Origin of the sequence: Glycocaulis sp. (genome assembly GCF_050485565.1) — a bacterium.
Classification (GTDB): Bacteria; Pseudomonadota; Alphaproteobacteria; order Caulobacterales; family Maricaulaceae; genus Glycocaulis.
Genome location: NZ_JBJHBQ010000004.1, coordinates 57,672 through 111,819, shown reverse-complemented (window position 1 = coordinate 111,819; position 54,148 = coordinate 57,672). Strand labels below are relative to the sequence as shown.

Here is a 54,148-nt window from a genome sequence, read left to right as displayed (position 1 = left end):
GGTCGGTCGGCCCCACCCGCGTCAGGCCATAGCCAAACAGCGCCAGAATGAGACACCAGAGCAGCATCGAGCCTTCATGCCCGCCCCAGGCGGCCGTGATCTTGTAGAAAAGCGGCTTGTCGACATGGGAATGCCCGGCGACATAGGCGACCGAGAAATCGGACTGGATGAAGGTGACAATCAGCAGCGCAAAGCCGAACGCCGAGGCAAGAAGCGCCGCGAGGCTGGCCGTGCGCCCGGCAGCAGCATAAGGCGAGCGTCCGCCCTGACTGGCACCAACCCAGCTCAAGACCATCTGCGCCAGTGAGACGATCAGGGCCAGCGCGATCAGAAAACGGCCAAGTTCTGCAATCATGTACGGTCTTGCCCGATCCGCGCCTGCCCCAGCGACCAGGCATCGCGCCCTGTCGCACCGGGCAGGCTGCCTTGCGCCTCGGCGCTGGCAAGAGCCGAAGCGACCTCTGGCGGCATGTAGGCTTCATCATGCTTGGCCAGCACGCGGCTGGCGACAAACAGGCCGGTTTCGGCAAACGCGCCTTCGGCAACAATGCCCTGCCCCTCGCGGAACAGGTCAGGCAGCGATCCGGCATAGGTGATGCGGATATCGGCAATGGTGTCGGTCACGGAAAAGCTGGCGCCGCCCGATGCCGGGCGCTCCACCGATCCTTCAATCACCAGACCGCCCACGCGGATGCGCTGGCCGGGCAGTGGCGGCGCTTCGGCCACCATGGCGGGGGAATGGAAAAACGTCATCGCATCGCGCAGGGCAAAGCCTGCCAGCAGGCCCGCAGCCACCAGTACGCCGGCAGATGCCAGCACGACCCATAGACGTTTGCGCGCCTTGATCACTCGGTTTCACCTTCTGCTTCAGCGTCCAGACCGCCCGCGCGCTCCAGCGCGTCGAGAATAGCGCCGGTACCGGCATCACCGCCAGAGCGGGCGCGGGCCTCGGCAATCGCGGCGCGGGCGCCATCGCGGTCTTCGCGGACCGCCCGCACGCGCGCCAGCACCATCCAGCGGGTTAGATCATCCGGATAAGCTTCAAGTCCAGCCTCCAGCCCTGCGACCATTCGTGCCACCATCGCATCGGGGCTTTCATCGGGGTCAAGCGCATCGGGGTCCATCATCTGCGGGCCGCCAGCCGGGCGCGACAGCAGATCAGCGGCGCGCACCGCGATGGCCTGGCGGAAAGGGTCATCCTCCGGCAGGCGGCCTACGATGCCCGCCCAGTGACCCAGCGCGGCCTCACGATCACCCGCATCATAGGCAGCTGCGCCCATGAAGAAGGCCGGTTCGGGCAAGGTCTCGTCCAGCTCCATCGCCGCCGCAAAGGCGCGCTCGGCCTCTGGCGTGACCGTGCCTTCATTGAGGTTCACCAGCGCCTGACCGAGATCGGAAAACACCCGCGCATCTTCGCGTACACGCGCTGAGCGCTCCAGCATGGCAATGGCTTCCAGATGACGCCCGTCAAACGCCAGAAAGCGGCCGAGCATGGCCAGCGCTTCGGGATTGCCCGGTTCACGCCGCACAATGGCGCGCAGGCGTTCCTCCTGCTCTTCTGCCGTCAGGTCTTCGGGCGGCAACTCTGCCAGCCGGGCTTCGGTAGCCGCATAGGGCTGACCTTCAAGGCCGGGCTGGCCGCCCACCAGATAGGCACCCAGCGCCGCTATGGCGAGCACGGCCATCACACCGAACGCCACCAGCCGGTGCATCGGACCGGCAGCGCCACGCGCCAGCGGCGAGGCAATCCACAGCGCCACACCGACGCCAAGCGCCGCAATAATCAGCGTCAGGGCGATCATGGCGCACCTTTCCGGAAAACAAGGGTGAGATTATTGGCCGGCATGGCCAGGCGCTGCGCCAGAACAAGGCCATGGCGCGCCATCAGCGCCGCGACATCATCCAGCGCCCGGACGCCCCAGCGCGGATCACGCGATTTCAGGCTGGCATCGAAAGCCAGATTTGACGGCGCGGTCGCCTCGCCTTCGAGAAACGGCCCGTACAGGATGAGATAACCGCCCTCGTCCAGCAGCGCCGCGCCGCCCTCGGCAAGCCCTTCGGCGGCCTGCCACGGCGCGATGTGGATCATGTTGGCGCAGAACACCGCAGACACCGGACGCGGCACGGCCCGCCACCAGCCTGAATGCTGCGTGTCCAGATCGAGCGCGCTCGCCATTCGCCCGGCGGCTTCACTCGCCCAGTCATCAATGCTGGCGCGCGAGGCGGGATCGGGGTCGCTCGGCTGCCAGCGCAGATCAGCGCGCGCCGACAGGCAGGCCAGAGCATGCTCGCCGGTACCGCTGGCAATCTCCAGCACGGCCGCATCTTGCGGCAAAACCTGCGCCAGCGTGGCCGCGATGATTTCGCGATTGCGCGCTGCACTCGGAGAACTCAGGCGCGCGCCGGTCTGGCCGCGATTCTCAAGAGCGATGGGAGATGAGCCGGTCATGGCGTCTACATAGGCCGCCAGCCGTTCGGGATAAAGCCATTCACGCCGCGCGCGCTGCGGCGGCGCGCCGCAGGAACACAGCAGCGCTTTCCTGCTGGCCCATGGCCGTCATCAGCCGGGCAATGACCGCAGCGCGCTCTGTCAGGGCATCATCACCCTGACCGCCCCGCATCTGCGCGAGCACCGCTCCGGACGCCATATCAAGCCGCTGGTTCATCCGGTCGAGCACCCCGGCATGAGCGCCGCCCACCGCCGCGCGTGAGGCATCATCGCGCGTCAGCCGCAAGAATGTGCAGAACACTTCCATTCGCGTGGCCGCGCTCTCCAGCGCATCGCCTGAGAGTATGAGCCGCGCAGGCAGCGCCTTGTGGGGGTCGGGGACGGTCTTGTCGAGCTGGGCAAGAGCCGCCGCATGGATAGCCTCCATCTGCGCAGACGCACGCTGGCGCAATGCCATGATCTGGCGTCCCCAGCCGCCATCCTTGCGGATACCGATTTCGCGGCTCATCCCCACGGTCACGGTCGCAAACTGGGTCAGGGCTGTGGCCATTTCCTGGGCGGCCTCGTTACTGGCCGGAATGTCGGCAAAGGCGCTGACATAATAGGCCGCGTCTTCCAGCAGCGCGTCGCCAATCGTGGACACATCCGTGCGCGAGAGCAGGAAATCATCATCGCGCCGGGCAATTTTCTCGAACACGCGCAGGATCGCCCAGGGGCGCACCAGGCGCGCCATCACGAGATAGAGAAACCAGACGCCCGCATCGGGATCGGCGGCGCAGGCAGCGTCATAGCGGTCGCGCAGGGTTTGGGACAGGCCGTCATCAAGTTCGGCAATACTGGGGGGAATATCGGCCATCGCTTTGCGCAAGACAGGCGTGGCCCGCAAAATGGCCGCCAGATCACGCACTGCCCGGAAATCACTCACCCCAAGCCGGTGGCGCAGCTGCTTTGTCGCGCGCGGATCATCACGCAGCTCATCAATCGCTGCCAGGATACGCTTTGAGGCATCGGCCCGGAGCGCGTCTTCTGTCTTTTCGTCCGGCGGCATGAGCGGGTTTGCGCAGTATTTTCGCATCGCCGCCGTTATGTCCGGCGCGAGCGTCTCGTCCATCCAGCTCCAGACGGTCGCAAGCATGGCAGGGGGAATGTGAGCCAGTGACGGGCGGGCATGGGCCGGATCAAGGCTCAAAGGGGCGAGCGGCGCGAAAAACCGTTCGCGCGTATAGACTTCCGGCTTTCGTGAGCACGCATGCAGAAGCTCGCCCATCGTCTCATCACCGGCCCTTGCCGTCTCGACAATGCGGGCGGCGAACGCCGCAGGCAGCGCGCTCATCAGAGCACGCAGCTGGGCGATCTTGGCAGGTGTGAGCGTCGTCATGAATGCGGCCGCGACGGTAAATCCGGGTTCCAGCGTCACATTTTGCGGTTAATGGCGCGTTTCCCCTGTGCGGATCACGCCGGGCAGGACCAGCCTGGCGTCCAGTCCGCCCAGCGGGCTGACCTCCAATGCCAGTGACCCGCCATAGGCTTTCACCAGATCGCTGACAATCGCCAGGCCAAAGCCGGTGCCGGGAGCCTGCTCGTCAAGCCGGACACCCCGGCCCAGAACCTGTTCGCGCGCCTGCGGGTCAAGCCCCGGCCCGTCATCCTCTACACTCAGTAAAACCGCGCCCTCCGCGCCGGTGCTGGCACTTATCTGCACGCGGCTTGCCGCCCATTTGCAGGCATTGTCGACAAGATTGCCGATAAGGTCCTCAAGGTCCTGACGTTCGCCCCGGAACACCGGATTGGCCTCGACAGTCCAGTCCAGCGTGATGTCCCGGCGGGCGTAGATACGGCGCAGGGTCCGCCCCAGATCCTCGATCACCTCGCCTACCGGTGTGCGCGCGCCAATGGCCTTGGCGTTGGCGGCGGCTCTGGCGCGCCGCAAATGGTGTTCAACCTGCCCGGTCATCGCATCGGTCTGGCGGCGGACAAGATCGCCCAGCCGGGTGTCATCACCGCGCGCCTCGTTGGACAGCACGGTGATCGGTGTCTTGAGTGCATGAGCGAGATTGCCGACATGGGTGCGCGCGCGCTCGACCACCTCTCTGGAATGATCGATAAGCGCGTTGAGTTCATTGGCCAGCGGCATCATTTCCGATGGGTACTGACCTGAAATCCTGTGCGTTTCGCCATCGCGCACGCGGGCCACGGCGCGCCGCAGTTTGAGCACTGGCGACAGGCCGACGCGCACCTGCACCACCACGCCGACCGCCAGCAGGATCGCGAAACCAGCAAGCAGGCCGGCTGCAACGAGGCCAAATGTCCAGACGCGCCTGTCGGACGGGCGCCTGTCTTCGGCGGCGATAATTATCACCGGCCCATCCAGTCCGGGCAGGACGACCGCCCGCGCTGACAGACGCAAGGGCTCTCCGTCCGGTCCTTCGGCATTGCCGGCCACAGCCTGTCCGCTCGCCGCAACGGCCGCGCTACGCAGTCTTTCGGAAAGAATGATGGTTTCATCCCACAGAGAGCGGGAGCGCTCGATGGGATCGGCATCGGCGGGCGCATTGGCGTGGCTTACCTGCCAGTAGCGGCCGGAAAACACCTGGCCAAAGCGCGGATCAAGCAGATCGCGCGTCAGCACCACACCGCCATCGGGTGTCGCCTCCAGCTGGATCAGCAGAAACTCGGCGATATTGGCCTGCCGGTTATCGAGATCGGTCAGCACGGTCTGGCGGAACACCGCCGTCAGCGACACCGCGCCAACGGTCAGCAGGATCAGTCCCCAGCTGAGCGCAAGAAGGCTCAGCCGCCTGAGCAGCGACCCGCGTTCGATCAGCGTGTCACTGCTTTCAGCGCTCACCCCGCCTTGGCCCGCGTATCCGCGCCGGGCGCGACCAGCCGGTAGCCCAGCCCGCGCACCGTCTCGATGCGCTCTGTTCCGATCTTCTTGCGCAGACGGCCGACAAACACCTCGATCGTATTGGAATCACGGTCGAAATCCTGATCGTAAATGTGCTCGACCAGCTCGGTGCGCGAGATCACCCGCTCGCGGTGATGGATCATGTAGGAGAGGATGCGAAACTCGTGCGAGGTCAGCTTGACCAGTTGGTCGCCGACAAACACCCGCGCACCGCGCGTATCCACCGACAGATCACCCATCTCGATGGTTGATGTCGCGTGGCCGGCCGCACGCCGGGTCAGGGCGCGCAGCCGCGCCAGCAATTCTTCCGGGTGGAAGGGCTTGGTCAGATAATCGTCCGCGCCTGCGTCAAACCCGGCCACCTTTTCGCTCCAGCGGTCGCGGGCGGTCAGGATCAGCACCGGAAAGTCGCGGCCCGCCGAGCGCCAGCGCTCCAGCACACTCACGCCATCAAGGCGCGGCAGGCCAAGGTCGAGCACAACGGCGTCATAGGGTTCGGTATCGCCCATGAACCAGCCCTCCTCGCCATCGCCTGCCTCATCCACGGCATAGCCGGAATGGTCCAGCACGTCTTTGAGCTGGCGGCGCAGATCGGGATCGTCTTCAACTATCAGGGCGCGCATCAGACACACTCCGTTGAGAAAAGTACTGGCATCACATCACCCGGCCACTGGCGGCATCAACGCGCACGTCGATCCGGCGGCCCTCCTGGGTGAGTATCTTCACGATGTAAAAAGGCGAGCCGGAGCGAACCAGTTCCACATCAAGCACCTGCGCGCCCGGATAGCGGCGGCGCACATTGTCCACCGCGACGCGGGCCGGCACGACATTGCCGGACTGGCTCTGGCTGCGGGCCTCGTCTGCGGAATAGCGTGAACGCGGGTCAAACGCCTGCGCTTCAGCGGCCACCTCGGTGGCACGCGCATCTGCCGCCACCAGGGCGGTCAGGCAGATCAGGAGAAGGGCGTAGCGTTTCATCATGCCGACATGTTTCGCACCGGAGCGCTGAACCTTATCTGAACGACCGTGTCATTCTGCAGACATGCAGGCGACGGGCCAAGCACGCATACATTAGCTTTTTAAACGCCGCCTGGGATCATATCCCGTCGGCGGGCGCCAGCTTTCTGCAAATTCTTCCAGCGCGGGGTCGCCTGACGGCAGATCGATCATCAGCCGGATAAGCTGATCGCCGCGCTGGCCGCCGCTTTTGGGCGCGCCGCGTCCTTTCAGGCGCAGGACAGAGCCTGAACTGGTACCGGAGGGGATACGCACCTCCACATCGCCATCCAGCGTGGGCGCGCGCACCTTCCCGCCCAGCACCGCCTCTTTCAGCGATATGGGAAGATCAAGGCGGATATCATCCCCCTCACGGCGAAAATGGGGATGGGGGGCGACTTTTATCTCGACCAGCAGCGCGCCGGGTGGTCCACCCGATAGCGAGCCATGGCCCTGCCCTTTCAGGCGCAGCACCTGCCCGTCATTGACGCCCGCCGGGATGGTCACATCCAGCGCCCGTCCGCCGGGCAGCGACAGGCGTTTTTTCGTGCCCAGCACCGCTTCAGGCAGGGTGATGCGCACTTGTGTGCGCAGATCAGCGCCCTTTTCGGCAGCCGGGCGGCGGCGCTGCGCCCCGGCATTCTGGGCGGCGAACAGATCAGCAAAGATGTCGCCCAGATCCTCAAACCGCCCTTGCGGCCCGCGCTGGCCGGGACCGCCACCGGGGCGCGAGCGGTAATGGAAGTGCGGGCGTTCCTGGCCCTGCCCGTCCACCTCGCCCCGGTCGAAGCGCGCACGCTGTTCAGGATCGGACAAGAGCTTGAAGGCTTGCGTCACCTGCTTGAAGCGTTCCTCGGCCGCCTTGTCGCCGGGGCGCGCATCAGGGTGCAGCTCTTTGGCCAGCTTTCGGTAAGCCTTGCGGATCTCGTCCGCCGGGGCACGTTCCGAAACGCCCAGAATCGCATACGGGTTCATCATGGTGCAGATGGGATAGCAGCGCTTTGACCGCTTGGCGATGTGGCGTGCTGCAGGGCTCAGGACAAGGGGGCAGGCACCACGCCCTGCGCCCAGCGCCCCGGCCCGGTCCGCGCTGACATCTGTGCCACCTGCCAGTAAGCACCAGCGGGCAGTTCCAGAGCCGTTGCAGCCGGTACGAGGATTGACGGCAGCGTGCTTTCACCCGTCCACAGCAGCGCATCGGCGCTATCACGGATGTCCACCCGGTAGAGCTCTTGCGCCTCGCCCAGCGCCACCTCGCCAATACCCCAGGCATCGCCCTCAAGGCGGGTGCGGCGTATCCAGCTCAAGGCGAGCTCATCGCCCTGCCAGACGGCTTTGAGATGCACCGGCGAGAGGGGGCGGTATTCCACCCCCTCATAAAGGGCTTCCACCTGCCGGGCGGAGACATCGTCAAGGCTGCGCCCCGGCGGCACGGCAATCAGCGCCAGCGGCGCACCCAGCGCATTGGCATCAAGGGGCAGCACCGCGCCTGCCCCGTCCAGCACCACCACGTGCGCACCGGATGGCGCGCCGCTAATGGCGCTGCCGCCAAGACCGCGTATCAGGTCACGCAATCTCCATTGTGACGGCGCGATCAGCTCGGCGCTCGCAAACTGGATGATTTCCCACCCCTCAGGGCCTTCCACCGCCAGCTGATTGACGCCTGACAGCACCGACAATGGAGCCACGCTCTCCAGCGCACCATCAAACAGGGTGATATCGAGCACACTTGCCCGGTCCCAGCGGCCCTCAAATCCGGCAGGCAGATCAGCGGCGAGGCAGCCAAGGCTCGCAGGCTGCTCCAGTTCGAGAACGGGCACCACGGACGCCGCATCCGGCCCGGCATGGAGCGTCAGCGGGCCGGGCCACGGCGCAGCAAAGGCCGCCATCCACAGCCCGCCGCGCTCGGACGTTTCACCGGGCAGTACGGGCAGGTCTAAAGCCACCAGAACGGGCCGCGATGGCGGGGCCAGGTCCGGCTCTCGCGATGAGGGCTGCGTCCCGGCCAGAACAGGATCACGCCCACTGGCAGGGACCAAGGCCGCCTGACGGGCAGCAACCCCTTCAAGGCTTGCCACCATCAGCGGCGCGTCCATGCCGGTTTCGCCAGACAGGATGAGCGTATCGCCAGCCTCCACCGCCATCAGGGATGGCGGCAGCGTCAGATCGACGCCCAGCGCGCCTGCCTCGTCACTGCGTAAGAGACCTTGCGCCCAGCCTTGGGCCTGACCGGTATCGGCCAGAATGCGCAGGCCAAACTCGGCCACGCCTTCCACCGCCGCATCCAGCCCGCGCGCCGACGCCATGGCCGGGCTGTAGGCTTCATCATCGGCGATATGGGCAATGCGCACTTCGCGTACGCGTCCTGCCGCTGCTTCGTGGGTGACAACCAGCGGCGGCGCATTGCCAGCACGCACGCAATGGCTGGCATCAAGGCTTGTGACGGCCAGCGCCGAACGCGGCCACGCCGTCAGCGCGGTCGACCATGTCAAAGCCGTAGAGCGCGCCGAGCCGGGCGAGCACATCGCGCGCGCGCTCCCCGCCATCAATGACCAGCCCGGCGACGAGGCCGTCAATCCGGGTCGTATCCACGCTCTCCAGTCCGGCGCGCGCGGCAACATCCTGCACGATGCGGGCAAGGCTGGCCTGCCCGGCACGGCCCGTCAGCCAGTGGCCGAGCTGCCAGTTCGCGCCGTCATCCCAGACGGTGGAGAGGGCAGGAAATTCGGGGAAAGGCCGCGCATCCCACGTCCAGGCATGGCCGAGCGAGAGGTCAATCATCGGCCCGCCATAGAGTGGCGAGACGGGATTATTGGCACCCTGCCAATAGCCCATCAGCGCCTCGATATAGCGCCGCTGGATCACGTCATCGCGTGTGCCGCGCGAGAAGTATGGCGCGAAGCTCTCCGAGCTTTTCGGGTCGATGAACACGTTGGGCTGGTTTGCGCCCTTGTCGACCGCCGGGCAGCCATATTCGATGAAGGCGAAGGGTTTGGAGCGGGGAATCCACGCCGTCGGCTGGGACAGGCGCGTCCCGGATGCGTTGCGCTCGTGATGGGCCTCGCTCCACCAGCTGCGCAAATCCTTGTAGCGCCAGATCCATGGCTCGCCCTGACCATCCGTGATGGGGGTGCGGGTCTGCGCTTCGCGGTCTGCGGGGCTGGCGTAATACCAGTCAAACCCCTCCCCGCCTTCGACCTGGCCGGCCAGATAGTCCGGGTCGTGGGTGGAGGTGAAACCGGCAAGCGCATCGAGATGGGTTGCCCCGTCGCGCCAGTCAGCCAGCGGGATGTACCAGTCGAGGCCAATAAAATCGATATTGGCATCGGCCCAGAGCGGATCGAGATGGAAGCGGCGCTCGCCGCCGCCCGGCGCATGGCCCCAGTATTCCGACCAGTCGGCGGCATAGGAGAGCTTGCACCCTGCCCCCAGCAGCGCGCGCACCTCTCCGGCCAGCGTTTTAAGGTGTGCGGTCGCCGGATAGACGCCGGATGCGGAGCGGATAGTTGTCAGCCCGCGCATCTCCGAACCGATGAGGAAGGCGTCCACCCCACCCGCCGCCGCAGCCAGGGCCGCATGGTGCAGGATGAAGCGGGAAAACCGCCATTCATTCGGCCCGGAATAGTTCACCTGTCCGGACGACGTGCTGAAATGGGATGCGCTGACGGTGCCGAAAAAGCTGGTGACCTGCGCAGCGGCAGCGGAGCTGGCATCAACGCTGCCCGGCTGGCCGGGTGCGGGGTGGCAGGTAATCCGTCCGCGCCACGGAAAGACCGCCTGCTCGGCCCCGCCATAGGGGTCTGGCAGCGCGTTGCCTTGCGGCACATCCATCAGGATGAAGGGGTAGAGGACGACCTTGTAGCCGCGGCTTTTGAGAAGCTGGATTGCCTGAATGACGCTGCGGTCAGAGGGCGTGCCGCCATAGACCGGCTTTTCCGGCCCGCCGCTGATCAGGTGCGCATTGGGACGGTTCACACCGCCAGCCTGCCAGGCATGGGGCCGGGTGATCTTGTGAAAGGACTCGATGCCGGGGCGGATCTGGCACTCCCCGCAGCGCAGATCGGTGCCGATCCAGGCGGTGACCAGCGCCACCGAGCGGCATTCGGGCAGGCGCATGGCCAGATCATCCAGCGCTGCCTCGATATTGGTATCGGCGCGCAGGATATGGACGTTTTCCGGCGCGTCGCGCCCGTCTGCGATCTCGCGCATGACCGGCTGGCTCGCATAGGCGAACTCGCCCGATGCCGGGATCAGGCACACGCCTTCGATGAGGCTTTCCAGCGAACCGGATTCGGGTGCATCACCGCCGCCCAGCACCTCGAAGCTCAACTGGGGAATGCGCAGGCCAAAATCGTCCAGCGGCAGATCCTCGAACACCACATAGGCAAGGCCCTTGTAGGCGGGTGCGGCGTCTGCCCCCTCGATCATGGCGATCAGCGGATCGGGCAACTGGCCTTCAGTGCCGGCATGCATGCGCATGGTGATGCGGCCGGTATCCAGCGGCGCGCCATTGGCCCAGACCCGGCCCACACCCGCAATCGGACCCTCACACAGGGCGACGGCAAAGCTGACCGAATAGGCATAGCTACGCGTGGAGCCGCCGGTACCCTTGCCCGGGCGCTGCTCCTTCACGCGCGTCTCACGAAAGCGCGACGCCCAGATCACCTGACCGGAAAGGCGCATGCGGCCATAGATTCGCGGCACAGGGCTGCCCTCGGTAGAGGTCTGGATATCCAGCCCGTCAGGGCGCGCAGGCTCGCGACCGCCAGCAGAAAAGAGGCGCGCCACGCCTTGGGCGGCAAGCGTGCGCAAGGCACCGGCGGCAAGGCGCGCGCCAGCGGCAAAGGCCATCTGGGCCATGGGAGATGTCCTTGTTCGGGAGAAAAATCAGTCAGGGATGGGAAAGGCGGCCACGGCGCTGATGCGCCTCATCCAGAAGCCGTCCAGCGGCGTTTCGGCCACCGCCCGCCCCTGCCAGGCGTGAATGATGGAATGGGGTGTGGAGAGGATGGCGCAGTGGCGCGACGGCCCGCCCGCACGAGTGTGGAAGAGCAATACGTCGCCGGGCTGGCGCGCATCGATCTCACGAGGGGCAAAATGCCGGTTCAGCGCCGCCAGTAGCGTGTCTTCGCCTGACCGCTCCGCCCAGTCCGGGCTGTAAGCGGGCAGGGTTTCAGGCTCCGGGCCAACACACGCCCGCCAGACACCGCGCACCAGGCCCAGACAGTCGGTGCCAGCGCCCTTGCAGCTGGCCTGATGGCGATAGGGCGTGCCGATCCACTCCCGTGCCTCGGCAATGATCGCGGCGCGGTTGGCGCTCACCGGCGGCCCCCATCGCGCACGGGCTCAGACCCGGCATGGCGGACCAGCACATCATTGCCGGGGATATGCGGACAGCCCCGGAAGCGGGCAAAATTGGCAAACTTCGCCCGGCAGGTTGCCGCCCGGCCATCACACCCCGCAACGATCTGGAATGTATCGCCTTGCGCCATTGGAAAGACGGGCGCGCCAGCCAGAGCGATCTGCACCGCGCCGCCGCGCAGCTCATGGGTTTCAACCCGCGCCGCTGCGCCCTCATTCGCGCCCGTCAGCCAGACCAGCCTGCCATGGGCGAACCAGCCGGGCGTGAAGCCTGCAAGTCCCTCTGCCGCGAAGCTCCGCGCGCTGGCCAACTCCACAACGCTGCCTGCGCCGGTGTAGGCGGGGGCGGACACATTCACGCCGCAGCGCGCATCGCCCAGCTCCGCATCGCAAGTTTTTGAAAACACGCGGCCAATGCGCCGGTTCAGACGCGCAGAAAGCCCCGCCAGCTCGACCTCGAACCCGGCGCCGGAGCGGCGTATCTCGCCAATCTCGCCGGTGAAAACGCGCACGCGGGTTTCCGGCTCTGCCCAGTCCACCCGCCAGACCTCCACGCGCGCGCCATCATACAGCCCTTTGGCGATGTCGGCGGCGCTGATCCGGTCTGAACTGACCGCTCCGAACGCCGCGCCGCGCGCCGGACTGCCAGTGTCTGCGCGGATATGGCCGGGGATGAGCCCGCTGCCCGGCTCGCAAGCCACGCCGTCAATGTCCAGCACGCCGTCATGGTCGGTAAAGCCGAGCTGCACGCCATCGCGGCGCGTAATCAGCCAGCACCAGGCCAGCTGCGTCACGCCGCTATCCAGCGCGGCCTGCATGGCAGGAGGAAGGGAGAGCATGGGGAGAGCTTTCTTTTACGCGTTTCACCGGCGAAAGCCGGTGCCCAGCGCTTTTTCTGGATCCCGACTTTCGTCGGGAAAACGAAATGAGGGCGATCAACCCAATTTCACCTCAACCAGCGGCACACTCAAAACCGCGCCTGCCCGGAAAGCGTCGAGCGCAATCTCCAGCCTGTCGGTGTCAAAGCGCACCGGCACATCAAAGCGGAATCCGGCGCTGACGCTGGCGCCATCAGGGGCCGGTTCGCCCAACACGATCTCTGCGCCATCGAGCGTGAAGCCCGCCGCCGCGCCATCAACCGCTACCAGCACACTGCCCGCGACCGGCAGGGCAATCGGGCGCAGATAGACGCCCTGCCCCTCGCCATAGCGTTTGAGGAGCGGGAAACGGGTGCGCTCCCCGTCGCCAAGACCGAGCAACTGGTCGCTGGCGCTGACCTGCGCGGACGGCAGACACGAGGCATGGTCGGCCGGATCGCGGAAGCGGAAAGCATGCAGCCGCCCGCGCCGCGCCTCGAAAAACGCCGTCAGCAACGCCAGGTCATCCGCCGAACGCACGCCCGGCCCCGCATCCCAGCGGCGGCGCGAGTGCGCCCAGGGAGAGTTGCGCTCCTCATGGCCGCTGGCGAGCTCGACAATCTCGGTGAAGCGCTCCGGCCCGCCGCGCGCGCCCAGCCCCACGCTTAACGGAAACAGGACATCGTGGAACGCGCTCATAGCCGCTCACTCCCGGCGCGGACCGCGCGCGCAAGGCTCGCGGCAATCTGGGTTTCGCTGCGGCGCACGGCGGCAAGCGTATCGCCGCTCGCCTGAATGGAGATGTTGATGATGGGTGCCGCCCCGGTCTGCGTGACCGCGCCATTGGCCATGGGCGTGAACACTTCCGGGCCGCGCTCACCCACCAGATAGCTCTGGCCTGCCAGCACCGGGCCGCCTTCGGCGCGCTGGCCTGTGATCCCGGCGATCTGCTGGCCCAGCATCTGGCCGAGCGGATTGATGATGAACCGGTCCAGCGCCAGGCGCGCGAGCGATTGCAGCGCCTCCTCCACCATGGTGTGGATGGACAGCGAGCCGGAGCGCGCCGCGCGCTCCATGGCGCGGGCAATATCATCGCCGGTGCGTTCAAACGCGCGCGAGACCGACAGGGCGGCCTCCTCGGCCTCGCGCGCCGCGCTGGTAAGAGCGCCCGCATCAAAGCGGTCAGTATCGGGCATGGCACATGCCTTTCATGGGTTGAAATTCAGTCGGGAAAGCGCGCAGCCAGCGCCCGCAAGGCCGCCGGATCGGGCAGGTCCGAAACGCCTGTGACGTGCTGCGTCAGTGCCCGCCATTCGCCAAGCGACAGCGCCCAGAAGGCATGGGGCGCGAGGCCGAGGCGCAGAACCGCAAAGTTCAGGCACGCCGCCCAGTGCGCGCTCATTGCGCCGCCGCCTCGAACGTGCGGGCGATGGCGCGCGCGGCCTCTGCAGGTGTGATGGACAGCGCGCGGGCATCTGCGGCGCTGCCGCCCGCCCGCAGGAGGATGGAGAGTAGGTCCAGCATGCCGCTGGCGCTCAAAGAGGTGAGCTTGGGTCCGATTTCGCTCATATCGCCTGCGCCGGTCAGCGCCTCGATCTCGGCGAGCGCCCCCAGCGTCAGGCAGAGCACATGGCGCTCCCCGCCTGCCTCCAGCACCACTTCGCCGCGCTGCGGATTGGCCATGGTCACAGCGCCTCGAAGCTGAGCGCGCCGCCAGAAGCGAGCGAGATCGAAAACGTCGCCTCGCCATCATGGCGCCCGGCATATTCCAGCGCACTGATGGCGAACGGGCCTTCGATGATACCGAACTCCGGCATGACAAGCTGGAAGTTAGGCGTGGAGCCGGCGAAGAAGGCCTGCCTTATGGCATTGTCGCCCTCGCCGGAGAGGAAAATCCCGGTGCCGGTGACGGCAGCGGTCTTCACGCCAGCCCCGGCGATCAGCTCGCGCCACTGGCCAGGGCTGTCCGAATGGGTGGCGTCAATCGTGCGGGCATTGAGGCTGAGCGCTTTCGCGCGCAGGCCCGCCACGCTGGTAAAGCTCTCCTCGCTCGCGCCATTGCCGAGCTTGATGAGCATGTCCCGTCCTGCCTGGGCGGTCATGGGCGTCTCCTTTTTAAGGTTGAAAATCAGACCGTCTGGACCAGCGCCCTTATCCGCACCAGGCCGTGGACGGCGCGTTCGTCTGCGCCCTCGAAATGGTCGGTGTAGACGCATTGGCAGAGGACAAGGCGGTAGCCATCCGGCAGGGTGAACTGCGCATTGTGCAGCGCCGCTGCTACCGCCCCGGTGATGGATTTCACCTGCGCAAAGTCATGGCGGCGGGTCCAGACATGAAGGGTCAGGCGATGCTCGCTCAGGGCCGCGCTATCACCATCCAGCGGACGGCTCTCGCCCCGGCCCAGCGCCACATAAGGCCAGGCCGTGCCCGCCGGTGCGCGGTCATGGATACGCGGCGGATTACCGAGCTGTTCCTGCACGCCAGTATCAGCCGCCAGATGCGCGAGAATCCCTGCCTGCAGGGCCTTGTCCGCGCTCATAACCGCACCTGCCGGAAGGGCCGTAAGAGGCTCTCCACCGTTTCGGGCAGACGCGCCGGACCACGTGCCGTGGCCAGCGAAGGTTCGCTCGCCGCATAGCCTTCGGCCACCAGACGCAATACCGCCTCAATGAGGGCGGGCGGCACGTCGCTGGCGGTCTCGCCATAGCCGGCAGTGAAATCGATCTCGATCCCCGCCGCCAGCCGGCCCGGTCTTGGAAAAGCAAAGGGCGCACGCGCGATCAGCCGTCCGGGATCGGCGCTGGCGTCGACGCGGTATTCTTCCGCATCCCATAGCGTCACTCCGCCTGCGCGGTCGAAAATGCGCACGGCCTCCACGCTGACGGCAGGGGCGACCGCCAGCGCGAAGGCCGAGCCACAGCCCGACAGCCGGCGGATCGGCCAGCCATCGAGTGTCTCGCGGAAATTACGGATAAGAAGCGCCCGGCCCGTTTCGGCCTCCACTCGCGAGACCGCCGTATTGATGAGCGCGGTGATGGCCGCATCCTCGCCCGCATGGCCGACACGCAGCCACGCCTTGGCGTCAGACAGGCTAACAGGCGCTGCGGGGGCTGCCCCCAGCGTTTGAAGTCCCATGGGAATGTTCCTCAGAGGTTAGGGAAGCGCGGACCCTTTTCTCCTCCCGCCTGCGGGGGGAGTGGCCCGAAGGGCCGAGGGGGGGGGATTGCGCTAAAGCTCCCCCCTCCGCCTTCTTCGAAGGCACCTCCCCCGTAAACGGGGGAGGAAACCTGCTTGCGGAAGCTAAAACCGCCCTAGCTCTCCGCGAACTTCAACAGCTTGATGGCGTTGAAGTCCTGCACGCCGCCGCCGACGCGCTTGGTGGTGTAGAACAGCACGTAGGGCTTGGCCGAATAGGGATCGCGCAGGATCTCGATGCCCTGACGGTCGACCACCAGATAGCCGCGCTCGAAATCACCAAAGGCAATCGCGTACGCATTCGCGCCAATATCGGGCATGTCTTCGGCCTCGGTCAGCGGATAGCCCATCAGGCTCGCGTCCTGACCGGCGTTTACCGCCGGCTGCCAGATATAATTGCCGTCCTGGTCCTTCAGCTTGCGGATGCGCGACACGCTCTGGCGGTTCATCACAAAGCGCGCGTTCGAGCGGTAGCCGGTGGCGGGCGCGTAGATCAGATCGATCAGCGCATCGACCGGATCCTCATCGAAATCGCCTGCCGCGCCGGTGGCGACATAGCCGATCTCGCCCCAGGCTTGCGTGCCTTCGGGCTCCTTGTCATAGGCGAGGAAGCCGCGCGGCTGGTTGGTGCCATTGCCCGACACAAACGCCTTGCCCTCCTCGGCGGCGAACACATCGCGCACCTCTTCGGCCAGCCACTGGTCGATATCGACCAGCGCATCATCGAGGATCACCGGCGTGGCCGCCGGCATGGCGTAAAGCTCGGCGGTCGGGAATTCGACCAGCGTGATCTCCGGCGTAGCCGTCTGGTTGCGCACGCCGGTCTCGGCAGACCAGCCTGCCACCGCGCCGCCAAGGCTGACGGGTTTCCTGAACGTATGGCTGGTGGTCTGGCGTACGCTCGAAATCGCCCGGATCGGGGAGACGCTGGCCAGCAGGCGGTTGATCATCGCCTCGGTTTCCGGCGGGGCGACATAGCCGCCATCGCCGGGCGAGCCGGCAGAGAGGGCTTTCGCTTCGATCAGCGCCGAAGCATCGCCCCGGCGCACATAGGCATTCCAGCCGGGATGGGCGGCGGATTTGCGCCCGATGGAGGGCCGCGTGGCATCAACGCTCATGCGGTCCAGCGCCGCCTTCTGGCGGGTCAGGGCCGCATCAATGCGCGCCACTTTCTCCTCCAGCAGCACGTCAGCGCTCTTGCGCTTCTCGATCTCGGAAAGGCGCTGGTCATTGGCGCTCTTGAAGCGCTCGAAGGCGGAGAGAAAATCGTGCAGCGCGGCGCGGGTCTGCGCATTGGGCGCACTCATCTTGGTTTCACGGGACATGGGGTTTCCTTCGTGTCGGTCAGGGATGTGAAAAAGGGGTGGGGATCAGGCCAGAACCGTGTCGAGAAAGGCTTCGACCGGTTCTGCGGCGGGCGGGGCGGCGGGTACGATTTCGAGGCGCGCAGCCTCGGCCATCGGGAAGGTGACGATGGAGATTTCCCAGAGGTCCACTTCCGTCAGGATGCGGCCGCCGCCCGAAGGCCGGAGGGTTTCGGACACGGCCCTGAAACCGATGGACAGGCCATCCACCGCGCCTTCGCGGATCAGGGCGGCTGTCGCCGCGCTGCGCGTCGTGGTGCCGGTCAGATGGCCGCGCACGAACAGGCCGCGCTCATCCTCGTAAATCTCGTCCCACACGCCGACGGGCTCTTCCGCGTCGTGCTGGAACAGCATACGGATGCCGCCCGCCCCGCGCGTGGCCAGGCTGTCGGCAAACGCGCCGCGGCGGATGATGTCGCCGGAATAGTCCTCGATATCGAACACGCTGGCATAGCCGGCGATCTCGAGCCTTTCGCCCGAGCCGTCATCTGCTGTCATCTGACAGCCTCCTTTTTGTTGGGGGTGGTGATATTTTTCTGCGTCATTCCCCCTCGTCCTTCGAGACGCACTTGCGTGCTCCTCAGGATGAGGGGGATGATATCTTGCGGCCCTCATCCTGAGGGCGAGCGGAGCGAAGCGTCTCGAAGGACGAGGGCCGAGGCGCTACTCCCCCGCCAGCCGCCTTTCGATGCGTTCCAGCGCGAGGCGGGTATAGGCGGAGTTTTCCTCCAGCCGGGCGATGCGCTCATAGACCGGGGCGGTCGCCTCCACGCGCAGTTCCAGATGGCGGATGCGTTCAGAGGTCGCCCCCGCCCAGATCAGCCCGCCTGCGGTCTGCAGGGCGAGCGTGACAAGAACACCGAGGGTTATCTGTCGGTCCACGCGCCAGTGCGAAGGGCGTTCAGTCATCATCATCCTCCGTGTCTGCAAGCGGTTTCAGGCCGAGGAGCTCGCGCTTTTCGCCATCCTTTAGGAACTCCGCCTCGCCAATGCGTTTCCAGCGGGCCAGACGCTCTTCAGAGAGGGCGGGCAGCGCATCCTCATCGGGCCGGATATCGAATCCGTTGCCCAGCCAGGGGGAGAGCCAGCCATTGAGCGAGGCGCAGGTCTTCCTCGCCAGCGGCAATATGGTCTGGCGGTAGAAGGCGAGGTTCGCTTCGCGGTAATTGGCGTAGGTATTGTCACCGGGCAGACCCAGCATCATGGGCGGCACACCAAAGGCGAGGGCAATCTCGCGCGCGGCCTCGCGCCTTGCGGCGATAAAGTCCATCTCTGCCGGTGAATGGCCCATCGGCTTCCAGTCGAGCCCGCCTTCCAGCAGCAGAGGCCGCCCGGCATTGGCGGGGCCGGAATGGAGCGTTTCCAGCTCGTCTTTCAGGCGCTGATATTGCTGCTCGGTCAGGCGCGCTTCGCCGCCATCCTTGGAGGTCACCACCAGCGCGCCGGAGGGGCGCGCCGCATTGTCCAGCAAGGCTTTCGCCCATGCCCCGCCCGCATTGTGGACATCCACCGCGCGGGCAGCGGCCTCCAGCGGCGGGGTGCCATAATGGTCATCCGACGGGTTGAAGAGTTTCAGGTGCAGGACCGGGCTTTTGCCGCTGGCGCGGTCGCGCTCGATAAGGCGGCGGTCAGCGCCATTGCGGTACTCCCAGGCATCGGCCCAGCCCTTCGGCCCCGGCACCACACGCACCCGGTCCGGGCGCAGCACAAAGAGGGCCGACGGCCCGTCATAGCCTTCGGCCAGCTCCAGATAGGCATTGCCCGCGACCTGCAGATGACCGTGAAACAGCTCCATCAGCTCCACGCCGGTCTGGTCCGGGTTGGGCTGGGTCAGCAGCGTTCTCACCGCGTCCGCCGCCCTGCCCTCGCCTTCGATGCGCAAGGGAACGGCGGCAGCGGCCTCCGCGATCAGGCGCACACAGCGATGGGCGACGGCATTCCTGCCATAGCCCTCGCGCGACAGCGCCGCATAGTCACACGGGCTCCACGCCGGACGGGGAGATAGCGACAGCGCCACCAGCCTGCCCGCGCTCTTACGCTGCAGTCCAAACCATTGTCGTAGCATGGGTTTTCTCTTTTTTGTTCGTGTTCGGAACACACCAGCCCCGTCGCCCCCGCGTAGGCGGGGGCCCAGGGATCACTGGGCGAAAGCATTGCCAGGCCGCTCTGGATTCCCGCCTGCGCGGGAATGACGAGGAGGCGATTTCTTCCTTACAAGCGTCATTCCGGACCAGCCGGGCCTTTGAAGTCTGGATCCCCGGTCAAGCCGGGGAACCCGGTATTGTTGGCCTATGACGTATCAACCGGGGTCCCCCGCCCCGACGGGGGACCCAGAAAATTCAAATCCACCTGAGCCTCGGCTCCGCGCCTCCGCCTTTCAGCGCCGCAATCGCCCAGACGAGGGCGTCCACGCGGTCAGGGGAGCCGGTAAAGCCCGGCGCGCCAAAGGCGCACATCTGGTCTTCCAGCCCCGGCATCCTCATCGCGTGCGCGACGCGGCCCGCCGCATAGAGCGCGGCGACAGGTTCGGCCCGCGCGCGTTTGGCCCGGCTGGCATGAACGAGCCGGACGGGCAGACCCGGCAGCGCGGCGGCGAGCACCGCGCGCACCATCTCCCCGCCCTGATTGCTCTCGGCGACCACACTATCGGCCTCATGCGCCGTGAAGGCTTTGGCCACTTGTTTCGCCCACCCCTCAGGCCGGGCGCGCAAGCTGTAATCGGCGATCACGCTGAACACCTGCCTCGCGCCCTGCCCCGCCGCACCGGCCACTACAATTCCGCATTCATCGCCGGTGGACCCGGCGGGCGGATCGACGGCGACAACAATCCTTTCTGCTTCCACCGCCTCGCGGGCGAGCGCGGCGTCAATCATTTCGCGTGTCCACAGCGCGCCTTCAGGATCATCGACCAGACGCCCCTCCAGCTCCTGCAGGGCCAGGCGCGAGGCGCCGTAATGTTCGCGCAGCGCCCTGATGAAGCCCGGCGCCAGATGGGCGGCGTTCGCCTCGCTCGTGGCATGGGTCACGGCCGTGCCCTGCGCCGCGATCAGGCGTTTGAGCGCGGGCAAAGGCCGGGGCGTTGTCGTCACCATCAGGCGCGGATCCGCCCCCAGCCGCAAGCCAAAACGCAGCATGTCCAGCACGCCCTGCGGATAGCGCCAGGCGGCAAATTCATCGGCCCAGGCGGTGTCAAACTGCGGACCGCGCAGCGCATCGGGGTCTTCGCCCGAAAACGTGTAGGCGACCGCGCCGGACGGCCAGACAAGGCGGCGGCGGGTCGCTTCCCAGACCGGGCGTTCCCTTCGCGGCCCCAGACTGCGCAGGCCCGACGGCCCGGCAATCATCACCTCGCGCACATCGCCATGCGTGGGACCGACCAGCGCGATGCGCCCGGCCCCGCCCGCGATGCGGGCGCGTATCCATTCGGCCCCGGCGCGGGTCTTGCCCGCGCCGCGCCCGCCAAGGAACAGCCAGGCCTGCCAGTCTCCGGCCGGGGGCAGCTGGGCGGGATGCGCCCAGCTCTCCCAGTCATCGAGAATGCGTTCAGCCTCGCTCGCATCGATGGAGGCGATCAGCGCATCAATCCCGGCTGGCCTTCGCATCAAGGCGCGAAAGCCGCCGGCGAAGCTCTTCAAGGAGAGCCTCACGGGTGTGTGCATTTGCCTGCGCCTCGCTTGTCTCGGTTTTGCGGGCGATCTCGGCAAGCCGCGCCCAGTCATCGACGCTCATCGCGGCTTTCAAAAGCGCGCTGACCGCCCTTGCCCGCTTCTCCGCGTCCGCCGTCTCGCCGCGCGCCAGCGCCTCTTCGGCGGCCTCCAGATGCGCTTCCAGGCGCACTTTCAGGCTGGCCGTCTTGCTGGCGGGCAGGATGCGTTCCACCCATTGCAGGCCATCCTTCAGGTAAGGCACGCCAATGCCCTCGCGCAGAGACAGCCCCTCAAGGCTCATGCCTGCGCGGCGCGCCTCGCGGATCGCCAGCCAGTCGCGCCGGGGCGGTGCTCTCTTCTCAGATGTCTCGACCATGCCTGAAGTATGCCTCACAACCGGCCCTGCCGGAGTGATGGTGGCGGGTTTGTTGCAAGCTTTTGAAGGCGTTGAGGGATTATTTTTGTGAGGTGGGGATTGGGGGAGAACTGTCCGCGTTATCTGGAATGAGGAATGCCGTACCAGTTGAAAAAATGGGTCCCCCGTCGGGGCGGGGGACCCCGGTTGAGAGGTTCGCGCTACTCAAGGCGCGGCGAGTTTAACCAGAAGGTTTCAACTTCCGGGGTCCCCCGCCCCGACGGGGGACCCAGCCTTTTTGAGAACCTAGAAAATTGTCATTACCGGCGCGTGTGGGCCGTGCCATGACAACATGATGGACTTGCCAACTTTTTGCGTTTTCCCGGCGAAAGCCGGGATCCAGAAAAAGGCTGGGCACCGGCTTGCGCCGGTGAAACGCGAATAGCAGAGCGCCCCCTCCCTACCCCCTCACATAATCCTCAAAGTCCGCCTCATCGATATCGCGCTCGGATACCAGCGTGCCTTTCACCGAGACGCCCGCCTCGACAACGCTGTCCGCGCGGCCCGAAATGAGGGGGTGCCAGTCAAAGAGCGGCTTGCCTTCCGCGATCAGGCGGTAGGCGCAGGTTTGCGGCATCCAGCTTAGATCGCGCACATTGCCGGGGGTGAGTTTCACGCAAGACGGCACGCGTTCATGCCGGTTGGCGTAATCGGTGCAGCGCACGGTCGACAGGTCCAGCAATTCGCAGCCAATGCAGGTGCGCAGGACCGCGCCATTGGGGTCATCATCATCAATCAGCGAGACCGTGCAGCACTGGCCACAGCCATCGCACAGCGATTCCCATTCCGCCTCGCTCATCTGCGCCAGCGTCTTGGTCTTGTAAAAAGGGGCTTGGCGGGTCATCGCCCATAATTTAGCCGTGATCGTCTGGCTTTGAGAACACACCTTCCCCAGCGCCCGCCCGATTTGGAGGCCGACCCATCACTTTCCGCGCCGACCAGCCGACGACATTCAAGGAACGCCTCGCCGCGTTCAATGAAGGCTTGCGCGCGCGCAAGCTGATGGTGATGGCGGGCATCGCCTCGCTGTTTCTGGCCGCCGGTGCCATCGTGGCGCATGCCGCATGGGAATGGGCGTTCCACGACCTGCCGCCCGTGCCGGACGCGGCAGAAGATCTGTGGCGCGTGCGCATGGAGCCAACCGTCACCCTGCTGGATTCTGACGGCGCGGTGCTGGCCATTCGCGGGCCGCTCTATGGCATGCCGGCACGGCTGGACGAACTACCGCCCCACGTGGCGCAGGCATTCCTCTCCATCGAGGATAGACGCTATTTCGAGCATGACGGGGTGGACTGGCGCGGCACGATGCGCGCCATGCTGGCCAATTTGCGCGCCGGGCGCACGGTGCAGGGCGGCTCCACCATCACCATGCAGCTGGTGAAGAACCTCATCCTGACGCCAGAACGGACCATGCGGCGCAAGATACAGGAAATGCGCCTGGCCATCGCGCTGGAGCGGGTGCTCTCCAAGGAAGAGATACTCGAGCTTTATCTCAACCGCATCTATTTCGGCGAACAGGCCTATGGCATCGAGGCGGCCGCGCGGCGCTATTTCAACAAGCCTGCCAGTGAGCTGACCGTGCAGGAGGCCGCCCTGCTGGCCGCGCTTCCGGCCGCGCCGACGCGCCTTGCCCCGACAGACAATCTCGCCGAAGCGCAGGCGCGCGCCACCAATGTGCTCATCGCCATGCGCGATGCGGGCTTCCTCTCGCCGATGGATTACATCGTCGCCAACGCGACACAGGCCGAGCCGGTGGAGAGCGCCTTCCGCCCCGGCGGCATGCTGCAATACGGCCATCTGTTTGACTATGCCGTCACCGAGGCCCAGCGCCTGCTCGGCCCGGACAATGCGGTGCCTGATCTCGTCATCGAGACGACGCTGGACACGCGCCTGCAGAACGCCGCGCAGGAGGTTGTCACCAACCGGCTGGAGCGCGACGGGCCTGCTGCGCGCGCTGGCGAAGCGGCGGCGGTAGTGCTGGACAGCAATGGCGCAGTGCGCGCCATGGTGGGCGGGCGCGATTATGTGTCCAGCCAGTTCAACCGGGCGATACAGGCGCGCCGCCAGCCCGGCTCTGCCTTCAAGCTGTTTGTCTATCTCGCCGCGCTGGAAGCCGATTACTCGCCCTCCAGCGTGTTCAACGATGCGCCCACTACCTATGGTGACTGGTCGCCGGTCAATTTCGGCGGCGGCAATCGCGGCCGGATGACGATGGAAGATGCGCTCAAACGCTCGGTCAACACGATCGCCGCGCAGGTCGGCATGCTGGTGGGGATTTCCGAGGTCGCCGAGATGGCAAGGCGGCTGGGCATCACCACGCCGCTGAACGAAGTGCCATCGCTCTCACTCGGCTCCAGCGAGGTGCGCGTCATCGACATGGCGGCGAGCTATCTCGTGATCGCCAATGATGGCCGCAGGCTGGATCCGTATTTCGTCACGCAAATCCGCACAACGCGCGGCGATGTGCTCTATGAGCGCGAAGAAGAGACCCGCACCCAGCAGGTGATCGCGCGCGGCCATGCCCGCGCGATGTCGACCATGCTGCAAGGCGTCGTGCTGGACGGGACCGGGCGGCGCGCCGCCGTGCCGGGCCACCGCGTCGCGGGCAAGACCGGCACCAGCCAGAATAGCCGCGATGCGTGGTTCGTCGGCTATAGCGCGCAATACGCCGCCGCCGTCTGGACCGGCAATGATGATGACAGCGCGATGGCGAACGTCACCGGTGGTGGCCTGCCTGCCGATATCTGGCGCGAGATCATGGTGGCCGCCCATGAGGGCGTTGCCGCGCAGCCCCTTGCCGCCCCGGCCCCGCGCGTGCGCGCAGAACGCGAAGAGCGGCTGGTCGCCTTCTATTCAGGGCTGTCAGCCGATTTTGACCGCGTACTGTCGGGCGGGCGGCTTAATTGAGGCTGTCCTGAAACGCGCCGGGCAGTTCATCCATGAACAGGCGCACCGCCGGGATCAGCCCTCTTCGCGAGGGAAATACGACATGCGCCAGCCCGCCCGGCAGCTCGTAATCCGGCAATAGTGCAACCAGCCGCCCTGCTTCTATGTCATCGCACACCAGCAGGCGCGGCAGCGCCGCCACCCCGATGCCTGCAAGCGCCGCCTGACGCAGCGCCTCCATATCATCGGTCACAAGGCGCGGCGTATGGCGCACAGGGTGGACTGCTCCGTCCGGTGCCGTCAGCGTGATGACATGTTCGCCGGTCCGGCTTGTCTGGCTCAGCGTTTCAAACTGCGAGATATCGTCCGGAGCTTCCGGCAGGCGGTGGCTCGCGACGAGGCCGGGGCTGGCCACCAGCGCGCCGCGATGCGTGGCCAGCTGGCGCAGGATCAGGCCGGAATCCTCCAGAGGAGGCGGGCGCACCCGGATCGCCATGTCAAAGCCTTCCTCGATCACATCCACCCGGCGATTGGTGGACTCAAGGCGAACCTGAACCTTGGGATAGCGCGCCATGAAATCTGCGATCAGCGGGGCCAGCACCTTCTCCACGACCAGCACCGGGCAGCTGACCCGGATCGTGCCTTGCGGCTCCGAGCGCGTGGCGGCGATGGCATCTTCCGCCGCCTGGGCCTGCGCGATCATGGCCGCACAGTGCCGGTAGAAGAGCTGGCCGGCATCCGTCACCGAGAAATGCCGCGTGGAGCGATGGATCAGCGTGACGCCGAGGCGCTCCTCCAGCTGCGCGACCTTGCGGCTGAGGCGCGATTTCGGCACGTTGATGGCCCGGCCCGCAGCGGCAAATCCGCCATGCTCCACCACTTGCGCAAACAGGTAGAGCTCATTCAGATCGGGCAGGCTCGTCGTTCCACTCATGGAACGGACAGTGGCATTTATCGTGTCTACCGGCAAGACCGTTCCATAAATAGGTTTCCGTCAACGCCGGATCATCCGGCCGGATGGAGGCTGACATGACACTTCTTCACATCGACTCTTCAATCCTGGGCGAGGCATCGGCTTCGCGCCAGATTGGTGCTGACCTTGTTGCTGCACTCGCGGGCATGAACCGGGATCTGGACATCGCCTACCGCGATCTGGCCGCCGCTCCGCCCGCCCATCTGGACGGATCCGTGCTGCAGGCCGTGCGCGGCGACATAGCAGGGTTGAACGACGCCCAGCGCGCCGAGCGCGCCTATAACGATACGCTGGTCGACGAGTTTCTCGCCGCTGACATCGTGGTGATGGGCGCGCCCATGTACAATTTCTCGGTCCCGACCCAGCTGAAAGCCTGGCTCGACCGGCTGGCCGTTCCCGGCAAGACCTTCCGCTATACCGAGACCGGCCCTGTCGGGCTGGCAGGCGGCAAGACGGTCTATGTCGTCTCCTCGCGCGGCGGCAAGCTGGCGGGCAGCGCGGCCGAAGCCGCCATGGACCATCAGGAAGCGTATCTGAAAACCATGATGGGCTTTTTCGGCATCACAGATGTGCGCATCGTGCGGGCCGAGGGTCTGGGCATGGGCGAGGAAGCGCGCGCTGAAGGCTTGCATTCGGCGGCCAGCGACATTGCGAAAATCATCGGGCGCAAGGCGGCCTGAACAAGACTACCCGGCGCTCCCCTCATCCTTGCCGGGCGCTTTCCGGGCGGGCTTTGCCTGCCCGGAAAGCATCAGCGTTTTCAGCTCGGCGATCTCGCCGCGCAGCGCAATCACTTCCTCGCGCAGCAAGGTGCGCTCGTCGGTCGCCTTGTTCTGACGCTCGGTTTCCTCGTCGAAATGTTTCGCCTGCAGCGAATCCACGATAACGGCGATGAACATGTTCAGCACCGCAAAGCTGGTCAGGATGATGAAGGGCACGAAGAACGCCCAGGCCAGCGGGTGCTCGGAGATCACCGGACGCGCTACGCCCATCGACCAGCTTTCCAGCGTCATCACCTGAAACAGGGTGAAGGCGGCCGCGCCCAGATCACCGAAAAACTCAGGATGCGTATCGGAGAAGAGTTTCGAGCTCATCACCGCGCCGACATAGAAGATCAGGCCCAGCACCATCATTATCGAGCCCATGCCGGGAATGGCCTTGCCCAGCGCCACCACCACGCGGCGCATTTCCGGCACGACCGAGAACAGGCGGAACAGGCGCAGGACGCGCAGCGCGCGCAGGACCGCGAACGGGCCGGCCGCCGGGATGAGCGAGATCGTCACGACGACAAGGTCAAACCAGTTCCAGCCCGAGCGGAAGAAGCTCAGACGGAAGACGAAGAGCTTGAGCAGTATCTCGGCGGCGAAGGTGTAGACGATGATCTGGTCGGCAATCAGGAACGCCCCGGCCACATCGGCCGGCAGGGCATAGGTTTCCAGCCCCAGCAGCACCGCATTGAGAAGGATCAGCGCCGTGATCGCATTGCGGAACAGGGCGCTCTCCACAAACACTTCCAGCCGTGATCGCAGACCGGCCTTTTCGCCACTCATCGCGCGCGCTCCCTTCATGCCTGGCAGGCTGTCTGGTTAGCCGGTTGCGGGGGGCGTGCGCAATGGGGGTGGTGCTGGCTTACCTGACACGCGTCATTCCAGAATCAGAAAGGGCGCGCGCTAAACCCGTGACGCCTGGTATTCAGCGTAGAGTGGATAGAGTGAAATTAACCACAGCCCGGCGAGCACAGTGGCGACCCAGCAGGCTCTGGTGGTGCGGATCGGATAGGGCGGCATTGCCCCGGTTCGTACCAGCGACAGAACTATCCGGCCAGCCAGCCAGACCGGCGCAGACGTCGCGAGCAATAGCCAGAAGACGGGCGGGAGCGCGGCAAGGTCCACTGCGATCCCGAGCTCCGGGACGAACGCAAGCAGGATCACACAGAGCAGTCCGAAAGAGCCAAGCGAGTACATGAACATGGCAGGGCCAGCGAACCATTGCATCAGGCTCCAAGCGTAGAACTGCTCCCTGACCGGGAGTCGCGTGAAGTCAAAATAGGGCGGGAACAGAAACAACTGCACCTGTTCCCGGTAATCCATACCCCCACGCCCCCTGCGCCTTGAAACCGTTGGGTTCAAAGCTCCTCCGATAAACGCAGACCGTCAAGAATACCTGTCATGGCCCGGCTTGCCTGCTCCCGCGCAGGCGGGTGTCCGGGCCATCCATGCCTGAGAGCTACTTTTCCCTCGTCCTTCGAGACGCTCACTGCGTTCGCCCTCAGGATGAGGGAAAGTACGGCTAAGCCCTCATCCTGTGGGGCTTCGTCAGAAGCCGTCTCGAAGGACGGGGGCTTGTCGGCCCGTTGTAGGCATGGATCACCCGCATAAAGCGGGTGATGACAAATGGAATGGCCGGAGGATGACAACGAGCGCACACCACAGAAACGCTTCCTTCACCGCTTACACGCCAAATCAGCGCCATGATCGTCATGCTCCTCCTTGCCAGCCTGTCCCTGCCCCATGGCGTGCCATCGGGCGCGATCCTGCATGGCGAGGAAAGGCGCGGCGCGGTGCTGGTGCGCCTTCAAGGCGCGCCCGCCTTAAGCTGGCAGGCATGCGCGGCGGCCTGCGGCTATCGCGAAGCCTGTCAGGCATGGACGCATAATGCCTATCAGAACCGCTGTACGCTTCACGCTGCGCCGCTGCCCCCGCGCCCCTTTCCCGGCGCGGTAACGGGCCTGTCGCCTTCGCTTGCGGCGCGAATTGAACGCGCGATCGAGCGTGAGCCCAGCGCCCGCGAACGCGAGGCGCTGGAGGGCGGCCTGTCAGTCCCGCCAGTAGCCATCAGCCCCCTGCCTGAAAGCGCTCAAAGCCAGCTGTTTCCGGAACGTTAAGCCTGATCCGAGATTAACCCTCCCCGGCGGCGCAAAAAACGGCACACAAACCGGGTGTTTACCCTCCGGGCCTAACCTGACGGGCAAACATGATCAGGGGTGGTGGGAATTCATGGATATCGAGAGCAAGCTTCACCATCTGACCGGGCTGGCACGGGAGAAATCCTCCGAGCGCCGCCGCGCGCTTCTGCGCGAGGTCACCGATCTGTTCTTCGATGAGGCGCCGCAGAACGGCACCGGCGCGCACCAGCAGTTTGACGCCGTGCTGTCCACGCTCGCCGCCCAGACCGCGCAGGATGCACGTGCCGAGCTGTCACGCCGCTTTGCCGATGCGCCGCTGGCCCCGCGCGGCCTTGTCATGCAGCTGGCGCGCGACGCGATTGAAGTGGCTGCGCCCATTCTGACCCAGTCCGGCGTGCTGACCGAGGACGACCTCGTCGCCATCGCCACCGAGGCCGATGAGGAACACCGCCGCGCCATGGCCACGCGGGAGGCAGTACCCGAACGGGTGAGTGACGCCATCGTCGCCAATGGCGATGATGAAACACTGGCGCGCCTCGTTGCCAATGACGGCGCGCGCCTGTCGCGCAATGCCTTCGAGACCGTGACCCGGCGCGCGGAGACCAGCCCGGTCCTGCAGGCGCCCATCGTCAACCGTGGCGATACGCCGGTGGACCTTCTGGGCGATCTGATGAGCGTGGTGGAAACTTCGCTGCGCGACCGGATCATGAAGCGCTTCGAGACGCTGGACCCGGCGATTGCCGAAGCCGCCCTTGCCGCCTCGCATGCCCGCCTGGAAGCGCGCATCGCCAGTGACAGGGCGATTGCAGAGGCGCGCAAATTCGTCACCACAAGGCGCATGCGCAAGGAGCTGGATGGCTCGCTGCTGGTGCGTCTCTTGCGCGAAGGCGAGCGGGTGAAGTGCTGTGTGGCGCTGGCCGAGCTGGCCGGGGTCGATCACAGCGCCGCCCAGCGCGCGCTCGATCACAAGAGCCCGGACGGGCTGGCGCTGATCTGCAAGGCGGCGGGGTTTGACAAGGCGCTGTTTGTCACGCTGGCCATATTGCGCGGCCAGTCACGCGGCAATCTGAGCGAGGACGCGCAGGCACTCGGCGCGCTGTACACGGCTCTGCCCAAGGAAGACGCTGAACGCGCCATGCGCTTCTGGCGCATGCGCAACGACATGCAGGCGGCCTAGAACTTCGCGGCAAGACCGGCTGACTTCATTATCGCATTGGCCGTGTGACGGCTTTTCGTGTTGCGCGGAACCAGCACCCACTTTCCCTGTGGCGACTCCCACTTCTCATGGCTGCCCTTGCCGCCTGCAATCTGACGAAACCCGGCACGTTTCAGCTCGGTGATGACGTCGCGGTAATAGCCTTGCCCCATCGCGGCTCACGCGCAAAGCGGCGCAGGTTCTGCAGGCCGCTGCCACACAATGCCCGGAATGAGATCGGCCAGTGTCAGATTGGCGGCGCCGGTCTGATTGAGAATATGGTTTTGCAGCGCCAGCTCGCGGGCGTGCTCATGGATCAGCCGCTCGAACTCGTCGAGCGTTTCAGCCTCTATATGCAGCCCTTCGATATCGCTTTCACAGACGAAGACCTTGGCGTCCTCATCCCATAGTGCCTTGACATAAAAGGTCTTCTGCATCGGCTTTCCCTCCGGGACAGCACTCTTCGGCTTTGCAACGCACTTTAGCAGGCTTTACAGTCTCAACCTACCGCCAATCGGAAGGCGCGCACCTACCCCTCATCGTCCCTGTGCTTGGGGTGGCGCTTGTAGATCGAGCCCTTGCCCTTCTTTGCCGGCATGGCACCGGCCTTGCGCGAACGGCGGGCAAGGCCGCGCGCGACCGGGTTAGGCTTTGGCGTGCGCGCCTTGGGACTCAATCGTCACTGTCCTCCACACGCGCCAGTGGATTGCTCCGATCATCGGACTCCAGATCGCCCGCCAGCCGCCGCGCATGGGTCTCCACTTCCGGCGGCACGAACACTTCCGCGCCATTGTCCATGTAGACGCTGGTGGAGGGGAAGGCGAAAGCGGTCCCCGCCCCTTCCACGATGCGCTTCATTTCGAAGGCCAGCTCTTCTTTCAGCTCCAGCCAGTCCGCCCAGGCGGTGGTGTTGGTGAAGCAGACCAGGAGAAGATCGATGGAGGACGCGCCGAAACTGTCCACCCGCATCGCACGCGCCACTTCAGGCGGCTTGGCGAAGCCGGGATGATCGTCCAGCCATTCCAGCGTCTTGTCGCATATATAGCGGAGCTGGTCGGTGGTCGTCTTGTACTCCACCCCGATGGTCCAGAGAATGCGCCGGTGGGTCATGCGCGAGAAGTTGGTCACGGCCCTGTCTGACAGGAAGGAGTTCGGCACATAGACCGGCGAGCGGTCGAACCGGCGCACGAGGGTAGAGCGGAAATTGATCTGCTCCACGATGCCCTCCACCACGCCGTCCACATGAATCCACTCACCCGGGAGGAAGCGCTTTTCGGTCAGCACCAGCAGGCCTGAGATCAGGTTCTTGAACATGTCCTGCGCGCCAAGACCCACGGCCACGCCGAACAGGCCCAGACCGGCGACAATCGGCGCCACCGGAATGCCCCAGAGCTGCAGCACAGCCCCGGCCCCGACGACCACGAACAGGATGCGCAGCGTCTTGGCGAGCCAGTCCACCAGCACAGGCCCCAGCGCGCGCTGTAACGGGGAGAGCAGGTAGGAAACCGGCGTCACCACATTGTGCAGCGCCCAGAAGATCGCAATGATGATCAGCGTGCGCACCAGATTGATGCCTGCCCCCTGACCGTCAGGCTGGTCGAGGCCAACGATGAGCACGGCGATATAGACGCCAATAATGATCGGGATCATGCGGATCGGCCCGGAGAGCGCCCGCACGACCTTCTCGTCCATCCGCGTTGTGGTTTTCTGTGCGTGGGCCAGCAGGAATTTCGTGATCGCCCAGCCGGCAAGCCCGCGCACCGCAAAAGCCAGCGCCACCACGATAAGGCCGATCAGCGCCTGGCCGACATTCAGGCCCAGAAAGCTGGTATTCCAGACATCGGCGACGATGGCCCACAGATCGTTCATGGTTTCCATTACGCGCGGCGCTCCTTGGCCCGGTGGAACTCGATATCGGGCCATTTCTCCTGAATGTAGGACACTTCCCAGGCGTTCTTGGCCATGAAGACCAGCGCGCCATCGATATCCTCGGCTATGGCAGATTTGTGCCGGTCAATCAGCGCTTCAAGCTTGTCGCGCGGCCCCGTGATCCAGCGCGCAGTGTCGTAAGGTGACGGCTCGAAAGTGACTTCCAGATTGTATTCGGCCGCCACACGCTCGGCCATCACGTCGATCTGCAGCGCGCCGACCGCGCCCACCACAAAGTCCCCGCCCACCTGCAGGCGGAAAAGCTGGGTGACACCTTCCTCGGCAAGGCTTTCCAGCGCTTTTTTCAGGTGCTTGGCCTTTAGCGGATCTTTCAGCCGCGCCCGGCGCAGCAGTTCCGGCGCGAAGTTGGGAATACCCGCCACCCGCCATTTGCCGCTTTCCGAGAGCGTATCGCCGACGCGCAGCGCGCCATGGTTCGGCACCCCGATCACATCACCGGCAAAGGCCTCGTCGGCCAGCTCGCGGTCCTGGGCGAAGAACATGATCGGGCTGGAAACGGTCAGCAGCTTGCCGCTATCGGTCTTCAGCTTCATGCCGCGTTTGAACGTGCCGGAGCACAGGCGCATGAAGGCCACGCGGTCGCGATGGTTCGGGTCCATATTGGCCTGAACCTTGAAGACGAAGCCGGCCACTTCCTTGCCGTCCGGTTTCAGCTCCGGTGCCGGCCCGCCTGTTGCGGGCTGGGCTTCTGGCCCCGGCGCGACCTGCTTCAGGGCTTCGAGCAATTCGTAGATGCCGAACTGGCGCAACGCCGAGCCAAAATAGACCGGCGTCATATGCCCTTCGCGATAGCTTTGCGGATTGAAGGCGGGGCAGACCTCGCGCGCCAGTTCCGCGCCTTCGCGCAGCTCGGCCAGCTCGGTTTGGTTCAGGATCGAGCTGATCTCATTGCCAGAGAGGGAGACGCGCTGGCTCTTCACCGGATCAGCATCATCAGCAGACGGACGGCGGTAGATCACAAACTCGTCGCGTTCCAGATCGGCCACGCCCTTGAAGCGGTTACCCGAACCGGACGGCCACTGCATGGGCGATACGTCCAGCGCCAGCTTGTCCTGGATATCGTCCAGCAGTTCGGACGGGTCCATCGCCTCACGGTCCATCTTGTTGATGAAGGTGAGGATGGGGATATCGCGCAGGCGGCACACCTCGACGAGTTTCAGCGTGCGCGGCTCCACACCCTTGGCGGCGTCCAGCACCATGATCGCGCTGTCGGCGGCTGTGAGCGTGCGGTAGGTGTCCTCGGAGAAGTCTTCGTGGCCGGGCGTATCGAGCAGGTTGAAGATCAGCCCGCCATATTCATACGTCATCACCGAGGCGGAGACCGAAATCCCGCGCTCGCGCTCGATCTTCATCCAGTCTGACTGGGTGCGCCGGTTCTCCCCGCGCGCCTTCACCTGCCCCGCCAGCCGGATTGCGCCGGCGCTAAGCAGGATATTCTCCGTCAGCGTCGTTTTACCGGCGTCCGGGTGGGAGATGATGGCAAAGGTGCGCCGGCGCGACCATTCAGGCAGCGCGCTTGAGGGGGAGGTCATGGCCGGTCCTGGCTAGCGAAACAGTTTCGCGCCCGGACCTAGCAATCAGGCGTTACGCACGCAAGCGCTGGGGCGCGTGCAGCCACACCGCATCATTGGCCGCGCGGGCGCTGAGCATGTCGAGGTCCTGCAGGCTTTTGAGCTGCGTCAGTACGACCAGGCCGACCGAGGCCACACGAACCTGAACATCCTCCGGCCCGCGGGTTGCGCTGGGCCTGACGGCCAGCAGCGCATTGGCATCCTCACTCTTCCAGCCGATCAGAGCGGCCAGAAAGCGCGCCTTCTCCGGCGCATTGCGGGCCAGAAGCGGATCTTCGTGGATCGCCTCGCGCACCAGCCGCACGGCCTTGCCAAGACTCATGGTCTTCAGCGCGTATTCGCCAAGCGGGCTGCCCGCCGACAGCGCGGCCCGCTCAGGATCGCCCAGACTGAAAACAACATCGTTGAACAGAAAAAGCACGCGACCTCACCCCACTTTTAATCCGGTCTGCCAGCTCCACCCCGGCTGCGCTGTCTGATGCAGCGCCCGCCCCGGCCGGCAGGCCGTGCAAAAATCCTCAATGGGTGCAGTGTGCCGCCCGCGCGTTAAAACTGCGTCACCGGCGCGTTGGGAAATCAGCAGTGTTACCGATTGGTTAACAGCTATTCCTCAACCCGCTCCATAAGGAAGTGGCGGCCCTGCCGGTCAATGATCTCCACCGCCCAGATATCAGGATCATCATCGCGGCGGCGCGCGATATAGCTGTCGGCGCGGGCTTCCTCGACGGGCAGCGCGCCCAAAGGCTGCGACCAGAGACGCTCGCCCTCCATGTCGCGCACCGGCACAAACAGCCGTGCCAGCCGGTCTGCGCCGACCAGCTTGACCAGAACCACACCGGCATCCGCATCGCCCTTGTGCAGCACGTAAAAGGACGCGCCCTCGCGCTCCGCGCGCCATTTGAGGGCGTCCACCCATATCCATGTGCTGAGCTCAGGCATGATTCGCTCTTGCTGGCCGGACAATTGCTTAATAATGTGTAAATCGAGGGGAGCGTTTCATGACGATACAGGCACGCTGGTGGAGTGTCATGTGTATGGCCGTAGCGATTGCGGTGGCCATGGCGTGTGTGTTCAGTCCGTCTGCTGGCGCGATTCCCGATGCTGAAGCCAGCGCCGCATCCAGCGCCCCGGCCACGCCCGGCCGCATCGCCCGCTCCGAGGAGCGCACCCTTGCCAGCCTGACACCAGATAATCAGACCTCGCATCCGCTGGATGCCAGCACGGGCGAGCTGCGCATTCCCTTCACCCTCGCACCGGGCTCCGTCCCTGAAAGCGTGGAACTGGTCCTTTCGGCCCGTCCCGTCTCTGCGCAATCGGGCGGCCGTCTTGAAGCCCTGCTGGCCGGATCACGTACGATCGCCCTCACCCCGCGTGCCGACAGCTTTGAAGCGCGCTTCTCGCTCTACTCAGACAGTCTGCGGGCGGGCGAGAACGTTCTCGTCATCCGCTTTGATGCAGGCAATGCCGATGGCTGGCAGGTTGATCTGCGCGCCAGCCGGCTGCGCGTGACGGCCCTGCCATCGGCCGGACACGAAACGCTCGAAACGCTGGAAACCGCGCTGGCGGCCCATTTTGCCGCGCCGCGCCGGATATTTGTCGATGCCAGCGGTTCGGGCCGTGAGCGGCTGGCTGTCGAAGCTCTGGTCGCGCAGGGTCTCGCCCTGCGCATGGGTCAGGCGCCGGTTCTGGTGGAGCGCGCCGAAGCGGCAGAACTGGTGGTACGCGCCGCCATGGACCCGCTATCGCCCAACGCCTCCATTGCCCTTACCGATCCCTATACAATCCGTCTGGCGGGCGCTGAGACCACCACGGTGGCGGCGGCGGCGCGCCTGTTTGCCGCGCGCAGCTTCGTCGGAACGGAGACGCGCATGACACCGGCCACGGCCCTGCCTGCGCCGCGCCTGACGCACATCGCCCCCGGCACGACGTCACGGCAGGATAGCCTGCAGGCACTGGCCGAATCCGGCGTGCCGTTTGCGCGGGAAAATGGCGGGCGGGCCGCGATCGTTCTGGCCGGTGACAACACCGCCGACCGGCTGGGCGCGCTGAGCCTGCTGTCTCGCGCGTCGCTGGTTTCCGGATCAGCCTGGCTCTACGCCTGGTATGGCAGCGATGCGGCTCTGGCACCGGCCGATCACGACCTGTTCCTGATGGGGCCGATCGGGGCCATTGATCCGCGCCTGGTCAGCGCCGCGCCTGCCGAAGTGCGCGCGGCCACCGAAGCGGCCAACCGGCGTGTCCCGCGCGAGCGCCGCTCCTATGGATCCACGGCCTTTGCCGATGAGGGCAGCCCGGTAACCGGCGCCGTCACCGGAATTGGCGCGCTCTATCGTGAGGCGGACGGGCGCACCATCGTGCTGCTAACCGCGCCGGAGGGGGCAGATTTCTCGCGCGCTGCGCGCAGGCTGGCCCATTCCGATCTCTGGCGTGAGCTGCAGGGGCGCGCCGTCCTGTGGGATGCCGGTTCTGTCACCGCCTTCGGCCCGACCGCGCAGGCCAGCTACGCGCTCAGCGAACAGCTGATCGAGCTATTCCGCCAGCATGACAGGCTGTTTGCCCTGATCGCCTTCGCGCTGGCTGTACTTTTGCTGTTCGCGGGCAATGCCGTAAACCGGAGATCAACCCGGAGCGCGTAATATCCGCTCCCATGATTGTTCTCGCCCTCGCCTCCAGCCTTGCCATAACCGCCCCGGGCGACGATGCGCGCGCCGAAACGGCTGCGCGTCTGGCCCGGCTGGTCGAGGTTGCCGCCATCGACGAGGCGTGCGCGCTGCTGCCCCGTAGTGAGCGGGCCATTCTCGACAGGGAGATCGCGACCGCCCGCCACCAGGCAGAGGCAGGCGGCATGTCATCGGCTACCTGGTCATCGGGCGCGGAACGCATCCAGCGGCGCTGGGCCAGCCCTGACTGCGCCAGCGCGGACGCACAGCGTAGCGTTCTGCGATACCGGCAGGCCCTCAATGGCTGGCTGATGGGCGGAGAACGCAGCTTTGACGGCCACCGGCGCAGCTGGACAGCGCGCCAGGCCGGTGACAGCGCCAGCGACTGGATACTCTCACAGAGCGCAGACCATGACGGCATATCGGCGCAATTTGGCTCGGTCCTGATCGGCGGGGACGCGGTTGTTCTGCTGTCCCTGCGCTCTGCGCGCCAGGCCGCCAGCGCGCTGCTGGTCATGCGAGATCTGGAACTGGCCCCCCGCCCGGTCGATTTCACTTATGGGGGCCGCCGCCAGCCGCCCGGCGGAGAGCCTCTGGCGACGCTCGGTGCCCTGTCATCGGGGCAGCGGCGCGTCTGGACCAGCGGTGTGCTGCGCGATGCAGGCCAGTTTGCGCCGGATGGAGATGGCCGTACCGCCAGCTTCACCTTTCCCGCCGATACGCTGGAACACATGATGGCGCTGGAAGCAGCCGAGGCTGCGCGCGTGGACCTTTATGATGCTTCCGGCGCACGCATCGGGCGGGTGTGGATTGAGATCGGTGCCTTGCGTCAGGCCCGCGATTACGCGCTGGCCGCGAACGCCGCCCGGCTGGACTAGCTCGCAGCTGCCTGCTGGACGATGGCTTCACCGGCTGCCTGTGCCAGACGGATCTGTTCATGGATGGCGGGCGGCTCAGGCTCGCTGTGCAAAATGCCGTCATCCCCGGCCTGCACCACCGGCAGCGTCACCGTCACGGTCGTGCCTTCGCCCAGACGGCTCTGCAGGCTCATCGAACCGTCATGCAGGCCGGCCAGCGCATGCACCAGCGCCAGCCCCAGGCCCGAACCGCGCTCATCGCTCTGATGGGCATTGGCGGCTTGCGCATATGCCTGCCCCAGACGGCTCACATCTTCCTCGCTCATGCCCGGCCCGCTATCGCCGACAGCCAGCACCAGCTCAGCGCCACTGGCGCGCAGCATGACCACCACGGCACCGCCATCGGGGGTGAACTTGATGGCGTTGGACAGGAGATTGAGCACGATCTGGCGCAGCGCCTTGCGGTCGGCATCGACCATCACGGCGCTCTGACGCAGATCGCAGCTGAGGCGGATATTCTTGTCTTCGGCCCGCAGGCGCATCATGCGCACGCAGGTTTCGACCACCTCACCGGCATCGAAGGTCTCGCGGATCAGCTCGTAGCGGTCCGCCTCGATCTTCGACATGTCGAGCACATCACCGATCAGATCGAGCAGGTGCACGCCGCTTTCATGGATGAGATCGGCATATTCGGCGTAGCGCGCGGGCATCGGCCCGAACAGGCGCTGCTTCATCAGGTCGGAAAAGCCGATAATGGCGTTCAGCGGCGTGCGCAGCTCATGGCTGATCGCGGCCAGAAATTCCGATTTGGCCTTGCTGGCCGCCACCGCCTCGTCACGCTCGCGGGCCAGCCGGTCAAGAAGCCTGTCCTCGCGGCGCGGCACCGACAGCGCCACGACAAAACCGCCGTCCGCGCGGTGAGCGCGCGCTTCCAGCGATACCGGACGCCCGCCTGCACCGCGCATTTCGGTGACAATCGACCCGCTGGCATGGCGCAGCTGGCGCTCAAGCAGGTCACGCCCCTCGTCTTCATAGGCGAGGTGGGACACCGGCAGGCCGTCAATATCGCGCGGCAGGCCGGGCAGCAGATCACGCGCGGCGCGCGACATGGCCTGCATATGCCCGTCGCCGTCACACACGATCAGTGCCGAGGGCGCATTCACAAATCCGGCCGCCAGCGGCTGAAGCTGTGCGTTGTCGCGCTTCTCATGCGAGAGCCGGGGCAGAAGACCGGCCAGCGCGATCAGCCCGGCAAGCCCCAGATACGCCCCCAGAGCCAGCTCCATCGATACGGGCAGGCCAAAGGCAGCCAGCTCCACCGCACCGGCATAGACCATGATGGCAAGAGAGGCCGAATTGGCCAGCAGGCTGACCAGGGCGGCACCATATTGGCGGCTGGCAGACAGGGCCGCAGCACCGGCAAGGGCGGCCAGAACGGCGAGACCCGCCATCGCGCCCGGCAGCGCAGCCAGCGTCAGTACCGGCACGGCCCAGCTCACCACAATGAAGGCGCGCGCGGTATCGCTCCAGCTGCCCGCCCGCGCAAGACGCAGTCCTACAAGTCCGGGAAGGCCGGTAGCCGCGATCAGCGCGCCTGTCTCAAAGCTGGCACCGAGCAGGAAGGCGGTCAGGCCGGAACCCAGCCAGAGCGTTGCCCATAGCGCATGAATCCACCGCGCCCGCGTACGGGCGATCCAGCTGCCAAGCCTTGCTGCCAGGGTCATCATGCCGCCTTAGAGGCTCCGACTCAGTAACATTTCTGATGACCGCAAGCTCCTCCTGCGGCGTTAACAATTATTGAATCGCGCTCGGGGCGAATAATCACTGCGTGCCAGCTTGGACAACGGCGAATTTCACGGCAAAGTGGGTGCACTCAAGCCGTATGGAGCGTGCCGGGCATGATTTCACCTTTGCTGGCGATACTGTCTGTTTCCTTGCTGCATGCGGGCGTGCAGGACGCGCCCGAAACCGCCGAGGAAAACGCAAGCGGCGAACCCGTGCTGGTGCTGGAAGAGACATCGCACCCCTCTGCCCTGCATGTCCATGCCGATACCTATGCCGCCTACCATTCCGATGTCGACGCAGCCGGACGGCGCGAACTGACCTCGGTTCTGGCCCTCGACGAGACGATGGACTCGCTGGCCGCCTATTACACCGATGGCCGGCTGGTGGATGCCCAGATCGCCTATGCCGCCCTTGTCGCCTCGCAGCACCCCGAATTCATCGATGCCGTGCGCGCGATTGCCGACTATTACGGTGCGGGCGTGACAGCAGCCAGCCTGATGAACGACCCGGTTTTCGTGACCGGCTTCATGGGCGCGGACACGGCCTCGGACAATGTGGTCGGCGCCCTCACCACCGACACCACCACCATGAACACGGTGGCGAGCCGCTATCGCGAGGCTGCCTACGATCTGCAGGGACAGACCTGGGCACGCGCACGCGCGCATGACCGGCGCACCCGGCTTGAACAGATCGAGAGCGGGTCGGTGCGGCTGCAGACGCCTTTCCGCATGGCGGAGAACGGTAATGGCCGCCGCCTCGGTGCCGCATCCGATCTCTTTGGCGCATCTGCCAGCGCACCGCGCCCCGAAGCGCCCGCGCCCAGCCTGTCCCTGACAGTCGGCCAGTCCCAGCTTCAACCCGATGAGCGCCGGGTTGGCCGCATCCTTGCCGTGGCGGCCCTACAGTCGATTGAATCTGGCGATATGCGCGCCATGGATGTGCTGCTGGCAGACCCTGCTGTGGGGCGCTGCATCACCTCGGCGCGCCTTAACCTTGCCCAGTGCGTGGCCGCCGGTCACTTCAAGTATGAAGACGCTTTCTGCATCGCGGAACATGCGCTGGAAGAGGTGGCCGGGTGCCTGACCACGACGCGCGCGCCGGTTAACGAGTAGTTGTCGTTAACGCCCTGAAAACCATTACTAACTGGCGTTAATCGGGCATTTACCGCGTGTCCGGCTTTCGATGGAAATAGCCGGAAACCTCGCCTAGCCTTCAAGATGCGGGTCAGAATTTCCCGTGGAGCAGAGGCCGAGGCGAGCCCCATGATGTTCATATTGCGCGCTGCATTCTGGTTGGCGGTGGTCGCGGCCTTCGTGCCGCCGGGCTTCACTGCGGCTGGCGGCCTGTTCGCCAGCGACATGGAGCGCCTGCTGGCCGAACCGGCAGCGCGGGCAAGCGAGAGCCTGCAGGCCCAGACCGCACCTGCCCCGGCCCGCAGCCAGCAGACCGGCATCTGCGCGGATTATGGCGAGCTGTGCGATATCTGGGACCACGTTACCGGATTTGGCGGCTATGTCGGCTCCGTGGCCCTGTCACAGGCCGACGCCATGATCGAGACCGCACGCGAGGCCGAAGCCACCAAGCCTGCCAGGCAGACCCGCTAGAGCCTTGCCCTTGGCGTCTCTTGCGCCTAGGTCAGGCGCATGCAGACTGGCGACCCCATTATTGAATCCCTCGTCGACGAGTTCGACTTCCTGGGCGACTGGGAAGAGCGCTACCGCTATCTGATCGACATGGGCCGCGCTCTGGAGCCGCTAGGCCCTGAAGAGCATAGCGATACCAACAAGGTGCAGGGCTGTGTCAGCCAGGTCTGGCTGGTTCTGGACAAAGATGACGCTGGCAATCTCACCATTCGCGGGGATTCCGATGCGCATATCGTCAAGGGCCTTGTTGCCCTGCTGATCCGGCTCTATTCGGGCCGTCCCCCTGCCGAAGCCGCTGCCATTGATGCGCGCGAAGTGCTCGCCCGTATCGGGCTGGGCGAGCACCTGTCTCCCCAGCGCTCCAACGGGCTTGCCTCCATGGTGGCGCGCATCCGCGCGAGCGCTGGCGCGGTCTAAACCTCAAACGGATCGGCCACACGCGCTGCCCGCTTCAGACCGTAATGCACAGCCAGTCTTTCCAGTGCGAGGCGCAGGGCGGTTGCGCCTGCCTTGTCGGGCCAGTCGAGATCGCGCAGCGCCCGCTCCATCCCTGTCTCGCGGATGACGATATTGATGAGCAGGCGGTCCAGCCCCGGCCCCAACGCCGCCAGCGCGTCCATGACGCGGGTGCGGGCATCAAGCGCACGCGCTGGCGCGCCTGCAGGATCATGCCCGCTGCGCGGGCCGGAGCGTGGCACGCCCGACCAGTCGGAAGTCACGCGCGAGCGAAGGGTGGAGGCGTCGTAATCGGCCCGCAGCCTGTCGGCCGCCGTGACATGCACCGGCTCCAGCAAGGCCGGACGTCCCGGCCGGGCAACGGCATAGCGCGCCACGGGCGAGGCGTCGGCATTGGCGAGCGCCACCGCGATCCGCCCGTCCGGATCCATCACGCTGCGGGGGCGGAGCGTGCGGTGCTGGGCGGCGAAGCGGCCCTCATCATCCTCATGGCTCTGTTGCAGGCGTTTCAGCCGGGCAAGGCCCGCCTCGGTGACGCTCCAGCTTGCCCCGCCTTCATCAGCGGCCAGCGTGCCATCGCTCAAGCCCTCCGCCAGCTCGCGCGCGTTCAGCACCGCCATCGGACGGCGGCGGCGATCCGGCCCGGCAAACACGCCATAGCCACGACCGCCGGGCAAAGCCGCGATACGCCGGCCCTGGCGCGCCAGCCGGATCAGCCAGGAGGGCGCGCTCACCAGCTCATTCCTGCGGCCATTGGAGCGCCCGTGCGCGCAGGCATGCCCATGACCCGGCCCGGAGCGGGCATGGCCCGCAGAGAGGTCTCCAGATCATCCATGCGCGCGTCAAACGCGGGGTCATCGCGCATATCCTCCACCTTGTGGCAGGCATAGGCGACCGTGCTGCGGTCCCGCCCGAAGGCCAGCGCGACGCGCGCCAGCGACATCTCGAAGGCGATATGCGCCAGATACATCGCAACCTGGCGCGCCTGCGCCGCCGCCGCCGTGCCGCGGCCGCTGGCCTGCACCGCCTCGACAGGCACACCCAGGCTGAACGCAGCGGCCTGCCGGGCGAGCTGTGCCCTCGCGCGGTCTTCACCGGCCCGGTCTTCTCCGGCCCGGTCTTCACGGGCCCGGCCCTCCCCGCCGCGTGCTCGCAAGATATCCATGTCTTCAACTCCCTGCTCCAGAACGTGTCAGCCCCTATCGTAGGCACACACGCGAGAAGCGAGGATAATTTTCCTACATAGATTGTAAAACCCCCTCCGCGCTCACAAAATGGCGCGAGGATAAATTATATCAACGCCTTCCCAGATCGTTGAAATCAACTATTGATTGAATCTCAAATGCGGGACAACCGGCATCGCCTCAATGGGCGATGACGGGGATAGTATGGGGGATAAAGGCTTGGGGCTTTGAGACGGTGAGGGCCGCGCTTATGCAGCTCTTCGCGCCCTTTGAGGAGGTGCCTGACCTATCGGCAGTCTGGTGAACTCAAAGCCGCCTGAGATACGCGGCTTGAAGTTTGTGAAGTGGCCTAAGCGCCGCCGCTAGGCTTTCCCTGACCTTTTTGGACTCGCTTGCCGTCCCGCTTCTGCTTAGGCTTTTGCGGAGTCGGCGGCGTGTTTAACATCCGCTTTAGGGCCTCATCGCGGCGGCCTTCGTCAGTTTCTGGAGGTTTGCTCATGGTTATGGATCCTGATCCAGAATGGGATGAATATTATTACGCACTTGGCGAGTTTATTCAAAATTTTGGGCTCACAGAGCGCGAGCTTACACAAACGCTCTCGGATTTTATCATAATTTACTGCCTTGAGCTTCCCACTAGCATGCACGAGATACCACACGCCCTACTCGGCTCCAGGCGGATGGCGCAGATATGCGAAACAATAAATAAAATCGCAAAAATGTCCTACGTTAGCGAACCCTATCTTTCCGATGTAAAGCGATGCACAGATCACCTAGGATCGATAAGATTCCTTAGAGACACCATTGCACATAACGGCGTCTTGCCTGATTTAGTCAAGAGGGGGTGGTATTCCACCGATAATACTCACAATTCTGGTGATTTTGATAAGCAAAAATTTGTATCTTTTAAAATAGAACACCTAAAAAAGGCGACAGATGATTTGTTTTGGTGCCAATACAGAATTTCCATCGCATTTACACCAAAAGAGTATCGAGAAAAGCGTGCTGAACAATCCGCTAAGGGCCATCGCGGAAAGGTGCGCAATTGGCTTTTAAACCCCCTTGAGCGGCCATGGTCTTATAAACCTCAAGAGCTAGTCGTTGAGTGTCTAAGTTGGCCACGACAAAGTAATCCAGATCGCGTTCAAAAATTTTAACCCCGCCTCAATCATCTCCGGCGCAACCTCGATCTCAATAACCTCTTGCTTTTCCGTCGTTTTCTATCCTTGTTCAGTCAAGTATATAATTGAGATAATATTCCTATCTGAAACGCAAAACCCCAATCCCCCTCACGAAATCGCTCGGAGACAAACCGGAGCGGTGCCCCGGCAGAACCTTGAAATCACTGAGGAATGAGATTTTGCGTGGAGCGGCCCGCTTCGCCACAGGCGATGCGGACGGGGACGCAAACAGGGGATAAGGGAGGCCACGCCTAAGCCGCCGGCCGCGTCAGCGACCAGTTCCAGTAGCGCAGCACGGTCTGAGCCTTGTCGACCGAGAGCGTGTCAAAGACATAGCGCGCCTGTTCGGGGGCGGGGTCACCGCGCCCGGCCGCCTGCAATAGCGCCATCAGATGCCCGCGCGACAGGCCGGTAGCCTTGGTCAGGACGGCCAGCGGCTCGCCGCCGAAATCGCCCAGCATCCGGTCCAGCAGAGAGCGCTGCACGTTCGCCAGCCGCGCCATCTCGTCAATGAGCTCAGGAGTAAGCCCCGTGCGGGCGGCTTCCTCAATGGCACCCTCCAGCGAGCCATAAGGCGACTGGTCGGCTGCCGCACGGTTACGCTGGCGCCGCTCGATATAGTTCAGCGCACGCCCGATCAGCTCGTCGCGCGGCGTTTCGCTGGCCGCCAGCGGGAACACGTCCTCGGCGGCGTCCTGCAATATCGTACGGCCAACGGCAAAACGCTCCAGCAAGGCCCGGCGCTCTGCATGGCCACACTCCCAGAACAGCGTCATCGCCTGTGCCGGGCGCAATTCAGCGCGCTTGATGAGAAGGTGGGCGAGCGCCAGCTCGCTACCGGCCATCTGCGCCAGCCGGTCAACGGTCTGGCTTGCGAGCCTTGCTCCCGGATTGGCCAGCAGCGCCTGAATTTCAGACGTACCGCCCGCCGACACCAGCGCCGCCGAGACCACTTCGCTGACATGCTCGCGCCGGGCGATGGCGAGGCGGTGGCGCCCCTCCCCCTTGGCGGCAATCTCCATCAGGTCAAAATCGGTCAGGGCGCGGGCTGATTGCAAAATGGGCTCGGCAACCTCGTACGTGTCCAGCGCCAGACGCCGCAACAGCCCCGGCGGGGCCTCGGCCTGCTCTGCCAGCCGTCTGGCAATGCGCACACGCAGATCCGGCGCGGCATGGCGCATGATCTCTTCGAGCACATCGGCCACCACCCAGCGCTCCTGCGGGCTGACCTGGCTGGAAGGCAGGCACACAATATCGGCAAGCCTGCGGGTCAGCCGGGAACGGGCCGTCACGCTCGGCGCAGTTGCAGGATCGGCTCGGTCCATCGCGGCTTGGCTCCCTGACGCGCGAAAGGCTGGTGGCTGCGAAGCTTGCCTTCAGCGCGTTAAGGAAACGTGGCAAAGCGCGCTCAATCGGCTTAAGAGGTCAGACACCGCCCGCTCGAAGGACTTTCCTGTACCCGCCATGCCTGCACATCGCCCTTCACCCGCGCCCGCGCGCCGGCGGCTGTTCAGGCCCGACCCGTTCTGGGTCTATATGGCGGTAGTGGCGGCCTGGTTTGCCAGTTTCGGCCTGCAGACCACCCTGTTTCCCGGCGTCATCAATTTCACCCTGGCCGAGAGCCCGGCCCGGCTTGGCATTGCCCAGGCCGCCCTCACCGCGCCCATGCTGTTCCTGCTGCCGCTGACCGGCGTTCTGGCCGAACGCGCAGACCGGCGCACGCTATTGCTGGTCTTTCACTGTGTGGCGGGCGTCTCGGCAGGCGTCATGTCCGCCCTGCTGTACGCAGGCATGCTCAGCTATGAGGCGCTGGTGGTCTATGCGCTGGTCGCCGGCTCGGCGGGGGCCTTCGTCATGCCCGCGCGCGATTCCGCCGTAAATGGCGTCACGCGCGTGACCCAGCGCCTTGGCCGGCCCCTGAGCCTGCAGCGCGCCATCGTGTTCGCCTCGCTGGTGCAGTTCGGCGCGCAGATCGCCGGTATGGGGGCAGGGTTTCTGGCCAGCTATACCGGCCCGGCTCCGCTGTTTGGCGTGCAGGCCCTGATCCTTGTGGCGGGCGGGCTGATCGCCCTCTCGATGCCGCGCCTGCCGCGCCCGCGCGAGCATGCAGAGCCGGTACTGACCGCACTTGTAACCGGGCTGCGCACCGTCATCAGCTCGCCGGTGATCTGGCCGATGACGCTGATCATGTTTGCCGTTGGCGCGCTGGTCGTCGGCGGCGGCTTCTTTGTCATCATCCCGGTGCTGGTGCGCGATATCTATCTGGCCGGTTATGACGTGCTGGCCGGGCTGATGGTGATGTTCTGGGTGGGCGCGCTGATGTCCAACATCATTCTGGCGCGCCTGCCGCTTATCGAACGGCCGGGACGCACGCTGATGGTGGTTCAGGCGGCAGCCGCCATCGTCCTTGGCTGTATCGCCCTGCCCTTGCCGCTGCCGGTGCTGTTCGTGACCATCTTCGTCTGGGGTCTGGCGGGCGGCGTTGCCATGTCGCTCTCACGCGCGCTGGTGCAGGAAAACGCCCCCAGGCGCCAGATCGCGCGGGTGATGAGCGTCTATCAGCTCGGCCTGTTTGGCGGCATGCCGGCCGGCGCGGTCATCATGGGCTATGTCGTGGAGTGGATGGGACCGCGCGATGCCGCCCTGATCCCGGCTGGCGGGATTTTGGCCGTGCTCATTGTCATTGTGCTCACCACACCCATCTTGTCTGTCAGGCGCGCCGATCCGGGCTGACCGGCACGCACCCGCCAAGGAGTCATCATGCCGCGCCTGTCTGACGACGCCATAAGCGCCCTGCGCGCGAAGCTTACGCCCGAGCAGGAGCGTATCGCCTTCCATGAAGGCACCGAGCCGCCCGGCTGCTCGCTGCTGAACGCCGAAAAACGCGGCGGCATCTATCACTGCGTGGTGTGCGGCGAGGCGCTGTTTTCCTCAGCCGCCAAATACGAATCCCGTTCCGGCTGGCCGAGTTTTTTCGAGCCTGTCAGCCCGGATGCGGTCGGCACGAAAACCGACTTCAAACTGCTGATGCCGCGCACTGAATTTCACTGCGCCAATTGCGGTGCCCATGGCGGTCATGTCTTCAATGACGGCCCGCCGCCAACCGGCCAGCGCTGGTGTGCAAATGGCGAAGTGCTGGACTTCCGCCCGGACCAGAATGAGAGCTAGAGTGCACGCCGTACCGTAATGCGGTGTGATCTTTTATTCCCGGAGACTGATTTCCATGTCTGCTATTCGTTTACGTGCAAGCCTTCTGGCTGGCGTTGCCGGTTTCGCCCTTGTGGGTCTGGCCGCCTGCGAACCCGCCACGATATCTGACAACTCCAGCGCCGCGAGCCAGTCTGAAATGAACGAGAATGCCCCGCAATCTGCCCTGATCGACCGGGCGCTCGCCTTCACGCCGCCGAGCGTGGAAGCCCGCCCTGAAACCATCGAGCAGCTCGGCCGCACCCGGACCGATAATTACGCCTGGCTGCGCGATGATAACTGGCAGCAGGTGATGCGTGACCCGTCCGTTCTCGATGCCGATATCCGCGCCATGCTGGAGGCGGAGAACGCCTACTACAATGAGGTGATGAGCCCGCTTGCCGAGCTGGAAGAGACCATCTTCCAGGAAATGCGCGGGCGCATAAAGGAAGATGACAGCTCTGTGCCGACCCGCGATGGCGAATGGTTCTACTATTCGCGCTATCGCGAAGGCGGCCAGTATCCCGTCTTTGCCCGCCGCCCCGCCGATGAAAATGGCGAGATCTCCGGTGAGGAGCAGGTCATCCTGGATGGCGACGCCGAAGCCGAAGGCGTCGAATACTTCTCGCTGGGCGCGTTCGAGCACAGCCCCGACCAGCGCTATGTCGCCTGGGCGGTCGATACCAATGGCTCGGAATATTACGAGATCCGCATCCGTGATCTGGAAACGGGTGAGGATATCGCCACCCTGACCGATGAGGGCTATGGCTCGCTGGAATGGGCCAATGACTCGCGCACCATTTACTGGGTGTGGCGCGATGAGAGCGCGCGGCCCAAGCGCGTCTACCGCCAGACCATCGATTCTACCGAACGCGAGCTGGTCTATGAAGAGGCCGATGACGGCTTTTTCATCGGCGTCAGCCGCACCGATGGCGATAGCTGGATCAGCATCTATACCGGCGATCACACCACCAGCGAGATCCGCCTTTATGACGCCAATGACCCGGCCGCCGAGGCCCTTCTGGTGTCCGAGCGTGAGCAGGGCGTGGAGTACACGCTGACCGAAACCGGCGATGGCATGTTCATCCGCACCAATCAGGACGGCGCGGTCGACTTCCAGATCATGCGCGCGCCGGTCAGTGATCCGCGCCGCGAAAACTGGCAGCCCTTCATCGAGCACCGCCCCGGCACGTATGTGAACGGGCTGATGGGTTTCGAGAACTGGCTGGTGCGCTCTGAACGCCAAAGTGCCCTGCCGCGCATCATCGTGCGCAATGTGGAGAGCGGTGACGAGTTTGCCATCGCCTTCGAGGAAGAAGCCTATGCGCTGGGCATGAGCGGGGGCTATGAATTTGCCACCGACGAGATGCGCTTCACCTATGAAAGCCCGTCCACACCGCGCCAGACCTGGGACTTCAACATGGCCACGCGTGAGCGGACCCTGCGCAAGGAGCAGGAAATCCCCTCCGGCCACAACCCGGACGACTACACCGTGCGCCGCCTGAACATCACCGCGCGTGACGGGGTGGAGGTGCCGGTGACCATCCTGCACCGGGCCGATACGCCGATTGATGGCTCGGCCCCGCTCCTGCTTTATGGCTATGGCTCTTACGGGATTTCGATCCCGGCCACCTTCTCCATCTCCAATCTGTCGCTGGTGGACCGGGGCATGGTCTACGCCATCGCCCATATCCGCGGCGGCACGGATAACGGCTATCAATGGTATCTGGACGGCAAGCTCGACCAGAAGATTAACACGTTCAACGACTTCGTTGATGCCGGACGGGCGCTGGCCGCAGAAGGCTACACCAGCGAAGGCCGGATCGTGTCCTTTGGCGGCTCGGCCGGCGGCCTGCTGGTTGGCGCGGCGATGAACCAGGCACCAGATCTGTTTGCCGGCGTGATCGGCGCGGTGCCCTTCGTCGATGTGCTCAACACGATCTCCGACCCCACCCTGCCGCTGACCCCGCCGGAGTGGAATGAATGGGGCAATCCGATCACGGATGAGGCGGCCTATGACTATATGCTGTCCTACAGCCCGTATGATCAGGTAAGCGCGCAGGACTATCCCCACCTGCTGGCCACGGCAGGTCTGACCGACCCGCGCGTGACCTACTGGGAACCGGCCAAATGGGTGGCCCGCGTGCGCGAGCTGCGCACCGATAACGGCCTCACCCTGATGCGCACCAATATGGGCGCGGGCCATGGCGGGGCGTCGGGCCGGTTCGACTCCCTTCGCGAACGCGCACAGGACTACGCCTTCGCGCTGATGGTGGCCGGTCTGGCAGACAGCGAAGCGGGTGTGGCGGACAACGAAGAGGCTGCGGAGTAACGGGCAGCTCTTCCAGCATCTTCAGATGCGTCAAGCCGGGCGGCTCTGCTGCCCGGCTTTTTTCTGACTGGAGGCTTGCGAACTGCACGGCCAGCAAACGAAAAAGGCCCCGGAAAACCGGGGCCTTGATCTGTCATCTGACGAAGCGTTGAGCGGGTCTAGCCTGCCGCTGCTTCACGTGCAGCGCGCTCCAGCGCTTCACGACGCTCGGCGGCCTGCTCATCATCCATCCCGACTTCGCGGAACTGTTCGCCATACTGGTTGAAGTAAGCCTGACAGCGTTGCGGGATATCGATCCGTACGCGGCCATCCTCATCCGCCTCACCGATAACGGTGGCGATGCGGCGTTCAGCCTCAACCGTCAGGCGGCACTCGTCGATCTGCACCTGCTCGCGCTGACGCGCGCGGCGGGCCACACCTTCGATCTGGCCGTTGACGAACTGGATCCAGCCATTGGCCTGGTTACGTGAGGAGGCAAAGCGCGCACCTTCACGGAACGCGGCCAGCGCGCCCTGATTGTCATTGAGGTTGAAACGCGCCGTCCCCAGCAGCACCCAGGCTTCGCCCGGCTGGCGCAGGCCACCCCGGTTCAACGCGGTCTGGAATGCCCGGGCAGCGGGTTCCCACTGGTTGAGCTGATAATATGCCTCGGCGAGCACCAGTGCGGTCTGACCATCCTGACGCATTTCAGACAGCTGGCGCAGCACCGGCAGGGCACGTTCAAACTCGGCCGCCTGCCGCCACATATTGGCGAGCAGCTCGACATTACGAACATTGCGCTCGATACGCCCCGCATTCAGCTCGCGCTCGAGAATGACCGCGCCGCGATAGGGATTGTCGTAGTAGCTGTAGTATTGGGCCAGACGCAGCAATTCCTCGCCCTGGGTGAACAGCCCGTTGAGATACATCAGCTTGTTGGCTTCAAAAGCCTGGTCTTCCTGGTCGGTGCGGGCGAGGAGGCTGACCAGATTCTGCCAGGCCGTGCGTTCCTGCGGGAAGCGGTTTACCTGCTCACGCACGACGCGAAGCTCATCTGCCGGACGGTTCAGCTGCTGGTAATAGACCAGCATGATCGGATACTCGTTCAGCGTCTTGTTGGGCGTCGCCTGATACCATTGCTCGGCATAGCGCAAGCCGTCATTGTAACGTTCAGCCTGCGCATAGGCGATGGCGAGAAGACGGGCGAGGCCGGTATTGATGGTGGCTCCGCCGGCGATGGCCGCCTCCAGCTCGCGAATACCGGCATCAATCTGATCTATACTGATCAGAATCTGACCGAGATTGATCCGCAGATCGCGAATCTCTTGCGCGTTGAGGCCACCTGTATTGATGGCGGCCCGGAAGTCCGAAATCGTCTGGTTCATGTTGTCGACCATGAAGTGCAGACGGCCGCGCTGCGAATACATCACGCCGGCTTCATAGGCGCTGGGATCCATGCCGAGGGCACGGGTGTAGATCTGGATAGCTGCCTGGTAGTTATCCGCCTGGGTCTGCTCCTGCGCATCCAGCACGAGCTGGCCTATGCGTGTCGAGAAGGTCCGGTTCTCGTTACTTTGCTCTTGCTCTTGCTGAGTATTGCGGCGCTGCGCATCGGCGGCGCCAATCGCGGTCAGACCGATGCTTCCGGCAACCAGCACGGCCGCAAGGACACGCCCAATTCCGGTCATGCTCTGGCTCTCGCGGTTCATCTTGTCACTCCTGTAGAACACCTTGCGGATGGCGTGCTGACGCGTGCGTCCGTGTTACTGGCTCAGATTATAGTCGAACTGCGTCTGCACACCGCGCCGCCACTGCGGCACGCCGTCCTGCACGCGGGGCTCGTAGCGCCAGCGTTCAACCGCGCGGATCGTTTCCCGCTCGAAGACCGAGTTCGTGCAGCTCAGAATCCGCACATTGGTCGGGTTGCCGTCCGGCGTCACGTCAAACTCCACGGAGCAGCGCCCTTCAATGCCACGTTCGGCGGCCCGCGGAGGGTAGTTCGGCGGGATGCGTACCAGTGGCTGGGCATCACGATCGGACACGTCAAAGCTGATATCGCCACCCGCCAGCTGCGGCCGGTCAAAGTCCGGGAGACCGCCCACAATGGTGGACATGCTCTCGCTGGGCTGGTCAGCACGCGCTCGCTCGATTGCCGGAGGCGGCGGCGGAGGTGTTACGTCCTCCACCTGGTCAATCCGGGTGTCGCGTGTACGCGCCTGGATTTCCTCCGGGGCATCGGCAATCGTAATCCTGACCTCATCGCCCGCGTCTTCAGGCGGTGCGGTATCGTCAAAGATGAGGATCTGCATCAGCGTGAAGAGGAGGAAGGTGACGATTGCCGCGAGCGGCGCACCTACAAAAAGACGGACAAGACTGGCCATCGTTATATTCCTTCCTGCCTAGCGCGGACGCGTCGAAATGGTGACCGTGACGCCCAGTTGCTGAAGCACTTCCTGGACATCAAGTACGGTACCCACCGGCGCATCAGCGTCGCCCTGGATCATCGCTTCCGCACGGGGGTTTTCCTGCAGAAGCTGCTCCAGCACGTTTCTGAGCTGGTTCATCTGATAGACCTGACGGTTCACCCAGATCTCGTCATCGGAGGTTACCGCAACGAGGATGGTGGGACGAACCCGCTCTTCGGTCTGGGTCAGCGGACGGGTAACATCCACACCCGGTTCTTTAACAAACACGGCCGTCACGATGAAGAAGATCAGGAGGATGAACACGACATCCAGCATCGGCGTCATGTTCAGTTCGGTATCTTCGTCTTCGGTTGTGACCCGGCTCTGTCGGCGCGCCATACTGAATACTCCTCGCTACGACTGACCGCCGGGACGGTCGCGATTGATCGACACAGGAATGCCGTTCGCCATCATCTCATCCCAGATCTGCACCGTGATCCCGTGATGCGCCTCGTCATTGGGCTGGATCAGCACCGCAGAGTTGGGCGCTTCAGCCCGCAGCCGCGATACCGCCGCCATGACACGGTCGACCGATGTCGGATCCTGGTTCACGAACACACGGTTCTGATCGGTTACCTGGACCAGAATAACAGGATTGGCGTCCTGCGGCGGCGTTTCAGACGGGGGCGGAGGGCGCATGTCGATGCCCTCTTCCTGGAGGAAGGTCGCCGTCACGATGAAGAAGATCAGCAGGATGAACACGATATCCAGCATCGGCGTCATGTTGACGTCGGCGGAATCGTTCGGCTTGTTCTTGCGTCTGCGCATGGGATTACCCCACTTCCAGTTCGTCGGCCAGTTCGTGCACACGGCGCTTGGCCATGCGTTCGATCTGGCTGGAGAAAATAAGTCCCGAAAGCGCAGAGACCATGCCGGCCATCGTCGGGATGGTCGCGCGGGCAACACCCGCTGACATCCCGCGGGCATCCGACGAGCCAGAAATGGCCATCACGTCGAACACTGCCACCATGCCGGTCACCGTACCCAACAGACCGAACAGGGGAGCAAGAGCCACGAGGGTCTTGATAAGCTCCACATTCTGATCGGCCTTCAGCTTGACCTCGGAAATGAGCTGGTCGCGGATGGCATGGGCGTACCAGGAGCTGTGGTCGCTACGCGCGCCCCACTCCCGGACCGCCCGGCCAGCCACTCCCTTGTGGGCCAGCCCGAAATAGGCCAGCCGCTCAAGGATGAACGCCCACATCACAAAGGTCAGAGCCATGATCCATGTCAGGATCGGGCCACCGCGCTCCAGGAATTCCTGCAGGCCGGAAAAGGCACCTTGGAAATCCATGATTGCCGGTCCTTCTAGCCAGCACGCTCTTCAGCGTGACGTGCAATGATACCAGCGGCCTGCTCTTCCAGCGTTTGCTGAGCCCCGCGAGCGAAGCTGGCGGCAAACGAGTGGATGAAGAGCAGCGGGATGGCGGCGATAAGACCCATAACCGTGGTTACGAGGGCCTCGGAGATACCACCCGCCATGATGCGGGGGTCACCGGTGCCGAACAGGGTGATCTGCGTAAAGGTGCGGATCATACCCGTAACCGTACCCAGAAGACCCAGCAGCGGCGCAACAGCGGCAGCGAGCTTCAGGAAGTTCAGGCCGAACTCGAGCTTGGGCGTCTCGCGCAGGATGGCTTCATCCAGCTTGAGCTCGATGGTCTCGATCGGACGATCCTTGACCTCTTCATAGGCCAGCATGATGCGGCCAAGCGGGTTGCCCTTGGACGCCGTGGAACGGCGCTTCTGGCCATTGATCGCCGAGTTCGTGGTGAACAGGCCAAACAGGCGGAACAGACCGAAGGACGCCGAGAAGATCAGCAGGCCGAGAATGATCTGCGCAACGATACCACCCTGGTTGAAGCGTTCGACCGTGTTGGGGACATCCTTGTAGATGTTCAGCAGCTGGCCGCGCGACGGGTCGATCGGGCCGGAGACAATCTCGCCTTCAGAAGCACGGGCAAGATTGCTGGCCGCGTCAAGCAGACGGCTTGGCGGCTGGCGCTCAAGCTGCACGAGACGGTAGCCGGCGGCCGGGTTGGTCTCTTCGGTGCGCCACAGCACGTAGCGCGTGCCACCTTGCGTGATGAAGGCGTTGAACACGCCCACGCGGGTCACAGGAACCGGCTGACCATCATTCACGCCCGAAACGCGGGCATTGAAGGTGACGACGTCGCCCTGAAGCTCCATTTCGGAGATCATGGCCTGCCAGATACGGTCAAGCTCGGTGCGGTCAGGCAGGGTGCGGCTTTGCGACAGCTCGCGTAGCGGCTGGTGACGCCCCGGTGCCTGCGCCGAAGCGATGGAGGCTTCGATGATCGAAGCGAACTCGCCAGATTTCTGACGGGCTGCACCAAACAGCTCACCGAACGCGCCCTGAGCCTGACGCAGCTCGGCATCGAGCTCGCGGATCTGCTCCTGGTTGGCCTCAAAGCGTTCCTGATTGGCCCGCCCGGCAGCCTCCAGCGTGTTCAGCTGGCCGCGCGCCTGGGCAACGAGAGCCGCCTGGCGATCACGGTTGGCACGGAACTCCTGCAAACGGCGCTGGTTTTCCGCCGCTGCATCACGGGCATCGGCCCGGACACGATCAAGAAGTTGCGAAATGGATGTCACCGGCTGGCGCTGGGTTTCCTGCGCCATCGCGGGGCCGGCAAGCAGGCTGGCGCCAAGCGAGACAGCCGCGGCAATTTTAAAAAGCGTTTTCATCGCCTTGTTTCTCCGTCTCTACAGCGCTAGCGGGTAGCCGGGCCCGGAAGGGGCGCGACAAACACGTCAGGCGTGGTCACTTCCTGCGCAATCCGCAGAGCACGCTGGACGTTGTTGGCGTGGGATCCTGACAGCGAACGCCATTCAGGGTTTGACTGGGTCATGATCTCCATCGAGCCGTTCTGGAAGATGCGCACCAGCGCAACACGGCCGAACTGAAGAACGTTCACCTCGTTGGGAACACCGTCGATGACGACCTCTTCGCCATAGGTGCGCAGGCTGCGCCCGTAGGCCGCCTCGATCTCATAGGCGTTCAGGATCACGCGGTATTTCTCTGCCGGCGGCACCGACGCATCGCCAAGCAGCCGCTCGATATTGTCGAGACGGGCGCGGCGAACATCGTTCTGGAAGGGCAGGTCGTTGGTGACGAACTCTTCGATGGCGACATACATTTCCAGAAGCATCGGCGTCAGATCGCGCTCGATCGAGCCGACACGCTCAAGCTGGAACTGAAGGGCCTCAAGCTCGTTGGCCTGCGACCGCAGGAAGACTTCCTGCTGCTCGACATAAACGCGCTGATCCTCGATCTGCTGGCGCAGAGCGAGATACTCGCGCTCCAGATCACCGGCGCGGTCCGCGACGTCATTGATCTGTTGCTGAGCCCGGGCGCCCTCCTGGGTGGACTGACGGGCCACCTGAAGCGCTTGATCGAGCTGGGCATGGGCAGCGCCCGCGACCAGCATGGAACCCAATCCGACGGCAAGTGCCGTACGGAGACGTGATTTCAATTGTGACATGTCTCGCCTCACAGAAGCCGGCCAGCAAACAGGGAACGTTGCTCGTCCGGATACCCTCTAAAAAAATCCGCCAGATCAAAAGCCTTCAATCTGGCACCCCCGATACAGTGTCAGCGCAAACGCCTGCGCCTAGGCCGCACGGGCCCGCGAATCGTCCGCAGGGAATAACCGTATAATCAATTATCCCCTCAAACGCGGCGTTTCCCGCCGTCTTTTTGAATGAGCGGATGCTTTGCATTCCACTC

General features: G+C 64.8%; 61 protein-coding genes (1 of these 61 running past the window's edge). 13 read left to right on the top strand and 48 right to left on the bottom strand.

The window, feature by feature from the left end:
- The 27 genes from ACQ5ID_RS05850 to ACQ5ID_RS05720 form a co-directional block, all read right to left on the bottom strand.
- A protein-coding gene (locus tag ACQ5ID_RS05850) for a heme lyase CcmF/NrfE family subunit (RefSeq protein ID WP_429911522.1) crosses the window boundary here: on the bottom strand, positions 1-355 show its 5' portion. 1,574 nt of this gene lie to the left of the window's left edge; the window shows 355 of its 1,929 coding nt (coding positions 1-355); the start codon lies at positions 353-355; the stop codon falls past the left edge of the window.
- The gene (gene ccmE / locus ACQ5ID_RS05845; protein WP_429911521.1) at positions 352-849 is read right to left on the bottom strand and encodes a cytochrome c maturation protein CcmE; all 498 of its coding nucleotides are present in this window, start codon (positions 847-849) and stop codon (positions 352-354) included. Before ccmE ends, ACQ5ID_RS05850 begins: the two co-directional genes overlap by 4 nt.
- Positions 846-1,802: a tetratricopeptide repeat protein gene (locus tag ACQ5ID_RS05840; RefSeq protein WP_429911520.1), complete on the bottom strand. Its 957-nt coding sequence runs from the start codon at positions 1,800-1,802 to the stop codon at positions 846-848. Before ACQ5ID_RS05840 ends, ccmE begins: the two co-directional genes overlap by 4 nt.
- Positions 1,799-2,449, bottom strand: a complete 651-nt coding sequence (locus tag ACQ5ID_RS05835; protein ID WP_429911519.1) for a DUF938 domain-containing protein — start codon at positions 2,447-2,449, stop codon at positions 1,799-1,801. The genes ACQ5ID_RS05840 and ACQ5ID_RS05835 overlap by 4 nt, the downstream gene beginning before the upstream one ends.
- A 40-nt stretch (positions 2,450-2,489) precedes the next feature.
- Complete coding sequence (locus tag ACQ5ID_RS05830; RefSeq protein ID WP_429911518.1) at positions 2,490-3,827, bottom strand: hypothetical protein; 1,338 nt, start codon at positions 3,825-3,827, stop codon at positions 2,490-2,492.
- Positions 3,828-3,875: 48 nt separating this feature from the next.
- On the bottom strand, positions 3,876-5,297 hold the full coding sequence (locus ACQ5ID_RS05825; RefSeq protein WP_429911517.1) for an ATP-binding protein: 1,422 nt from the start codon (positions 5,295-5,297) through the stop codon (positions 3,876-3,878).
- On the bottom strand, positions 5,294-5,980 hold the full coding sequence (locus tag ACQ5ID_RS05820; protein ID WP_371395020.1) for a response regulator transcription factor: 687 nt from the start codon (positions 5,978-5,980) through the stop codon (positions 5,294-5,296). Before ACQ5ID_RS05820 ends, ACQ5ID_RS05825 begins: the two co-directional genes overlap by 4 nt.
- Positions 5,981-6,011: 31 nt before the next feature.
- Positions 6,012-6,338, bottom strand: a complete 327-nt coding sequence (locus ACQ5ID_RS05815) for a PepSY domain-containing protein (RefSeq protein WP_371395021.1) — start codon at positions 6,336-6,338, stop codon at positions 6,012-6,014.
- Between the two features lie 90 nt (positions 6,339-6,428).
- Entirely contained in the window at positions 6,429-7,331 is a 903-nt protein-coding gene (locus tag ACQ5ID_RS05810; protein ID WP_429911516.1) for a DnaJ C-terminal domain-containing protein, read from the bottom strand.
- Between the two features lie 56 nt (positions 7,332-7,387).
- Positions 7,388-8,845: a phage tail baseplate protein gene (locus tag ACQ5ID_RS05805; RefSeq protein ID WP_429911515.1), complete on the bottom strand. Its 1,458-nt coding sequence runs from the start codon at positions 8,843-8,845 to the stop codon at positions 7,388-7,390.
- The gene (locus ACQ5ID_RS05800; RefSeq protein WP_429911514.1) at positions 8,784-11,213 is read right to left on the bottom strand and encodes a baseplate multidomain protein megatron; all 2,430 of its coding nucleotides are present in this window, start codon (positions 11,211-11,213) and stop codon (positions 8,784-8,786) included. Before ACQ5ID_RS05800 ends, ACQ5ID_RS05805 begins: the two co-directional genes overlap by 62 nt.
- A 27-nt stretch (positions 11,214-11,240) precedes the next feature.
- Complete coding sequence (locus ACQ5ID_RS05795) at positions 11,241-11,675, bottom strand: NlpC/P60 family protein (protein WP_429911513.1); 435 nt, start codon at positions 11,673-11,675, stop codon at positions 11,241-11,243.
- Positions 11,672-12,553: a DUF2163 domain-containing protein gene (locus tag ACQ5ID_RS05790; protein WP_429911512.1), complete on the bottom strand. Its 882-nt coding sequence runs from the start codon at positions 12,551-12,553 to the stop codon at positions 11,672-11,674. The genes ACQ5ID_RS05795 and ACQ5ID_RS05790 overlap by 4 nt, the downstream gene beginning before the upstream one ends.
- Positions 12,554-12,649: 96 nt before the next feature.
- Entirely contained in the window at positions 12,650-13,270 is a 621-nt protein-coding gene (locus tag ACQ5ID_RS05785) for a phage distal tail protein, Rcc01695 family (RefSeq protein WP_429911511.1), read from the bottom strand.
- On the bottom strand, positions 13,267-13,767 hold the full coding sequence (locus ACQ5ID_RS05780; protein ID WP_429911510.1) for a phage tail tape measure protein: 501 nt from the start codon (positions 13,765-13,767) through the stop codon (positions 13,267-13,269). The genes ACQ5ID_RS05785 and ACQ5ID_RS05780 overlap by 4 nt, the downstream gene beginning before the upstream one ends.
- A 26-nt stretch (positions 13,768-13,793) precedes the next feature.
- On the bottom strand, positions 13,794-13,973 hold the full coding sequence (locus ACQ5ID_RS05775; RefSeq protein ID WP_429911509.1) for a phage tail assembly chaperone: 180 nt from the start codon (positions 13,971-13,973) through the stop codon (positions 13,794-13,796).
- Positions 13,970-14,254: a GTA-gp10 family protein gene (locus ACQ5ID_RS05770; RefSeq protein ID WP_429911508.1), complete on the bottom strand. Its 285-nt coding sequence runs from the start codon at positions 14,252-14,254 to the stop codon at positions 13,970-13,972. Before ACQ5ID_RS05770 ends, ACQ5ID_RS05775 begins: the two co-directional genes overlap by 4 nt.
- 2 nt (positions 14,255-14,256) lie before the next feature.
- Positions 14,257-14,673: a phage major tail protein, TP901-1 family gene (locus ACQ5ID_RS05765; RefSeq protein WP_429911507.1), complete on the bottom strand. Its 417-nt coding sequence runs from the start codon at positions 14,671-14,673 to the stop codon at positions 14,257-14,259.
- Positions 14,674-14,699: 26 nt separating this feature from the next.
- Positions 14,700-15,110: a DUF3168 domain-containing protein gene (locus ACQ5ID_RS05760; protein ID WP_429911506.1), complete on the bottom strand. Its 411-nt coding sequence runs from the start codon at positions 15,108-15,110 to the stop codon at positions 14,700-14,702.
- Positions 15,107-15,706: a head-tail connector protein gene (locus ACQ5ID_RS05755; RefSeq protein ID WP_429911505.1), complete on the bottom strand. Its 600-nt coding sequence runs from the start codon at positions 15,704-15,706 to the stop codon at positions 15,107-15,109. Before ACQ5ID_RS05755 ends, ACQ5ID_RS05760 begins: the two co-directional genes overlap by 4 nt.
- 176 nt (positions 15,707-15,882) lie before the next feature.
- Positions 15,883-17,091, bottom strand: a complete 1,209-nt coding sequence (locus ACQ5ID_RS05750; protein WP_429911504.1) for a phage major capsid protein — start codon at positions 17,089-17,091, stop codon at positions 15,883-15,885.
- Positions 17,092-17,136: 45 nt separating this feature from the next.
- Positions 17,137-17,628, bottom strand: a complete 492-nt coding sequence (locus ACQ5ID_RS05745; protein WP_429911503.1) for an HK97 family phage prohead protease — start codon at positions 17,626-17,628, stop codon at positions 17,137-17,139.
- A gap of 165 nt (positions 17,629-17,793) precedes the next feature.
- Positions 17,794-18,039, bottom strand: coding sequence for a hypothetical protein (locus tag ACQ5ID_RS05740; RefSeq protein WP_188452773.1), 246 nt, complete (start codon positions 18,037-18,039; stop codon positions 17,794-17,796).
- Positions 18,032-19,195, bottom strand: a complete 1,164-nt coding sequence (locus tag ACQ5ID_RS05735) for a phage portal protein (RefSeq protein ID WP_429911502.1) — start codon at positions 19,193-19,195, stop codon at positions 18,032-18,034. The genes ACQ5ID_RS05740 and ACQ5ID_RS05735 overlap by 8 nt, the downstream gene beginning before the upstream one ends.
- 274 nt (positions 19,196-19,469) lie before the next feature.
- Positions 19,470-20,765: a DNA-packaging protein gene (locus ACQ5ID_RS05730; RefSeq protein ID WP_429911501.1), complete on the bottom strand. Its 1,296-nt coding sequence runs from the start codon at positions 20,763-20,765 to the stop codon at positions 19,470-19,472.
- A complete protein-coding gene (locus tag ACQ5ID_RS05725) occupies positions 20,710-21,153 on the bottom strand; it encodes a hypothetical protein (protein WP_429911500.1) in 444 nt (147 codons plus the stop codon). The genes ACQ5ID_RS05730 and ACQ5ID_RS05725 overlap by 56 nt, the downstream gene beginning before the upstream one ends.
- Before the next feature lie 439 nt (positions 21,154-21,592).
- Positions 21,593-22,036, bottom strand: a complete 444-nt coding sequence (locus tag ACQ5ID_RS05720) for a YcgN family cysteine cluster protein (RefSeq protein ID WP_429911499.1) — start codon at positions 22,034-22,036, stop codon at positions 21,593-21,595.
- A 140-nt stretch (positions 22,037-22,176) separates the two neighbouring features.
- On the opposite strand from ACQ5ID_RS05720, the gene ACQ5ID_RS05715 reads away from it, so the two are divergent.
- The gene (locus tag ACQ5ID_RS05715; RefSeq protein WP_429911498.1) at positions 22,177-24,099 is read left to right on the top strand and encodes a transglycosylase domain-containing protein; all 1,923 of its coding nucleotides are present in this window, start codon (positions 22,177-22,179) and stop codon (positions 24,097-24,099) included.
- Here ACQ5ID_RS05715 and ACQ5ID_RS05710 read toward each other — a convergent pair.
- Complete coding sequence (locus ACQ5ID_RS05710; protein ID WP_429911497.1) at positions 24,092-25,012, bottom strand: LysR substrate-binding domain-containing protein; 921 nt, start codon at positions 25,010-25,012, stop codon at positions 24,092-24,094. The genes ACQ5ID_RS05715 and ACQ5ID_RS05710 overlap by 8 nt on opposite strands.
- A 95-nt stretch (positions 25,013-25,107) precedes the next feature.
- On the opposite strand from ACQ5ID_RS05710, the gene ACQ5ID_RS05705 reads away from it, so the two are divergent.
- Complete coding sequence (locus ACQ5ID_RS05705; protein ID WP_429911496.1) at positions 25,108-25,731, top strand: FMN-dependent NADH-azoreductase; 624 nt, start codon at positions 25,108-25,110, stop codon at positions 25,729-25,731.
- Between the two features lie 6 nt (positions 25,732-25,737).
- Here ACQ5ID_RS05705 and ACQ5ID_RS05700 read toward each other — a convergent pair whose 3' ends face one another.
- Both ACQ5ID_RS05700 and ACQ5ID_RS05695 read right to left on the bottom strand, forming a co-directional pair.
- A complete protein-coding gene (locus ACQ5ID_RS05700; protein ID WP_429911495.1) occupies positions 25,738-26,601 on the bottom strand; it encodes an ion transporter in 864 nt (287 codons plus the stop codon).
- A gap of 120 nt (positions 26,602-26,721) precedes the next feature.
- On the bottom strand, positions 26,722-27,045 hold the full coding sequence (locus ACQ5ID_RS05695) for a hypothetical protein (RefSeq protein WP_429911494.1): 324 nt from the start codon (positions 27,043-27,045) through the stop codon (positions 26,722-26,724).
- A 476-nt stretch (positions 27,046-27,521) separates the two neighbouring features.
- On the opposite strand from ACQ5ID_RS05695, the gene ACQ5ID_RS05690 reads away from it, so the two are divergent.
- Both ACQ5ID_RS05690 and ACQ5ID_RS05685 read left to right on the top strand, forming a co-directional pair.
- Positions 27,522-27,935: a PAN domain-containing protein gene (locus ACQ5ID_RS05690; RefSeq protein WP_429911493.1), complete on the top strand. Its 414-nt coding sequence runs from the start codon at positions 27,522-27,524 to the stop codon at positions 27,933-27,935.
- A 112-nt stretch (positions 27,936-28,047) separates the two neighbouring features.
- Entirely contained in the window at positions 28,048-29,133 is a 1,086-nt protein-coding gene (locus tag ACQ5ID_RS05685) for a DUF2336 domain-containing protein (protein ID WP_429911492.1), read from the top strand.
- Here the strand turns inward: ACQ5ID_RS05685 and ACQ5ID_RS05680 are convergent.
- From ACQ5ID_RS05680 to ACQ5ID_RS05650, 7 genes are all read right to left on the bottom strand, one after another.
- A complete protein-coding gene (locus ACQ5ID_RS05680) occupies positions 29,130-29,324 on the bottom strand; it encodes a type II toxin-antitoxin system HicA family toxin (RefSeq protein WP_429911491.1) in 195 nt (64 codons plus the stop codon). The two genes, ACQ5ID_RS05685 and ACQ5ID_RS05680, sit on opposite strands and share 4 nt — an antisense overlap.
- A gap of 6 nt (positions 29,325-29,330) precedes the next feature.
- Positions 29,331-29,588: a DUF1902 domain-containing protein gene (locus tag ACQ5ID_RS05675; RefSeq protein ID WP_429911490.1), complete on the bottom strand. Its 258-nt coding sequence runs from the start codon at positions 29,586-29,588 to the stop codon at positions 29,331-29,333.
- Positions 29,589-29,680: 92 nt separating this feature from the next.
- Positions 29,681-29,827 (bottom strand): hypothetical protein, encoded by a 147-nt coding sequence (locus ACQ5ID_RS05670; RefSeq protein WP_429911489.1) that lies wholly within the window; start codon positions 29,825-29,827, stop codon positions 29,681-29,683.
- Positions 29,824-31,029: a mechanosensitive ion channel family protein gene (locus tag ACQ5ID_RS05665; RefSeq protein ID WP_429911488.1), complete on the bottom strand. Its 1,206-nt coding sequence runs from the start codon at positions 31,027-31,029 to the stop codon at positions 29,824-29,826. The genes ACQ5ID_RS05670 and ACQ5ID_RS05665 overlap by 4 nt, the downstream gene beginning before the upstream one ends.
- Positions 31,029-32,633, bottom strand: a complete 1,605-nt coding sequence (locus ACQ5ID_RS05660; protein WP_429911487.1) for a peptide chain release factor 3 — start codon at positions 32,631-32,633, stop codon at positions 31,029-31,031. Before ACQ5ID_RS05660 ends, ACQ5ID_RS05665 begins: the two co-directional genes overlap by 1 nt.
- Before the next feature lie 52 nt (positions 32,634-32,685).
- The gene (locus ACQ5ID_RS05655; protein WP_429911486.1) at positions 32,686-33,093 is read right to left on the bottom strand and encodes a hypothetical protein; all 408 of its coding nucleotides are present in this window, start codon (positions 33,091-33,093) and stop codon (positions 32,686-32,688) included.
- A 182-nt stretch (positions 33,094-33,275) separates the two neighbouring features.
- The gene (locus ACQ5ID_RS05650; protein WP_371392121.1) at positions 33,276-33,611 is read right to left on the bottom strand and encodes a DUF1491 family protein; all 336 of its coding nucleotides are present in this window, start codon (positions 33,609-33,611) and stop codon (positions 33,276-33,278) included.
- 59 nt (positions 33,612-33,670) lie between these two features.
- Between ACQ5ID_RS05650 and ACQ5ID_RS05645 the strand changes: the two genes are divergently transcribed.
- Positions 33,671-35,308 (top strand): hypothetical protein, encoded by a 1,638-nt coding sequence (locus tag ACQ5ID_RS05645; RefSeq protein ID WP_429911485.1) that lies wholly within the window; start codon positions 33,671-33,673, stop codon positions 35,306-35,308.
- A gap of 11 nt (positions 35,309-35,319) precedes the next feature.
- Positions 35,320-36,210: a hypothetical protein gene (locus ACQ5ID_RS05640; RefSeq protein WP_429911484.1), complete on the top strand. Its 891-nt coding sequence runs from the start codon at positions 35,320-35,322 to the stop codon at positions 36,208-36,210.
- Here the strand turns inward: ACQ5ID_RS05640 and ACQ5ID_RS05635 are convergent.
- Positions 36,207-37,916, bottom strand: coding sequence for a sensor histidine kinase (locus tag ACQ5ID_RS05635; protein ID WP_429911483.1), 1,710 nt, complete (start codon positions 37,914-37,916; stop codon positions 36,207-36,209). The genes ACQ5ID_RS05640 and ACQ5ID_RS05635 overlap by 4 nt on opposite strands.
- Before the next feature lie 171 nt (positions 37,917-38,087).
- Between ACQ5ID_RS05635 and ACQ5ID_RS05630 the strand changes: the two genes are divergently transcribed.
- The 3 genes from ACQ5ID_RS05630 to ACQ5ID_RS05620 all read left to right on the top strand — a co-directional run bounded on the left by ACQ5ID_RS05630 (position 38,088) and on the right by ACQ5ID_RS05620 (position 40,034).
- Positions 38,088-39,086: a hypothetical protein gene (locus ACQ5ID_RS05630; RefSeq protein WP_429911482.1), complete on the top strand. Its 999-nt coding sequence runs from the start codon at positions 38,088-38,090 to the stop codon at positions 39,084-39,086.
- Positions 39,087-39,236: 150 nt separating this feature from the next.
- Entirely contained in the window at positions 39,237-39,578 is a 342-nt protein-coding gene (locus ACQ5ID_RS05625) for a hypothetical protein (protein ID WP_371392130.1), read from the top strand.
- Positions 39,579-39,617: 39 nt separating this feature from the next.
- A complete protein-coding gene (locus ACQ5ID_RS05620) occupies positions 39,618-40,034 on the top strand; it encodes a SufE family protein (RefSeq protein WP_371392132.1) in 417 nt (138 codons plus the stop codon).
- On the opposite strand, the gene ACQ5ID_RS05615 is transcribed toward ACQ5ID_RS05620, so the two are convergent.
- Together ACQ5ID_RS05615 and ACQ5ID_RS05610 are read right to left on the bottom strand one after the other, a co-directional pair.
- Complete coding sequence (locus ACQ5ID_RS05615) at positions 40,031-40,807, bottom strand: DUF6456 domain-containing protein (protein ID WP_429911481.1); 777 nt, start codon at positions 40,805-40,807, stop codon at positions 40,031-40,033. The genes ACQ5ID_RS05620 and ACQ5ID_RS05615 overlap by 4 nt on opposite strands.
- Complete coding sequence (locus ACQ5ID_RS05610) at positions 40,804-41,238, bottom strand: helix-turn-helix domain-containing protein (RefSeq protein WP_429911480.1); 435 nt, start codon at positions 41,236-41,238, stop codon at positions 40,804-40,806. The genes ACQ5ID_RS05615 and ACQ5ID_RS05610 overlap by 4 nt, the downstream gene beginning before the upstream one ends.
- Positions 41,239-41,754: 516 nt before the next feature.
- Between ACQ5ID_RS05610 and ACQ5ID_RS05605 the strand changes: the two genes are divergently transcribed.
- Positions 41,755-42,414, top strand: a complete 660-nt coding sequence (locus tag ACQ5ID_RS05605; RefSeq protein WP_429911479.1) for a hypothetical protein — start codon at positions 41,755-41,757, stop codon at positions 42,412-42,414.
- Between the two features lie 275 nt (positions 42,415-42,689).
- On the opposite strand, the gene ACQ5ID_RS05600 is transcribed toward ACQ5ID_RS05605, so the two are convergent.
- Positions 42,690-43,763 (bottom strand): DUF2336 domain-containing protein, encoded by a 1,074-nt coding sequence (locus tag ACQ5ID_RS05600; RefSeq protein WP_429911478.1) that lies wholly within the window; start codon positions 43,761-43,763, stop codon positions 42,690-42,692.
- A 139-nt stretch (positions 43,764-43,902) separates the two neighbouring features.
- Here ACQ5ID_RS05600 and ACQ5ID_RS05595 point away from each other — a divergent pair, with 139 nt between their 5' ends.
- From ACQ5ID_RS05595 to ACQ5ID_RS05585, 3 genes are read left to right on the top strand one after another with little or no spacing between them, the layout of a single operon-like run.
- Positions 43,903-45,171, top strand: coding sequence for an MFS transporter (locus tag ACQ5ID_RS05595; protein ID WP_429911477.1), 1,269 nt, complete (start codon positions 43,903-43,905; stop codon positions 45,169-45,171).
- A gap of 27 nt (positions 45,172-45,198) precedes the next feature.
- On the top strand, positions 45,199-45,606 hold the full coding sequence (msrB, locus tag ACQ5ID_RS05590; protein WP_429911476.1) for a peptide-methionine (R)-S-oxide reductase MsrB: 408 nt from the start codon (positions 45,199-45,201) through the stop codon (positions 45,604-45,606).
- Positions 45,607-45,661: 55 nt separating this feature from the next.
- The gene (locus tag ACQ5ID_RS05585; RefSeq protein ID WP_429911475.1) at positions 45,662-47,956 is read left to right on the top strand and encodes a S9 family peptidase; all 2,295 of its coding nucleotides are present in this window, start codon (positions 45,662-45,664) and stop codon (positions 47,954-47,956) included.
- 158 nt (positions 47,957-48,114) lie between these two features.
- Here ACQ5ID_RS05585 and ACQ5ID_RS05580 read toward each other — a convergent pair whose 3' ends face one another.
- Genes ACQ5ID_RS05580 through ACQ5ID_RS05550 form a run of 7 tightly spaced genes read right to left on the bottom strand, consistent with a single transcriptional unit; the run spans position 48,115 to position 53,903 of the window.
- Positions 48,115-49,644, bottom strand: coding sequence for a tetratricopeptide repeat protein (locus ACQ5ID_RS05580; protein WP_429911474.1), 1,530 nt, complete (start codon positions 49,642-49,644; stop codon positions 48,115-48,117).
- Positions 49,645-49,698: 54 nt separating this feature from the next.
- Positions 49,699-50,316: an energy transducer TonB gene (locus tag ACQ5ID_RS05575; protein WP_429911473.1), complete on the bottom strand. Its 618-nt coding sequence runs from the start codon at positions 50,314-50,316 to the stop codon at positions 49,699-49,701.
- Between the two features lie 18 nt (positions 50,317-50,334).
- A complete protein-coding gene (locus ACQ5ID_RS05570; RefSeq protein ID WP_429911472.1) occupies positions 50,335-50,739 on the bottom strand; it encodes an ExbD/TolR family protein in 405 nt (134 codons plus the stop codon).
- Positions 50,740-50,754: 15 nt separating this feature from the next.
- The gene (locus tag ACQ5ID_RS05565) at positions 50,755-51,168 is read right to left on the bottom strand and encodes an ExbD/TolR family protein (RefSeq protein ID WP_429911471.1); all 414 of its coding nucleotides are present in this window, start codon (positions 51,166-51,168) and stop codon (positions 50,755-50,757) included.
- 4 nt (positions 51,169-51,172) lie between these two features.
- Positions 51,173-51,694, bottom strand: a complete 522-nt coding sequence (locus tag ACQ5ID_RS05560; protein ID WP_371392161.1) for a MotA/TolQ/ExbB proton channel family protein — start codon at positions 51,692-51,694, stop codon at positions 51,173-51,175.
- 14 nt (positions 51,695-51,708) lie between these two features.
- A complete protein-coding gene (locus ACQ5ID_RS05555; RefSeq protein WP_429911470.1) occupies positions 51,709-53,106 on the bottom strand; it encodes a MotA/TolQ/ExbB proton channel family protein in 1,398 nt (465 codons plus the stop codon).
- A 26-nt stretch (positions 53,107-53,132) separates the two neighbouring features.
- Positions 53,133-53,903 (bottom strand): DUF3450 domain-containing protein, encoded by a 771-nt coding sequence (locus ACQ5ID_RS05550; RefSeq protein WP_429911469.1) that lies wholly within the window; start codon positions 53,901-53,903, stop codon positions 53,133-53,135.
- Positions 53,904-54,148: the final 245 nt, after the last annotated feature.

Bases quoted from the DNA above. Each gene is read 5' to 3' on its own strand.
- ACQ5ID_RS05640 (WP_429911484.1), top strand. From the start codon at position 35,320: ATGATTGTTCTCGCCCTCGCCTCCAGCCTTGCCATAACCGCCCCGGGC.
- ACQ5ID_RS05620 (WP_371392132.1), top strand. From the start codon at position 39,618: ATGCAGACTGGCGACCCCATTATTGAATCCCTCGTCGACGAGTTCGAC.
- ACQ5ID_RS05720 (WP_429911499.1), bottom strand. From the start codon at position 22,036: ATGACCCGCCAAGCCCCTTTTTACAAGACCAAGACGCTGGCGCAGATG.
- ACQ5ID_RS05610 (WP_429911480.1), bottom strand. From the start codon at position 41,238: ATGGATATCTTGCGAGCACGCGGCGGGGAGGGCCGGGCCCGTGAAGAC.
- ACQ5ID_RS05830 (WP_429911518.1), bottom strand. From the start codon at position 3,827: ATGACGACGCTCACACCTGCCAAGATCGCCCAGCTGCGTGCTCTGATG.
- msrB (WP_429911476.1), top strand. From the start codon at position 45,199: ATGCCGCGCCTGTCTGACGACGCCATAAGCGCCCTGCGCGCGAAGCTT.
- ACQ5ID_RS05660 (WP_429911487.1), bottom strand. From the start codon at position 32,633: ATGACCTCCCCCTCAAGCGCGCTGCCTGAATGGTCGCGCCGGCGCACC.
- ACQ5ID_RS05680 (WP_429911491.1), bottom strand. From the start codon at position 29,324: ATGGGGCAAGGCTATTACCGCGACGTCATCACCGAGCTGAAACGTGCC.
- ACQ5ID_RS05635 (WP_429911483.1), bottom strand. From the start codon at position 37,916: ATGATGACCCTGGCAGCAAGGCTTGGCAGCTGGATCGCCCGTACGCGG.
- ACQ5ID_RS05555 (WP_429911470.1), bottom strand. From the start codon at position 53,106: ATGAAAACGCTTTTTAAAATTGCCGCGGCTGTCTCGCTTGGCGCCAGC.
- ACQ5ID_RS05840 (WP_429911520.1), bottom strand. From the start codon at position 1,802: ATGATCGCCCTGACGCTGATTATTGCGGCGCTTGGCGTCGGTGTGGCG.
- ACQ5ID_RS05750 (WP_429911504.1), bottom strand. From the start codon at position 17,091: ATGTCCCGTGAAACCAAGATGAGTGCGCCCAATGCGCAGACCCGCGCC.
- ACQ5ID_RS05625 (WP_371392130.1), top strand. From the start codon at position 39,237: ATGATGTTCATATTGCGCGCTGCATTCTGGTTGGCGGTGGTCGCGGCC.
- ACQ5ID_RS05565 (WP_429911471.1), bottom strand. From the start codon at position 51,168: ATGCGCAGACGCAAGAACAAGCCGAACGATTCCGCCGACGTCAACATG.
- ACQ5ID_RS05820 (WP_371395020.1), bottom strand. From the start codon at position 5,980: ATGCGCGCCCTGATAGTTGAAGACGATCCCGATCTGCGCCGCCAGCTC.
- ACQ5ID_RS05585 (WP_429911475.1), top strand. From the start codon at position 45,662: ATGTCTGCTATTCGTTTACGTGCAAGCCTTCTGGCTGGCGTTGCCGGT.
- ACQ5ID_RS05725 (WP_429911500.1), bottom strand. From the start codon at position 21,153: ATGGTCGAGACATCTGAGAAGAGAGCACCGCCCCGGCGCGACTGGCTG.
- ACQ5ID_RS05785 (WP_429911511.1), bottom strand. From the start codon at position 13,270: ATGAGCGCGTTCCACGATGTCCTGTTTCCGTTAAGCGTGGGGCTGGGC.
- ACQ5ID_RS05575 (WP_429911473.1), bottom strand. From the start codon at position 50,316: ATGGCCAGTCTTGTCCGTCTTTTTGTAGGTGCGCCGCTCGCGGCAATC.
- ACQ5ID_RS05650 (WP_371392121.1), bottom strand. From the start codon at position 33,611: ATGCCTGAGCTCAGCACATGGATATGGGTGGACGCCCTCAAATGGCGC.
- ACQ5ID_RS05580 (WP_429911474.1), bottom strand. From the start codon at position 49,644: ATGAACCGCGAGAGCCAGAGCATGACCGGAATTGGGCGTGTCCTTGCG.
- ACQ5ID_RS05835 (WP_429911519.1), bottom strand. From the start codon at position 2,449: ATGACCGGCTCATCTCCCATCGCTCTTGAGAATCGCGGCCAGACCGGC.
- ACQ5ID_RS05765 (WP_429911507.1), bottom strand. From the start codon at position 14,673: ATGACCGCCCAGGCAGGACGGGACATGCTCATCAAGCTCGGCAATGGC.
- ACQ5ID_RS05605 (WP_429911479.1), top strand. From the start codon at position 41,755: ATGGTTATGGATCCTGATCCAGAATGGGATGAATATTATTACGCACTT.
- ACQ5ID_RS05675 (WP_429911490.1), bottom strand. From the start codon at position 29,588: ATGCAGAAGACCTTTTATGTCAAGGCACTATGGGATGAGGACGCCAAG.
- ACQ5ID_RS05645 (WP_429911485.1), top strand. From the start codon at position 33,671: ATGACGATACAGGCACGCTGGTGGAGTGTCATGTGTATGGCCGTAGCG.
- ACQ5ID_RS05595 (WP_429911477.1), top strand. From the start codon at position 43,903: ATGCCTGCACATCGCCCTTCACCCGCGCCCGCGCGCCGGCGGCTGTTC.
- ACQ5ID_RS05560 (WP_371392161.1), bottom strand. From the start codon at position 51,694: ATGGATTTCCAAGGTGCCTTTTCCGGCCTGCAGGAATTCCTGGAGCGC.
- ACQ5ID_RS05745 (WP_429911503.1), bottom strand. From the start codon at position 17,628: ATGACAGCAGATGACGGCTCGGGCGAAAGGCTCGAGATCGCCGGCTAT.
- ACQ5ID_RS05630 (WP_429911482.1), top strand. From the start codon at position 38,088: ATGATTTCACCTTTGCTGGCGATACTGTCTGTTTCCTTGCTGCATGCG.
- ACQ5ID_RS05740 (WP_188452773.1), bottom strand. From the start codon at position 18,039: ATGACTGAACGCCCTTCGCACTGGCGCGTGGACCGACAGATAACCCTC.
- ACQ5ID_RS05775 (WP_429911509.1), bottom strand. From the start codon at position 13,973: ATGAGCGCGCACTGGGCGGCGTGCCTGAACTTTGCGGTTCTGCGCCTC.
- ACQ5ID_RS05705 (WP_429911496.1), top strand. From the start codon at position 25,108: ATGACACTTCTTCACATCGACTCTTCAATCCTGGGCGAGGCATCGGCT.
- ACQ5ID_RS05810 (WP_429911516.1), bottom strand. From the start codon at position 7,331: ATGATGAACCCGTATGCGATTCTGGGCGTTTCGGAACGTGCCCCGGCG.
- ACQ5ID_RS05755 (WP_429911505.1), bottom strand. From the start codon at position 15,706: ATGGGACTTCAAACGCTGGGGGCAGCCCCCGCAGCGCCTGTTAGCCTG.
- ACQ5ID_RS05550 (WP_429911469.1), bottom strand. From the start codon at position 53,903: ATGTCACAATTGAAATCACGTCTCCGTACGGCACTTGCCGTCGGATTG.
- ACQ5ID_RS05710 (WP_429911497.1), bottom strand. From the start codon at position 25,012: ATGAGTGGAACGACGAGCCTGCCCGATCTGAATGAGCTCTACCTGTTT.
- ACQ5ID_RS05780 (WP_429911510.1), bottom strand. From the start codon at position 13,767: ATGCCCGATACTGACCGCTTTGATGCGGGCGCTCTTACCAGCGCGGCG.
- ACQ5ID_RS05690 (WP_429911493.1), top strand. From the start codon at position 27,522: ATGATCGTCATGCTCCTCCTTGCCAGCCTGTCCCTGCCCCATGGCGTG.
- ACQ5ID_RS05695 (WP_429911494.1), bottom strand. From the start codon at position 27,045: ATGCAATGGTTCGCTGGCCCTGCCATGTTCATGTACTCGCTTGGCTCT.
- ACQ5ID_RS05665 (WP_429911488.1), bottom strand. From the start codon at position 31,029: ATGGAAACCATGAACGATCTGTGGGCCATCGTCGCCGATGTCTGGAAT.
- ACQ5ID_RS05735 (WP_429911502.1), bottom strand. From the start codon at position 19,195: ATGCTACGACAATGGTTTGGACTGCAGCGTAAGAGCGCGGGCAGGCTG.
- ACQ5ID_RS05770 (WP_429911508.1), bottom strand. From the start codon at position 14,254: ATGGCCAATCCGCAGCGCGGCGAAGTGGTGCTGGAGGCAGGCGGGGAG.
- ACQ5ID_RS05800 (WP_429911514.1), bottom strand. From the start codon at position 11,213: ATGGCCCAGATGGCCTTTGCCGCTGGCGCGCGCCTTGCCGCCGGTGCC.
- ACQ5ID_RS05760 (WP_429911506.1), bottom strand. From the start codon at position 15,110: ATGAGCGCGGACAAGGCCCTGCAGGCAGGGATTCTCGCGCATCTGGCG.
- ACQ5ID_RS05700 (WP_429911495.1), bottom strand. From the start codon at position 26,601: ATGAGTGGCGAAAAGGCCGGTCTGCGATCACGGCTGGAAGTGTTTGTG.
- ACQ5ID_RS05600 (WP_429911478.1), bottom strand. From the start codon at position 43,763: ATGGACCGAGCCGATCCTGCAACTGCGCCGAGCGTGACGGCCCGTTCC.
- ACQ5ID_RS05790 (WP_429911512.1), bottom strand. From the start codon at position 12,553: ATGCTCTCCCTTCCTCCTGCCATGCAGGCCGCGCTGGATAGCGGCGTG.
- ACQ5ID_RS05570 (WP_429911472.1), bottom strand. From the start codon at position 50,739: ATGGCGCGCCGACAGAGCCGGGTCACAACCGAAGACGAAGATACCGAA.
- ACQ5ID_RS05815 (WP_371395021.1), bottom strand. From the start codon at position 6,338: ATGATGAAACGCTACGCCCTTCTCCTGATCTGCCTGACCGCCCTGGTG.
- ACQ5ID_RS05685 (WP_429911492.1), top strand. From the start codon at position 28,048: ATGGATATCGAGAGCAAGCTTCACCATCTGACCGGGCTGGCACGGGAG.